At 42.7% G+C, this 57671-nt stretch carries 44 protein-coding genes, 2 pseudogenes and 1 other annotated feature (2 of these 47 only partly in view); of the genes and pseudogenes, 14 read left to right on the plus strand and 32 right to left on the minus strand.

Going from position 1 to position 57671, the window contains the following annotated elements; genetic code table 11:
* The 10 genes and pseudogenes from VTAP4600_RS12085 to rppH form a co-directional block, all read right to left on the minus strand.
* Window positions 1-888 carry the 5' portion of a hypothetical protein gene (locus VTAP4600_RS12085; protein ID WP_231897799.1) on the minus strand. 528 nt of this gene lie to the left of the window's left edge, so 888 of the gene's 1416 nt are visible here — the first part of the coding sequence; its start codon is at window positions 886-888; its stop codon lies beyond the left edge, outside the window.
* The gene (locus VTAP4600_RS26265; protein ID WP_231897800.1) at window positions 876-1532 is read right to left on the minus strand and encodes a hypothetical protein; all 657 of its coding nucleotides are present in this window, start codon (window positions 1530-1532) and stop codon (window positions 876-878) included. The genes VTAP4600_RS12085 and VTAP4600_RS26265 overlap by 13 nt, the downstream gene beginning before the upstream one ends.
* Before the next feature lie 2 nt (window positions 1533-1534).
* Window positions 1535-3868, minus strand: a complete 2334-nt coding sequence (locus VTAP4600_RS12090; RefSeq protein WP_231897801.1) for a site-specific integrase — start codon at window positions 3866-3868, stop codon at window positions 1535-1537.
* A 49-nt stretch (window positions 3869-3917) separates the two neighbouring features.
* Window positions 3918-4319: a hypothetical protein gene (locus tag VTAP4600_RS26270; RefSeq protein WP_231897802.1), complete on the minus strand. Its 402-nt coding sequence runs from the start codon at window positions 4317-4319 to the stop codon at window positions 3918-3920.
* A complete protein-coding gene (locus tag VTAP4600_RS12095; RefSeq protein ID WP_102523022.1) occupies window positions 4316-5569 on the minus strand; it encodes a tyrosine-type recombinase/integrase in 1254 nt (417 codons plus the stop codon). The genes VTAP4600_RS26270 and VTAP4600_RS12095 overlap by 4 nt, the downstream gene beginning before the upstream one ends.
* Window positions 5570-5716: 147 nt before the next feature.
* Window positions 5717-6274 (minus strand): annotated as a pseudogene (locus VTAP4600_RS12100) (thymidylate synthase); the annotation flags it as partial.
* 3 nt (window positions 6275-6277) lie between these two features.
* Window positions 6278-7090, minus strand: a complete 813-nt coding sequence (lgt, locus tag VTAP4600_RS12105; RefSeq protein ID WP_102523023.1) for a prolipoprotein diacylglyceryl transferase — start codon at window positions 7088-7090, stop codon at window positions 6278-6280.
* Between the two features lie 18 nt (window positions 7091-7108).
* Window positions 7109-7909, minus strand: coding sequence for a sulfite exporter TauE/SafE family protein (locus VTAP4600_RS12110; protein ID WP_102523024.1), 801 nt, complete (start codon window positions 7907-7909; stop codon window positions 7109-7111).
* Between the two features lie 8 nt (window positions 7910-7917).
* Window positions 7918-10167 (minus strand): phosphoenolpyruvate--protein phosphotransferase, encoded by a 2250-nt coding sequence (gene ptsP / locus VTAP4600_RS12115; protein ID WP_102523025.1) that lies wholly within the window; start codon window positions 10165-10167, stop codon window positions 7918-7920.
* A gap of 4 nt (window positions 10168-10171) precedes the next feature.
* On the minus strand, window positions 10172-10690 hold the full coding sequence (gene rppH, locus VTAP4600_RS12120; protein WP_102523026.1) for an RNA pyrophosphohydrolase: 519 nt from the start codon (window positions 10688-10690) through the stop codon (window positions 10172-10174).
* Between the two features lie 623 nt (window positions 10691-11313).
* Between rppH and mutH the strand changes: the two genes are divergently transcribed.
* Window positions 11314-11985 (plus strand): DNA mismatch repair endonuclease MutH, encoded by a 672-nt coding sequence (gene mutH / locus VTAP4600_RS12125; RefSeq protein WP_102523027.1) that lies wholly within the window; start codon window positions 11314-11316, stop codon window positions 11983-11985.
* Between the two features lie 31 nt (window positions 11986-12016).
* On the opposite strand, the gene VTAP4600_RS12130 is transcribed toward mutH, so the two are convergent.
* Entirely contained in the window at window positions 12017-12322 is a 306-nt protein-coding gene (locus VTAP4600_RS12130) for a DUF6482 family protein (protein ID WP_102523028.1), read from the minus strand.
* Window positions 12323-12513: 191 nt separating this feature from the next.
* Between VTAP4600_RS12130 and VTAP4600_RS12135 the strand changes: the two genes are divergently transcribed.
* Window positions 12514-13548 carry an NADP(H)-dependent aldo-keto reductase gene (locus VTAP4600_RS12135; protein WP_172443120.1) on the plus strand — a complete coding sequence of 345 codons (1035 nt, stop codon included), beginning with the start codon at window positions 12514-12516 and terminating at the stop codon, window positions 13546-13548.
* A gap of 39 nt (window positions 13549-13587) precedes the next feature.
* On the opposite strand, the gene VTAP4600_RS12140 is transcribed toward VTAP4600_RS12135, so the two are convergent.
* The 7 genes from VTAP4600_RS12140 to xerD all read right to left on the minus strand — a co-directional run bounded on the left by VTAP4600_RS12140 (window position 13588) and on the right by xerD (window position 22302).
* Window positions 13588-13842 (minus strand): DUF1127 domain-containing protein, encoded by a 255-nt coding sequence (locus tag VTAP4600_RS12140; protein WP_102523029.1) that lies wholly within the window; start codon window positions 13840-13842, stop codon window positions 13588-13590.
* Between the two features lie 494 nt (window positions 13843-14336).
* Complete coding sequence (locus VTAP4600_RS12145) at window positions 14337-15674, minus strand: sigma-54-dependent transcriptional regulator (protein ID WP_102523030.1); 1338 nt, start codon at window positions 15672-15674, stop codon at window positions 14337-14339.
* 308 nt (window positions 15675-15982) lie between these two features.
* Window positions 15983-17515, minus strand: coding sequence for a lysine--tRNA ligase (gene lysS / locus VTAP4600_RS12150; RefSeq protein ID WP_102523031.1), 1533 nt, complete (start codon window positions 17513-17515; stop codon window positions 15983-15985).
* Window positions 17516-17545: 30 nt separating this feature from the next.
* Window positions 17546-18644, minus strand: a protein-coding gene (prfB, locus tag VTAP4600_RS12155; RefSeq protein ID WP_102523032.1) for a peptide chain release factor 2 whose coding sequence is annotated in 2 segments (ribosomal slippage) — window positions 17546-18568 and window positions 18570-18644 — 1098 coding nt in all. Because the reading frame shifts where the segments join, the coding sequence is not laid out codon by codon here.
* Between the two features lie 230 nt (window positions 18645-18874).
* Window positions 18875-20614, minus strand: coding sequence for a single-stranded-DNA-specific exonuclease RecJ (recJ, locus tag VTAP4600_RS12160; RefSeq protein WP_102523033.1), 1740 nt, complete (start codon window positions 20612-20614; stop codon window positions 18875-18877).
* 45 nt (window positions 20615-20659) lie between these two features.
* Window positions 20660-21385, minus strand: a complete 726-nt coding sequence (locus tag VTAP4600_RS12165) for a thioredoxin fold domain-containing protein (protein ID WP_102523034.1) — start codon at window positions 21383-21385, stop codon at window positions 20660-20662.
* Window positions 21386-21447: 62 nt separating this feature from the next.
* Window positions 21448-22302 carry a site-specific tyrosine recombinase XerD gene (gene xerD / locus VTAP4600_RS12170; protein WP_102523977.1) on the minus strand — a complete coding sequence of 285 codons (855 nt, stop codon included), beginning with the start codon at window positions 22300-22302 and terminating at the stop codon, window positions 21448-21450.
* 205 nt (window positions 22303-22507) lie between these two features.
* On the opposite strand from xerD, the gene fldB reads away from it, so the two are divergent.
* Complete coding sequence (gene fldB / locus VTAP4600_RS12175) at window positions 22508-23026, plus strand: flavodoxin FldB (protein WP_102523035.1); 519 nt, start codon at window positions 22508-22510, stop codon at window positions 23024-23026.
* Window positions 23027-23105: 79 nt separating this feature from the next.
* Here fldB and brnQ read toward each other — a convergent pair whose 3' ends face one another.
* Window positions 23106-24419 carry a branched-chain amino acid transport system II carrier protein gene (brnQ, locus tag VTAP4600_RS12180; protein ID WP_102523036.1) on the minus strand — a complete coding sequence of 438 codons (1314 nt, stop codon included), beginning with the start codon at window positions 24417-24419 and terminating at the stop codon, window positions 23106-23108.
* A gap of 289 nt (window positions 24420-24708) precedes the next feature.
* On the opposite strand from brnQ, the gene VTAP4600_RS12185 reads away from it, so the two are divergent.
* From VTAP4600_RS12185 to VTAP4600_RS12200, 4 genes are all read left to right on the plus strand, one after another.
* On the plus strand, window positions 24709-25443 hold the full coding sequence (locus VTAP4600_RS12185; protein ID WP_231897915.1) for a tRNA1(Val) (adenine(37)-N6)-methyltransferase: 735 nt from the start codon (window positions 24709-24711) through the stop codon (window positions 25441-25443).
* Window positions 25444-25515: 72 nt separating this feature from the next.
* The gene (gene srmB, locus VTAP4600_RS12190) at window positions 25516-26754 is read left to right on the plus strand and encodes an ATP-dependent RNA helicase SrmB (RefSeq protein ID WP_102523037.1); all 1239 of its coding nucleotides are present in this window, start codon (window positions 25516-25518) and stop codon (window positions 26752-26754) included.
* A 313-nt stretch (window positions 26755-27067) separates the two neighbouring features.
* Window positions 27068-27538: a DUF6795 domain-containing protein gene (locus VTAP4600_RS12195; protein WP_102523038.1), complete on the plus strand. Its 471-nt coding sequence runs from the start codon at window positions 27068-27070 to the stop codon at window positions 27536-27538.
* Window positions 27538-28698, plus strand: coding sequence for a lipase family protein (locus VTAP4600_RS12200; RefSeq protein ID WP_102523039.1), 1161 nt, complete (start codon window positions 27538-27540; stop codon window positions 28696-28698). The genes VTAP4600_RS12195 and VTAP4600_RS12200 overlap by 1 nt, the downstream gene beginning before the upstream one ends.
* A 158-nt stretch (window positions 28699-28856) precedes the next feature.
* Here the strand turns inward: VTAP4600_RS12200 and yaaA are convergent, their stop codons facing one another.
* Both yaaA and VTAP4600_RS12210 read right to left on the minus strand, forming a co-directional pair.
* Window positions 28857-29633 carry a peroxide stress protein YaaA gene (gene yaaA / locus VTAP4600_RS12205; protein ID WP_102523040.1) on the minus strand — a complete coding sequence of 259 codons (777 nt, stop codon included), beginning with the start codon at window positions 29631-29633 and terminating at the stop codon, window positions 28857-28859.
* Between the two features lie 103 nt (window positions 29634-29736).
* Window positions 29737-31170 (minus strand): alanine/glycine:cation symporter family protein, encoded by a 1434-nt coding sequence (locus VTAP4600_RS12210; protein ID WP_102523041.1) that lies wholly within the window; start codon window positions 31168-31170, stop codon window positions 29737-29739.
* 718 nt (window positions 31171-31888) lie between these two features.
* On the opposite strand from VTAP4600_RS12210, the gene VTAP4600_RS12215 reads away from it, so the two are divergent.
* Window positions 31889-32074, plus strand: a complete 186-nt coding sequence (locus tag VTAP4600_RS12215) for a DUF3545 family protein (RefSeq protein WP_102523042.1) — start codon at window positions 31889-31891, stop codon at window positions 32072-32074.
* A gap of 104 nt (window positions 32075-32178) precedes the next feature.
* On the opposite strand, the gene VTAP4600_RS12220 is transcribed toward VTAP4600_RS12215, so the two are convergent.
* The 3 genes from VTAP4600_RS12220 to nfo all read right to left on the minus strand — a co-directional run bounded on the left by VTAP4600_RS12220 (window position 32179) and on the right by nfo (window position 34714).
* The gene (locus VTAP4600_RS12220; protein WP_102523979.1) at window positions 32179-32730 is read right to left on the minus strand and encodes a hemerythrin domain-containing protein; all 552 of its coding nucleotides are present in this window, start codon (window positions 32728-32730) and stop codon (window positions 32179-32181) included.
* Window positions 32731-32837: 107 nt separating this feature from the next.
* Window positions 32838-33512, minus strand: a complete 675-nt coding sequence (gene ung, locus VTAP4600_RS12225) for a uracil-DNA glycosylase (RefSeq protein ID WP_102523043.1) — start codon at window positions 33510-33512, stop codon at window positions 32838-32840.
* A gap of 356 nt (window positions 33513-33868) precedes the next feature.
* Complete coding sequence (gene nfo / locus VTAP4600_RS12230; RefSeq protein WP_102523044.1) at window positions 33869-34714, minus strand: deoxyribonuclease IV; 846 nt, start codon at window positions 34712-34714, stop codon at window positions 33869-33871.
* 345 nt (window positions 34715-35059) lie between these two features.
* Between nfo and grcA the strand changes: the two genes are divergently transcribed.
* Window positions 35060-35437: an autonomous glycyl radical cofactor GrcA gene (grcA, locus tag VTAP4600_RS12235; protein WP_102523045.1), complete on the plus strand. Its 378-nt coding sequence runs from the start codon at window positions 35060-35062 to the stop codon at window positions 35435-35437.
* A 106-nt stretch (window positions 35438-35543) separates the two neighbouring features.
* Here the strand turns inward: grcA and thrC are convergent, their stop codons facing one another.
* Genes thrC through thrA form a run of 3 tightly spaced genes read right to left on the minus strand, consistent with a single transcriptional unit; the run spans window position 35544 to window position 40242 of the window.
* Window positions 35544-36827, minus strand: a complete 1284-nt coding sequence (gene thrC, locus VTAP4600_RS12240) for a threonine synthase (RefSeq protein ID WP_102523046.1) — start codon at window positions 36825-36827, stop codon at window positions 35544-35546.
* Window positions 36824-37780, minus strand: a complete 957-nt coding sequence (thrB, locus tag VTAP4600_RS12245; RefSeq protein ID WP_102523047.1) for a homoserine kinase — start codon at window positions 37778-37780, stop codon at window positions 36824-36826. The genes thrC and thrB overlap by 4 nt, the downstream gene beginning before the upstream one ends.
* A gap of 2 nt (window positions 37781-37782) precedes the next feature.
* A complete protein-coding gene (gene thrA, locus VTAP4600_RS12250) occupies window positions 37783-40242 on the minus strand; it encodes a bifunctional aspartate kinase/homoserine dehydrogenase I (RefSeq protein WP_102523048.1) in 2460 nt (819 codons plus the stop codon).
* Window positions 40243-40273: 31 nt separating this feature from the next.
* Window positions 40274-40389 (minus strand) — a sequence feature (Thr leader region).
* 404 nt (window positions 40390-40793) lie between these two features.
* On the opposite strand from thrA, the gene VTAP4600_RS12255 reads away from it, so the two are divergent.
* Window positions 40794-41252 carry a ribonuclease regulator gene (locus VTAP4600_RS12255; RefSeq protein ID WP_102523049.1) on the plus strand — a complete coding sequence of 153 codons (459 nt, stop codon included), beginning with the start codon at window positions 40794-40796 and terminating at the stop codon, window positions 41250-41252.
* Here the strand turns inward: VTAP4600_RS12255 and VTAP4600_RS12260 are convergent.
* A pseudogene (locus VTAP4600_RS12260) lies at window positions 41249-41720 on the minus strand (putative 4-hydroxy-4-methyl-2-oxoglutarate aldolase). The gene VTAP4600_RS12255 and the pseudogene VTAP4600_RS12260 overlap by 4 nt on opposite strands.
* Before the next feature lie 782 nt (window positions 41721-42502).
* Here VTAP4600_RS12260 and arcA point away from each other — a divergent pair.
* Window positions 42503-43219 carry a two-component system response regulator ArcA gene (gene arcA, locus VTAP4600_RS12265; protein WP_102523050.1) on the plus strand — a complete coding sequence of 239 codons (717 nt, stop codon included), beginning with the start codon at window positions 42503-42505 and terminating at the stop codon, window positions 43217-43219.
* A 78-nt stretch (window positions 43220-43297) separates the two neighbouring features.
* On the opposite strand, the gene VTAP4600_RS12270 is transcribed toward arcA, so the two are convergent.
* The 4 genes from VTAP4600_RS12270 to mnmL all read right to left on the minus strand — a co-directional run bounded on the left by VTAP4600_RS12270 (window position 43298) and on the right by mnmL (window position 49046).
* Window positions 43298-43765 (minus strand): hypothetical protein, encoded by a 468-nt coding sequence (locus VTAP4600_RS12270; RefSeq protein ID WP_102523051.1) that lies wholly within the window; start codon window positions 43763-43765, stop codon window positions 43298-43300.
* Between the two features lies 1 nt (window position 43766).
* Entirely contained in the window at window positions 43767-46124 is a 2358-nt protein-coding gene (gene arcB / locus VTAP4600_RS12275) for an aerobic respiration two-component sensor histidine kinase ArcB (protein ID WP_102523052.1), read from the minus strand.
* A gap of 137 nt (window positions 46125-46261) precedes the next feature.
* Window positions 46262-47992: a diguanylate cyclase domain-containing protein gene (locus tag VTAP4600_RS12280; RefSeq protein ID WP_102523053.1), complete on the minus strand. Its 1731-nt coding sequence runs from the start codon at window positions 47990-47992 to the stop codon at window positions 46262-46264.
* A 109-nt stretch (window positions 47993-48101) separates the two neighbouring features.
* On the minus strand, window positions 48102-49046 hold the full coding sequence (gene mnmL, locus VTAP4600_RS12285) for a tRNA modification radical SAM protein MnmL/YtqA (protein ID WP_102523054.1): 945 nt from the start codon (window positions 49044-49046) through the stop codon (window positions 48102-48104).
* A 522-nt stretch (window positions 49047-49568) separates the two neighbouring features.
* Between mnmL and gltB (VTAP4600_RS12290) the strand changes: the two genes are divergently transcribed.
* The 3 genes from gltB (VTAP4600_RS12290) to gltB (VTAP4600_RS12300) all read left to right on the plus strand — a co-directional run.
* Complete coding sequence (gltB, locus tag VTAP4600_RS12290; protein WP_102523055.1) at window positions 49569-54113, plus strand: glutamate synthase large subunit; 4545 nt, start codon at window positions 49569-49571, stop codon at window positions 54111-54113.
* A complete protein-coding gene (locus VTAP4600_RS12295; RefSeq protein ID WP_102523056.1) occupies window positions 54113-55582 on the plus strand; it encodes a glutamate synthase subunit beta in 1470 nt (489 codons plus the stop codon). Before gltB (VTAP4600_RS12290) ends, VTAP4600_RS12295 begins: the two co-directional genes overlap by 1 nt.
* 371 nt (window positions 55583-55953) lie before the next feature.
* Window positions 55954-57671 carry the 5' end (the start) of a glutamate synthase large subunit gene (gene gltB / locus VTAP4600_RS12300; protein WP_102523057.1) on the plus strand. Its footprint extends 2746 nt past the window's final position, so 1718 of the gene's 4464 nt are visible here — the first part of the coding sequence; its start codon is at window positions 55954-55956; its stop codon lies off the right edge, out of view.

The following is a 57671-nucleotide window of genomic DNA, read 5'->3' on the forward strand; positions in this document are numbered from 1 at the left end:
TACAAGTTCATCTGTTGCCGAAACGATATGTTTAAGCTGATAAGAAATGACAGGTAATCCAACATCGGATCTATACATTTGGTGCGCTAAACTGTGTCGAAATAGATACCCACATAAATTACTATTGCTGTCCTTTGATGATATGCTTGTTAATACCTCAAATGCCATTCTAATTGTATGACTAAGACATGACATAGGTGTATTTATCTCATCTGGAAATGATGTATTTACACTACCAAAAACATACGAATTCTGAAAAACCTTTCCTCCTATCAACCTAATGACTTTGATGGCGTCGACCATAATTGGTATCGCTACCCAACGATCATTAAACAAGTTCCATCGATTGTCTCTCCCCTTATGCTCCTCAGCGGAAATAGTTTTGTTATTTAGATTCAGACAACCATCAACCTTTAAATCTGAATACACATTGGGTCTTGCACCCATCAGAGAAGCGATCACCCATAATGCTGAATAATACACCTCATTAATTGCAACTCGGAGAGATTCCAAAGAGCTAATATCTTGCCGTAAGCGAGCCCCCACTTTCCACTCCGTCGGCTCATAACCTGCCAAATCAAGGCTTGTTACTTTATTATCAGGGAAAAGTACGTTGATCTTAGCAAGGGAGTAACCATTCTTATACAAACGATAAGCACCATAGTCATCAAAGTTTTGCTTTGAATAAGGAAACTCTTTATATGTTTTTGCAAGCACCTCATAGTATTTCACCATTATAGGGTCATTCACCTTTTCGCCAACAGTATATAAAAATCTCACTACATTAAATGAAGCTTTCTTAAGCGCTAAATCAAAGGTTTTTGTTTCAAGGTAAGAGAGTTTTTCTTTATTCTTACGACCGTTTTTTTTACGTCCTAGTTCATACATTTTTTTAAAGTGTGGTAGTCTGCCTGGCACTCAATGCCGATTAACTCTTTAGCTTTATGATTTCTTAAATAGCCAAAAAAATACTTATAACTATTGTATAATTTTTTATCAGACGATATTTTTAGTTTAGTCTTTTTTACCGCATCCTCAAAATCTAGCAACGAGATATCAGAAATATTACTATAATGCTCCTTCACATACTCTTTACCTAGTCGCCCCTCTACTTCATTAAGTACAAAATCTAAAAACGCAAGCCCATCTTTAATTACACCAATGAATGTATTCGGCTTTATCTCGTTTTTTTGATGACCAAAATCCTTTGGTGTGGTATAAATATTCAATAGTAGGCACTTTATCTCAGTAATGATTCCAAGTGGGATATGTGTATAAGAACCAAAGTTGATCTGAACATGTGACATCCTAACAGAAGCTGAACGATTGGCTGACTCCGCATCGAAGTCCCACAACATATCACGAAAGACACTCTTCGCTGATACTGGCAGTAGTGCGAGCTTAACAATATAAGGCGCAATACCTTTATTTTCTTCATGAAAACCAACTTTGTTTAAGAACGACAAATTAGAAAGAACATCTGTAAAATGTTTATTTATTTCCTGTAAATGTTCGAATTCTTTACGTTCCATTTTTAACCACTCCAAACATCTAATATCGTAGTTTCTATGAATAATGAGTCTTCTTTTGCTTGCACCAAAATATCCTCTTCAAACTCTGAAGTTTCTGGATTCAATATACTCTCAAGCAGCGAGATATTTTCTAGTACCACTACGTGGTAGGGTGTATTGATAACTTCGCTGCTTTCCAATGATGATAAATAATCCCTTTGCATAGCAAACAATTCAGGGAGATGTTTTTCTGTCAGCATTAATGACTCACAAGATATGCATTTGTTATACTGCGAGCAGGGCTTGCCTTTTATATATAATGATGATTCCTTAATAAAATCAGGCGGGTCAAATATGTTTTTACAACCACCTAGTGGGGTTTTCATGATAATCTGACTAGCATCATATCTACGTTGATTTTTATTAATAGAAGAAGACTTACCTTTGTAAACGGCCGTACTATATATACCCTCTATCGTTTTTCTAGCTTTTTCTTTTATTGATCTATCAAAATCTAATTGTTCTAGATATCTCATCGTCGTGTAAATTGAAGAGTGACCTAACAGATATTGGATTTCTCGAATTCCTATACCCGCCTCGATTAACTCGCTCACAAGAGTAGGTCTGAATCTAGTAGTCGTGAGCAACAGTGCCTTACCATCATCATTTTTTAGCTGGTATTTCTCAACGAGTTCCGAGTACAACTTGCTCATATCATATTCAGCCAACGTTTTTGGTATATACTGTAGAGTTATAAACAGTCTATTTGATATTTCATCTGACGCTATTTTTCTTGCTTCCGACGTCAACTGAGTTACTTCATCAAATACTGTTTCAACAAATTTCTTCTGGCTGACTGTAAGCCATTGTATATCTGCATGAAACAAGTCTAGGTGTATCATCTTCTCCCCTGTAGAGCGCTCCTTCCAGTATGTCAAACAAGGCTTATTTGTTAATGAATGGTGCTCTTGATAATCATCTAGCTCAAGATCCAATATAGGAGTTAAATTCATACCCAGAACTTGCGCTATTTTTAGTACATATACACCAACTTCACGAACCGTCACATTTCTAGTTAAGCACCCCCATTCTTTAAGCAACTGAGGAAGAGATAATCTTCTAGATGCAACAAAAGAGCAAAGCTTTCGCTGCCCTTTAGTATTTCCTCTAATCCGCTTTTCCCTGTCCCAATAAGGGGGTAAACAATGGCAATAATCTTCAAAGATAACCCTAGCTTGATTCTTAGGGTCATCTAAATTCGAATTATTCCTATCTAGTTTTTTGTATGGCCGTAACCTGCCTTTAACCAGAGCTATTTCCAGCTCTAGCATTTCATGGATCTGCTGCCTTTCGCTCAATGAGTAAGGCTTATAAGCTAACGACCTCCTGACTATCTCAAACCCATCAGCAGGTAAGTAATTGAAGTCAAAATCTCGAATTGTTTTCAGCCTGTCGAGCGTCACTCTCACTGTTGATAGTATTGTTGTAGCAGATGATGTCGACAATCCCGACTTTGCAATTTTTTCGCCTAAGTACCCTTTAAAATCTCTCAGCGACCATGGCTCAAAACAGTCTTTATAACTGCTATCAGGGGAGATATTCTTTAGCTCTAAGAAATCACAATAATACGTATATCCAATGTAATAATTAGCACAACCTGATTCTGAAGTCGCTTTTAAGGAAGCAACTGCAAAAGCATGTCGTGCATCTTCATAACGACCTTTTTGAGAACTAAAATCTTTAGTCGATACAAGTCTATGATGGCGTAACTTACGAAATGCTGAACGCCGGCTCTCTTCTTTGCCGACTGCCTTTTGTTTACGTATTTCTTTTAGCTCTTTCTGTGTTTTGTAATCGATACCTTTAAGCTCTATTATTTCATTAGAAAAGCGTCTAAATTCAGCAGCTAGGAGTGGCCCTCCCCCTTGTAGCCGCCGCTCTATAGGAATTAAGTGACTAAATGCAGTTTTATCAATTACTTTTCCAAACATTGGGAGCTCTAGCTTTTCTTCATTTGTTAAGCTATTTTTCCACTTGATAAACATCCTACGGTGATTCATATCGCTGCCGACTGTTTGACTGCTGCCTTTAATAGAGCCATAAGGGAGAGAGACTTTATGCTTCAATAAAAGCTGATTTAGATGTTTTCTGAGGTCTAGCATTCTTGGCGTCTTGCAATAATGATATTTACAATTAAATTTGTTTGCTAGATATCCTACTGAAATCAACCCGAACTGCTCAAAATGCTGTTCAATATCTAAACCTGAGTTCTTTGATTGTCTACCTATTTTATTTGTTAGCTCGATGTCCCAAAGCATGTCTAGGTTGGATTCGCAGTCAGAAATGAAGTTACGCATCAATGTTTCGACTACTTCCTTATCATCATTTAGTAAAACGCCTAACTCTTTAAGTTCTGCTTCTATATCGGTGATTTCTTTTCTTAAGTAATTTTTTCCGAAGGTCTTTATAGCTAATTTTTATTTCTTTAAACAAATCTCGTAAATCTATCGTATTGCGGCTGATTGGAACTGACTTCTTTTGATAATCAGTTAAGCTATTCCACCAATTATGAAGACGGGCTCTGTATTCTTCAATATTAGGTATAACTCCTAATTCTTTAAGTTCTGCATCGATATTTTTAATGTCTTCTTTTAAGTGCCGCCGTATTACATGATAACTTATCGCCGTTTTACTAAATAGATCACGAAAGTCAATTGATTGATTTGAGATTGGGAGAGACTTCTTTTGTTCTTTAGTTAGCCCGAGCCACCAGTTTAATAAGCATTCCCTGCATTCCTCATATTTCATCTATAGCTTCCTTTCTTCGATCTAGTTCTATCTTTTAGTTTTTTCATCAACTGATATCTTTTAAGTGCCGTTCCATTGCGATCTGAAAATTTCCCCCAGACTCCAATCGGTATTTTTGTATAGCCTTCAGTTGTAGTTAATGAAGTGTGACCTAGGCATTGCTGTAACAATAGAAGTCTGTCCAGTTGTGACTTACCTAAATCTTCTGAATTTAGAAGCATAGCGCCAAACCCATGTCGAATTTTGTGTGGAGAGAGTGGTCGATGTATCAATCCAAGTTTCAATGCTCGATTAGATAATTTAGTGACTAACTTACTAATAGCACTTGGTGTGTATGGATTACCATTTTTATTCAAGAAGGCAGGATTACAGTTTTTACCCCACTTTCTTTTATGTTTTTTATATTCTAGGCTTGAGTGATACCTTTGAACTCTATTAATAGTTTCTTTTGAAACCACTGTTTTTCTATATTTAATCTCTCTCCCTCGACCTTTATTACCTTTTATTTCCATCGCTACATAGTCAGAAGGTATCTGAATTGTATTGTAATCCACTATTATGCTTTTACGAGATTCTCTGGATAACAATAGGATATTTTCTTGAAGTATACTTTCCACCTCACCTCGACGTACACCAGAATCATACATAAATTGAATGAGACACTTTTCTCTTTCATGATTGGCAACAAGAATCAAAGCTTCAATATCTGAAAAAAGAGCAGGCCGAATTAACGATTCCTTAGCCGCAACAACTAAGCTGCCATTCTCATAAGGGTTTTCTTCCCTTAAGAACTTGTAACCAGCGGGAGGGTTACATAGGAATTCAGAGAAAAATCGACCGTAGGTCGCATCTCTATTAGATACGGTTTTTCCACCTATAGATCGTTTCTCTAAACCAGTCTCATCTTTATCATTTCTGCAATATTGAAAATACTTTTGAATTTCTGTTGCATGTACTGTCAATAAACAACCATCTCTCTTAGAACCGATGTGATTTTCATCATACGTAGTAAGATATTTAACTAAATAGAGTAGGTTGTTTGCGTAGGTTTTTACGGAGTGATCACTATGATTAATTCTATAATGAGTCAGAAAATCAGAGATTAGTGGCAACAATTCCATTTGTTCATTGAAAACGGCCACACCTTCTGCACATAAAAGTACATTTGGATACGCATCATAATCTTCATGAGCTACAGAGTTTGATACATCAAACTTCTTACCATCAGAGATGACAACAGAGTTATCCATACAACCTCGATGTGTGCACCAAACCTATCTTAACTATAGTTGGGGTTACAAACTATGCAAATTAATTACAGCACAATAAAGTTTAGTACAAACATTAACGAGGATATATCTGATTACTAAGTGTTCATTTTATGGGAGGGGTTATAAAAGCGGCACGTCACAAGAACGTTGAGTACTGTTGAGGTACAAAGTATCCCCTAATAGAGAAAAGTGATGGCTGTACATACAAGGGCGTAAGCAGCCCATGTGAAACTCGCCCGGATTATAGAAATTTAAAATCTCACCACGATCATCCACACCACGAGACAGTTCATCGACTATTTTACGTAGCTGATCGACAGATCCACCATCAGGCTTAGCCCAAGCTCGGCCTTGAACGCCATAAACGCGCCCCATGTCGTCTTCACCCTTACGATGAACATTATTAAGCCACGCTTCATTTAGGTTCGAGTTGGCATCCCATGTTTTGGTGCCCAATTTACGGAAATCTTCTGCGTTATCGTAGCCACGAATATAGCCAAGCAATTCAGCCACCGCTGACTTCCAGAAACTTTTGCGTGTTGTCACTAAAGGAAAGGCTTGATTGCCAACATCATAGCTCAAGTCGGCATTAATCACGGTCAGGCAACGTTTACCTGTACGTTCATTTTCAATCCACGTTCCTTGATCAACGATACGTTGGCATAAATCTAAATATTGTTCCACAGCTTAACCTTTTGAATGACTAGTTTGATGATTGAATTTGTACGCCCATAAAACAAGGAGGCCACCAGCAATCACCATTGGTAAAGAGAGTATTTGTCCCATAGAAATAAAGTTACCAAATAAACCTAAATGAGCATCGGGCTCTCTAAAGTATTCTACGATAAAGCGGAATGCTCCGTAACCAGCTAGGAATAACCCCGACACCGCACCTGCTGGACGTGGCTTTCTAATAAACCAATTAAGAATGAAGAACAACACCACACCTTCTAGTGCAAATTCATACAATTGAGACGGGTGGCGTGGTAAGAAGCCACCACTTGGGAACAATACCGCCCAAGGAACATCGGTTACTCGTCCCCAAAGTTCATCATTCATAAAGTTACCAATGCGGCCCATCCCTAAACCAAATGGTACTAATGGCGCAACAAAGTCAGCAACAGCAAAAAATGTACGGCCGTTTTTACGGGCATACCAAATCATTGCCGTGATTACACCTAATAATCCACCATGGAATGACATGCCGCCCGTCCAAACTTTGAATAGATATAATGGATCATCTAGGAACATATCAAACTGATAAAAGAACACGTAGCCTAGGCGGCCACCTAGCACCACGCCGAGGAAGCCGGCAAAAAGTAGATCGGAAACTTGCTCACGAGTCCAGCCGCTGCCTTGTTTGTCTGCGCGCTGATTAGCTAGCCACATCGCAAACATGAAACCAACTAAGTACATGAAACCGTACCAGCGAAGCGCCACAGGGCCAATCTCAAACATGATAGGATCAATTTGAGGAAAGGCGATAAAACCTTGATTCATATTATTTTCTCTTATTAGTTACAGTGGCAATAGCATGCGACACGCAATAAACAGCAGGAAAAGAGCAAAAATCTTTTTAAGCACTGCGGTAGGCAAACGTGATGCAAGCTTGGCACCTAAACGTGTGGTGAGCATTGATGTGGCTACGATACCAAATAAAGCGGGCAAGTACACATACCCTAAGCTATATTCAGGTAATCCCTCTGCCTGTGCGCCGTTAAGAATAAAGCCGCCCATACCGGCAATGGCTATTACACAACCACAAACCGACGAGCTACCAATAGCCTTACGCATTTCAACGCCATGACGACTTAAAAATGGAACAGTTAACGACCCCCCACCGATACCCGCTAGACTGGATAGAACACCAATCGTACTTCCTGAGAGCAAAGTTACTGGTTGGCTAGGCATCGGATAGACTTTTGTCGCTTTGATAGAAATGAGCATTTGTAGTGCAAGTAAGAGCACAATAACGCCAAATACTTTTATAAGGTACTGAGACGGTATCGCCTCTGCAATGAATGACCCTGCCGCACCACCAATGACCACTCCGGGCAATAGCCATTTCACAACGAACAAGTCCACGTTGCCCAGTTTAAGGTGATTAAAGGCAGAAGATCCTGAGGTAAGAATAATTGTTGCTAATGATGTGCCAAGTGCGACATGCATGACAATGTTGTCATCAACGCCCGCTTGCGGCAATAACCAAGAAACTAAAGCAGGTACAACAATAAGCCCCCCACCAATACCGAGTAAACCCGCCATAACGCCAACAAAGGAGCCCAGCGCCAAAAACTGTAACAGTAATTCTATGTTCAATGGAGCCTCTACTTCTTGCCCGCTCGAACAAAACCAGCGAGTTCTTTACTTTCTAGATAAGCCAACATTTGGCTATAAATAGTATGACCGTACGCCTGTTTTAATGCTGAATCGGCTAAGGCTTCCAACTCAGATAGATTAACCTGTCTCAGTATGTACTTCACTCGAGCCACATTGGACGTATTCATGCTTAACGAACGATAGCCTAAACCAACGGCCAATAACGCCCCCACAGGGTCACCCGCTAATTCACCACAAATAGAAACAGGCAATCCATATTGCTTGCAGGTTGAATCAATCATTGCCAATGCCTGCACGACAGCTGGATGCATCGATTCATAGACATCAGATACCCGGGCATTGTTCCTGTCGACCGCTAATAAATATTGAGTTAAGTCATTCGTCCCAACTGAAACAAAGTCAATGCGACTTGCTATCAGTGGCAATAGAAACAACATGGATGGTACTTCAAGCATCACACCAACCTTTGGTTTCACCAACGTTGGCTGACTCAATTTGATTTCATCATAAGCGTGTTGAATCAGTTCCAATGCCTCATCGAGTTCTTGGCTACCTGATACCATAGGCAGCAGTATACTCAGATTTTCCAGCCCAGCACTGGCTTTCATCATTGCTCGTAGTTGCATTAAAAATATATCAGGGTGATCCAGCGTAAAACGGATGCCTCGCCAACCCAAAAACGGGTTGTCTTCTTCAATTGGCAAGTACGGCAACGGTTTGTCTCCACCAACATCAAGCGTACGCATCACTACTGATTTTTCAGGGTAGCTCTGAAGTACACTTCGATATTGAGTCACTTGCTCTTCTTCTGAAGGAAAACGTTGTTTGAGCAGAAAAGAAATTTCCGTTCGATATAACCCAACCCCATTCACCCCCTGGTTGATCGCAATTTGACTATCTGCGCTCAAACCAGCGTTCAATAATACGTCAATATCACAACCATCGAGCGTCCGTGCTGGTTGAGCTAACTCACTTTCGACTAAATCTGATAGCTCATGCTCTTCGTTTTGCAGTTCTTCGTATTCATTGAGCACCTGTTCTGAAGGATCAACAAAAATATCACCGCTGTAGCCATCTACGATGCCCATTTTTCCCGAAAGCATCTTAGGGTTAAGATTCGCTCCCATGACTGCCGGGATCCCTAGCGCTCTTGATAAAATAGCAGCATGAGAATTAGCGGCTCCTTCCATAGAAACCACAGCGAGCAATTTGTCTCTCGGCATACTGGCCAATATAGAAGCGGTGAGCTCCGTTACAACTAAAATGACACTACGATCGACAGTTTGCTCGCCAAATTCATTGCAATGCAAAAAGTACAACAAACGCTGACCAAGCTCTCGCACATCTTGTGCTCGTTCTCTTAAATAGACGTCTGACATCTGTGCAAAACGATTGGAATAACGTTCCACCACTTGTCGTAACGCCCAATCTGCACGGTCACCTTTTTGGATCTGAAGCTTCAGATCTTTGCGAAGCATAGGATCATTTAACAGGTGTGTGAATAGGTCAAAGATAGCCAAAGCGTCTTTGTTGATGTCGTTATCGAATTTTTTCCTTAAACGACGAAACTCCCCTACTGCGCTTTCTACCGCCAAAGACAACCATTCTTGCTCTAACTCGATATTCAGCGTGCTCGCAGGGTAGACATCCGACAATTTTGGCTGTGTATCATCCCACCAGAACTCTCCTATTGCGACTCCTGGTGAGGCAGCAATACCGGATAATACTTGGCTGCTCGCATCATTAATTAACCAATGACCCTGAGCTTGTGCATGAGCAATAATTACAGCTAGCTGTGCCGATAAAGTAACAAGAAAGGACTCTTCTATTTCACTAAACAAACGCGGGGTTTTCTGTTGAATGACCAACACACCCAACACTTGTTTGCGATAAATGATGGGGGCGCCGAGAAACGAGCTATATATCCCCTCACCAAGCTCGGGGACATATTTAAAATTTGGATGAGAGGTAACTTCAGCTAAATTGAGAGGTTCAGCAGAGCGCCGAACCAAGCCCACAAGCCCTTCGTGATAACCAAGGGAGACTTGGTCACCTTCGAAATGCAAACCTTTGGTGGCCATAAGCTCCAAACGTTGCAATTCATCATTGGCAAAATAAACCGTGCAACACTCAGTTTGCATAGCCAAACAGGTTTCTTGTACTAAAACATCCAACGCTTGATGAATGTTTTCAACGCGAGAAACTTGTTCAACTATTTCCCTTAGCTGAGTGAGCATTGATTTATCCTCTACGGTTTTTACGCTTACCTTTTACCTTTCGTTCTCTAAAAGGCATAGCAAAAGTCGCGAACTCTTTCATTGCGCGACGATAAACATCTCGTTTAAAAGAGACGACCTGACGAACAGGGTACCAATAACTTACCCAGCGCCAACCATCAAATTCAGGGGTACTACCACGCTGCATGTTAATTTGAGACTCGTCACAATCCATCCGCAGTAGAAACCATTTCTGTTTTTGTCCGATACAAACTGGCTTTGAATCCCATCGAACTAACCTTTTAGGGAGTTTATAGCGCAACCAATGACGGCTTGTTGCCACTACTTTAACATCCTGCTTGGTTAAACCGACTTCTTCGTATAATTCACGAAACATCGCTTCTTCAGGTGTTTCACCTTCATCAATTCCCCCTTGAGGAAATTGCCACGAATGTTGCCCGTATCGCTTCGCCCAGAATACCTGACCATGGTTGTTACAAATTACAATTCCCACATTTAAGCGGTAACCATCGCCATCGATCACTGGCTAACCTCTAATATAAATCTCTGTTACCTACGATTTTTCCACATATCCCCAACTGGGGCAAACTTCCATGTCGCAGAAAGCATTTTTTTCTAGACCAGAATCACTGTATTGGATAAGTTTTAAGCAACCGAATAGTTATCAACAAAGAAGTGAGACATGAGCCACATTTATTCACCTTTTCTGTGCGTAACTGTGTGAAGAAAAGGAGAAAAACTCAAAAGCTAAGTATATCGCAACTATATTCAGTAAGAAAAAAAAGGTGAGTGATTTTTACATAACACCTAATTATCAGTAAGTTGACCGATTAAAATCAAAGAAACAACACAAGATTAGATCTAATCAAAAAAACGAAAAAACAGATCGAACAAAGATCCACCAATAATAGGATTATCCACACTCACTGTCTAATTGTTACGCTAAACTTACGATATCAATGAGTTGAACGCCCGAAAACCCCTGATTATCGATCCAGTAATGTCTTTTTTTTAATTTACTGACGCTCTCCTGTGGATAACATGGTAAAAGATCGTTTTCTGTACATGCTGATCAGTTTAGCTTCACTATCACCGAACTCCTCACCCTGTGATAACATCATCACTGAGATCGAGATAGAGACGCTTATGAAGACCACTCCAACCACTGAATCTGAACTATTTGAACGAGCATTATCAATATCAGGTTATAGCTTTTATGAATTAGCTAAGGAAGCAAATATTGACGTTCCTGAAAACCTTAAAAAAGACAAAGGCTGGGTTGGGCAGTTACTCGAGTGGCACCTGGGAGCCAGCGCAGGCAGCAAGCCACAACCTGATTTCGTTGAACTCGGTATTGAACTAAAAAGCATCCCAATAAGCCACGAAGGTAAGCCACTTGAAACCACTTTTGTTTCTGTTGCGCCACTTATTGGTGTTCATGGCTTAAACTGGCAGGAAAGCCATGTTCGTCATAAATTAGCCAAAGTGCTGTGGATCCCTGTCGAAGGGGAACGAGAGATCCCACTAAAAGATCGTCGCGTTGGCACCCCTATCATGTGGAGCCCAACCGAAGCAGAAGAAAATCAATTACGCCAAGACTGGGAAGAGTTGATGGAAATGATCGTACTCGGGCAAGTCGAACAAATTACCGCCAAACACGGTGAGGTGATGCAACTCAGGCCAAAAGCCGCTAACAGTCAAGCATTGACGGAAGCCTATGGAAGTAATGGCAAGCCGATAATGACTCTGCCGCGTGGCTTTTATCTACGGACACAGTTCACTCATCAAATTCTACAAAATCACTTTTTTTCGGAATAAACAGAACCTAATGCTCGCAAGATCAACCAACTTAATGAATCGCTAGCTTAATATCATGATAAGGCGCCATTTCAGGACTACCACATTCGTCATAGACGTTGTGTAACCTCAAATACGCATTATGAACACCTAAACGATGCAACTCTTCTTTTACTTGATCTAGCGATTTGTAGTGTACTGGCTCATCTTTCAATCGAATGGGCTCTAAGTGATGCTTGTATTCCACTGCTAATAAATAACTCGTTAAATTAGCACAACTGATCACATATATTTTCGGCTCTGCAGTATGGTCGATATGCTTAGCATGCAGCCAATGGTCTAGTTGCTCCCGGTTCATAATCGTCCCCTCTCCTTAGTACCGCTATATAACAAAAACGCGACACCAACAGCCTACACTGAATGGCGCGCCTAAATTGATAGTGTTGTAAATAAGCATAGACGGAGATCCTTAATTAGGGAGATCGACAAAACAAATATTGACCAATAATGAAAAAAGGAGGATATATTAAAAGAAAACAAGGAAATGTTATGCAACTAAGGAAGCTCCCTCATTCAACGTTAGAAATCAGCCCCCTCTGTTTAGGCACCATGACTTTTGGTGCGCAAAACAGCCAAAAAGACGCATTTTCCCAGCTAGATTATGCAGTAGAGCGAGGGATTAATTTTATTGATACCGCAGAAATGTACCCTGTACCACCAACAGAACAAACCCAAGGTCTGACAGAGAGTTACATTGGAAAATGGCTAGAAAAATCGGGGAAACGGGATAAGGTTGTCCTTTCAACCAAGGTCGCCGGCCCCAGAACCCTTCCCTATATTCGTAAAAATATGGCGCATGACTGGCGTAATATCCATCAAGCCGTTGATGACAGCCTAAATAGGCTGAATACCGACTACATCGATCTTTATCAATTACATTGGCCTCAAAGACAAACCAACTGTTTTGGTCAACTCAATTATCCTTACCCTGACGAACAACAAGAAGTAACGCTAATAGAAACCTTAGAGGCACTGGCTGATATCATCAAGCAAGGAAAGGTGCGTTACATAGGTGTTTCCAATGAAACACCATGGGGGGTTATGAGCCTGCTTCGATTAGCAGAAAAACACGAGCTTCCTCGCATCGTCAGTATCCAAAACCCTTACAATTTACTGAATCGTAGTTTTGAGGTAGGTCTATCGGAAATCGCCCACTTTGAAGGGACTCAGTTGCTCGCCTACTCTCCACTGGCGTTTGGTTGTTTATCTGGTAAGTATTTGAATAATGCCAAACCCAAAAATGCTCGATGTACGTTATTTGAACGCTTTTCTCGATACTTTACACCACAAGGTATCGCCGCAACTCAAGCCTATGTCGACGTGGCAAATAAACATGGAGTAGACCCGTCGAAAATGGCATTAGCCTTTGTGAATCAACAACCCTTTGTGGCCTCTAATATCATTGGAGCGACCAATCTTGAACAACTAAAAGCCAATATTGATAGCCTGGATGTCCGTTTGTCAGACGAGCTAATGTCTGACTTGCAAAAGGTTGGAACCACTTACTCCAACCCTTGCCCTTAATTAAGTCTGTGGGGCAGTATATTGTGGCTGCCCCTTCGATTACGTTGTAATTCGAGTCCGAACAAGTCGACGTAAGTGACGAACACGGCGCTCTGCAGTAACGGCTGGCGGCTCAGATAATGTGCCGACAGGGCGACCTTCACCATCTAGGCCAATATCACGTAGTAAGTGTGCGTTTTCCCACGGAATATGGCTACGAACCCGGCGAACTCGGCTTTTCCATTCACGCTCTTCACGTTTAAGATCAGCAGTTAAAAGTAGTGTAGCTAAACGAATATAAATTGAATGACGCATAATATTTCTCCAGAGAGGGCGACTGGAAAAAGCATCTGACTATAGGAAGGATCTGCAATGAGATTTACCCTGTTAGGCTGCTTCTTCCGCAGCCCAAGGGTTACGGATTAACTAGTATTTCAATTCCATGGCGCAATGCGCACTGCAGGTCATACCTGCGGTTTTAATGAAATTAAAATCGGCACAATCATGTTGTATAGAAATGAAATTAAACATGTGTACCTCCTAACAATTAATCCAAAAATTTGAGTAGAGTCGTAACTTGAAGTTACGGTTAAATCTTAACCTATTGAGTTATTTATTCAACAACTCATTCACCACTTGAATGAATTTATTTTATTATTCTGACTCTCCGTAATCTTCTGAAGTGAATGCAGAATATTTCATTGCAAAGTAGTTATATCATAGACGATAACGTTACAAGGCACTGGAGGTCACCAGTGCTTTGTAACTGTATTACATGTTATATGACAATCACTTATCTAACATTTAGACTAATTTAATTGTTCAGATATCAAACTATGTTTATTCAGTAGTCGATACATTGTTGCGCGGGAGACCCCAAGCTCTTTTGCCGCTGGAGTCACATGCCCTTGATGAGATTCAAGCACAGTGATTAACGCATCTCGTTCTGAACGCTCTCTAATGGCTTTCAAGCTTCGGCGGTTATCAGTGCGCTTTGGTAGATCAAGTTGGGACTCCTCAATGATGACGCTATCCGACATCAAGACAACCCGTTTAATTTGATTACTTAGTTCACGTAAGTTTCCTGGCCAGTAATGTTGAGTCAGTGCTTTGAGCGCCGACTCTGAAAAACTGCGCGCTTGTGCGTTATATTCTTGCGAATAAATCATCAAATAATAGTTAGATAAATAAGCAATATCACCTGAACGATCTTTTAAGCTCGGAACATTGATCCGCAACACATTCAATCTATGGTAAAGCTCTTCATTAAAACTGCTTTCAAGCAGCGCTTTCTCCATATCAGAATGGTTCGCGACGAGAATTCGTACGTCAACAGACTTAATGCCAGACTTCGTTTCTACTTTTCCTTCTTGTAGATAAAACAGCAAATGCTGTTGCTGGGAATTAGGCATGTTAAGAATATCACTAAACAGCAATGTTCCACCGTCAGCTTGCTCCAGTATTGACGTATCTTTACCGTCCACAAAGCCACCGATGCCGAATACTTCTTGCTCCATTCGAAGTTCAGAAGTGGCGCCGCAATTTACGTTTACAAATGGCTTTTTCGCACGTGATGACGTGGAGTGGATCGCCCTCGCAACACTTTCTTTTCCTGAGCCCGATTCTCCAAAAATAAGAATGCTGACATCGGTAGGGCCAATTCTCTTAACTTGATCTCTCAAGCGCTTGATTGCCATTGACTCACCAAGTAACCCCATATCGTCATTCTGCCCATAATAAGGCCACACTTTTCTTTCAAGCTTTAACATACCAAGCTGATGCCCTATCGCACTGTGCAATTGCGCATCTGGAATAGGAGCGGTAAAAAAGTCGATACAGAAATTAACGATAAATTGGCAAATCGTATCAGAGCTGAGCTGAGACTCTCGAATAAAGGCAATCCAACGAACTTGCTTATGACTACTGACTAGGTTTGCTAACCCGTTTAAACTGAATTCATCTTGGCTTAAATCAACAATTCCGATACACGGACCAATATCGTTAAACAGTGTGTGAGCTTCTCTTAAATCATCGCACCGTTGGCAACGCCAACCTACCTGCTCTAATACTGCAAGCCAAGGTTCGTATGTGCCGCCGACAACAACAAGTGAACCTGGTACAGAATCCATTCGGAACTGAGTACCCATTAATACATCCTTAACTTAATATGCTCTGCTGTACATCAACGCTATCGTAGCGATATCTTGAGCTCAATTTAAAAAACTAATCAACAAAATGGTTAATTTCTCAATATTAAGACTAATTATAGACTCTCAGCCAACAATACGCCGCATGTGCCTATACAATAATTATACTCACAAAGGTTCTCATAACTAAACGTGATTCATAAGCCTCGTTTTCTAGAGATCACTCACAGTCCTAGATAAATAAACTAAAGTTTGAGATAAAAAAAAGCCACCTTTAAAGGTGGCTTCTTATCTATAATTTTAAGTCATTATTGCTGAGGACGCATCGCCGGGAACAAAATTACGTCACGAATCGTGTGCGTATTAGTGAACAGCATTGCCAATCTATCAATACCGATACCTTGCCCCGCTGTTGGCGGTAAACCGTGCTCTAGTGCAGTAATGTAATCAGCATCGTAATACATTGCTTCGTCATCACCTGCATCTTTCGCATTCACTTGCGCTTTAAAACGCTCGTCTTGATCTTGTGCATCATTTAGCTCAGAGAAGCCATTTGCCACTTCACGACCACCGATGAAGAATTCAAAACGGTCGGTGAAGAATGGATTGTTATCGCTACGACGAGCCAATGGCGAAATGTCTGCTGGGTAACCTGTGATGAACGTTGGTTGAATTAACTGAGGTTCAGCCGTTTCACCAAAGATTTCTTCAAGAAGCTGACCACATGTCCAGAACGTTTCTACATCAACGTGTACTGATTTAGCAATAGACACCATCAGTTCACGATCTTGCAGATCGGCTTCTGTTAGCGCTTGAATCTGTGCGTGCTCAGGGTTGTACTGCTTGATCGCTTCAAACATGCTCATTCGAGCGTACGTACCACCAAATTCTACTGTTTCGTCACCGTAAGGCATCGACGTTGCACCAAGAACGTCCATTGCGGCCGTACTTAGCATTTCTTCTGTTAGATCCATTAGATCTTTGTAATCTGCGTACGCTTGGTAGAATTCCATCATAGTGAATTCTGGGTTGTGACGAGGAGACAAGCCTTCGTTACGGAAATTACGGTTGATTTCAAATACACGATCAAAACCACCCACAACCAAACGCTTCAAGTAAAGCTCCGGTGCTACACGTAGGTACATATCGATATCTAACGCGTTGTGGTGAGTAATGAAAGGACGCGCTGTTGCGCCACCAGGGATAACGTGCATCATTGGTGTTTCAACTTCTAGGTAGCCTTTCGCACTCATGAAGTTACGGATAGAAGAAACCAGTTTAGAACGAACGATGAATGCATTACGTGAATCTTCGTTCACAATAAGGTCAACGTAACGCTGACGGTAACGCATTTCTTGGTCAGTTAGGCCGTGGAACTTCTCTGGAAGTGGACGAAGTGCTTTAGTTAGCAATTCAAACTCTTCCATGTTCACGTAAAGATCGCCTTTACCTGATTTGTGCAGAGCGCCTTTAACACCGATGATGTCACCGATATCAAGACCTTGGTATTTCTCTTTCAATACTTTTTGAACATCTTTCGCAGCGTATGCTTGAATACGACCAGACGTTTCTTGAATCGCAAGGAAAGGACCACGCTTTGCCATGATACGACCGGCGATCGCAACAATGTGGTTCAATTCTTCTAATTCTTCTTTGCTCTTTTCACCGAATTGCGCTTGTAGATCACCCGCTAGGTTTTCACGACGGAAGTCGTTAGGGTGACCGTTTGATTTACAGTTCTGGCGAATGTGATCTAGCTTGCTACGACGCTCAGCGATCAGTTTGTTCTCTTCAGGTGAAGAAGCTTCTTGTTGATTTTCGTTTTGAACAGCATCAGTCATTTTAGATGTACCCGTTAAGTCGCTAAAAGCTTACAAACCTGATTTCAGGCTAGCTTCGATAAATTTGTCTAAATCACCGTCAAGAACCGCTTGAGTATTGCGGTTTTCAACGCCAGTGCGTAAATCTTTGATACGGGAGTCATCCAATACGTATGAACGGATTTGACTGCCCCAGCCAATGTCAGACTTAGCGTCTTCATTCGCTTGCTTCTCAGCATTTTGCTTATGCAGCTCTAGCTCAAACAGCTTAGCTCGTAACTGCTTCATCGCTTGATCTTTGTTCTTGTGTTGAGAACGATCATTTTGGCACTGCACTACCGTATTCGTGGGTACGTGTGTAATACGTACCGCAGATTCGGTGGTGTTTACGTGCTGACCACCCGCACCTGACGCACGGTACACGTCGATACGTAAGTCGGATGGATTTACTTCAATATCGATATTGTCATCAATCTCTGGATAGATAAATGCAGAGGCAAATGAAGTATGGCGACGGCCACTTGAATCAAATGGAGACTTACGAACCAAACGGTGAACACCGGTTTCGGTACGTAGCCAACCGTATGCGTATTCACCAGAGATACGCACTGTTGCGCCTTTAAGGCCAGCAACTTCGCCACCCGATACTTCGATTACTTCCGTTTTGAAACCTTTGGCTTCAGCCCAACGCAAAAACATGCGCAGTAACATTGAAGTCCAATCTTGTGCTTCAGTACCACCAGAACCTGATTGAAGATCGATGTAGCAATCTGATGCATCATGATCACCAGAAAACATACGACGAAACTCAAGCTTTTCTAGCTTGCCTTCTAACTCAGCAAGTTCCGGCTCAACTTCATCAAATGTTTCTTGATCTTGTTCTTCAACAGCAAGCTCAAGCAGACCTTCGACATCTTCTACGCCTAGGTCTAGTTGATCGATGGTTTCAACAATCGCTTCAAGTGACGAACGCTCTTTACCAAGCGCTTGTGCGCGCGCAGGTTCGTTCCACACATCGGATTGCTCTAGCTCTGCATTGACTTCTTCTAGACGCTCTTTTTTAGCGTCATAGTCAAAGGTACCCCCTCAGGATATTTGTGCGTTCAGACACATCCTGCAGGCGGTTTTTAATAGGATTGATTTCGAACATGTAGTCTCATCATTTATGAGTAGAAAATAACCGAATAATTCTACTCAAAAATGTGATGAAGATACAGGAAAAATTCATTTGAACGGCAATAGAAAAGACCCCGTTTGCCTTTAAGATTAAGGCTCACGGGAAGCTACAACACGATATTACGAGTAAGACCAACAAAAACCAAACCATAACATGTACTTATGATTCTCACTTTCACTTTTGTTGGTCTATTGAGTGATGGGCTATTTAGCTTCAATATGATCGATCATCAACTGCAAGGTTTGGTTGCCCCGAAACTCGTTGATGTCCAATTTGTAGGCCAAACGCACCGTTTTTACCGAAGTATCAGGCCAACGACGTAGATCAACATTAAATGCAATACCATCGATCATCGCTTGGCTGCTCATGCCTTTATGTAAAGGTTCTAACATCAATTTAAGGTGCTTCTCACCCACTAGTTTTTGATGCAGAACTTTAAATTCCCCATCAAACAACGGCTCAGGAAAACCTTGCCCCCATGGGCCGCCGGCTCTGAGTTCTTCCGCCGTCGACATATTAAAGCTTTCTGGTAGTAGCTCACCATCAGAAAGTAATATGCCCTGTAATGAACTATCAGCTAACTCTTTGCGAACCACCTCATCAAACAACGCGCTGAATCGGTCAAAGTCTACCTCTTTGATGGTCAGCCCCGCCGCCATTGCGTGACCACCAAATTTAGCGATCAAACCTGGGTTCTGTGTATCAATGCTGTCTAGGGCATCTCGCATGTGCAATCCCGGAATTGAACGGCAAGATCCTTTTATTAATCCTTCACCACCATCGGCAAAAGCCACTACAGGACGGTGAAACTTCTCTTTGATTCTCGATGCTAGAATACCAATGACACCTTGATGCCAATCGCTTTGAAACAGGGCCAAACCATAGGGCAGTTCATTTCCTTCGCCAAACTGTAAGCGCTCACAAAATGCCATTGCTTCTTGCTTCATGCCTTCTTCAATTTCTTTACGAGTTTGATTAAGGGAGTCCAATTCACTTGCCATACGACGAGCAGCGTGGATGTTGTTACTCATCAAGAGCTCAACCCCAAAAGACATATCGTCAAGACGACCAGCAGCATTTATTCGTGGGCCTAAAGCAAAACCAAAGTCAGAGGCAATTAGGCGGTGAGCATCTCGTTTCGCGACTTCAATTAAGGCCTGAATTCCAGGGCGCGCTTTGCCAGCCCGAATACGCTGTAAACCTTGGTGCACTAAAATTCGATTATTCTCATCCAATGGCACCACATCGGCCACGGTTCCTAATGCAACCAAGTCGATAAGCTCCATGAGCTTAGGTTCTGCCATATTCTTATCAACAAACCAATTAACGCGGCGCATCTCAACACACAGAGCCATCATCAAATAGAAAGCAACACCGACACCGGCCAACGCCTTAGAAGGAAAATTACAGCTTGCTAAGTTTGGGTTAACCATGGCGTCAGCAATGGGCAGAGACTGCCCCGGAAGATGGTGGTCAGTGACGACGACTGTCAGCCCTTTCTCTTTGGCATAGCGCACACCATCAATGGATGAGACGCCGTTATCAACCGTCATAATTAACTGAGCACCAAGTGCGATGGCTTGATCCACAACTTCAGGGCTTAACCCATAACCATCTTCAAAGCGGTTTGGCACCAGATAATCCACATTTTGGCTACCTAACATTCGCAATGCCATCACAGACAACGCAGAGCTGGTCGCACCGTCGGCATCAAAATCACCCACGATGATGATCCGTTGTTGCTGCTTTATTGCTTCAAACAAGTAATTAACAGCAATAGAAATACCATCCAGCTGGCGGTAAGAATGTAAGCCTTTCGAGCCTCGTTCTAATTGCTTTTCAGAGGTGACCCCTCTAGCAATGTAGATTTGGCGCAATAACTTAGGAATAGTGTCAGGAAGAAGAGATAGATCGGGTTCGGGGCGGCGTTCAATTTTCATTATATTTAACCAAGGGCTTAGCGATCGACCAAACCCTGTATTCCAAAATTAATTAAGCATTTCTAGGCGTTCAAGCAGATCTTGTGGCGATAAATAACCACCGACAATATTGCCACCATCAACCACAATCGCAGGTGTTCCGCGTACACCTAACTTAGCACCAAGATCGTGCTGCTGTGCAATGGTTTCAATGCACGTTTGAGCATTTTCAGGTTTGTTGCTCAATGTACGCTTGAGTTTCACTTCGTCCATTGCCGCTTTTGGATCCGCTGAACACCAAATATTTGCCATTTGCAGACCAACATCGCTAGCAACACCCGCACGAGGATAGGCCATATAGCGAACGGTAATGCCCGCTTCATTATACTGCGCCATTTGACGGTGTAGTTTTAAGCAGTAACCGCAATCAATGTCGGTAAATACCGTGACCACGTGTTTTTCATTTTCAGCTTTGTACTCAATCCAACTGTCTGCGTAATCTTTGATTTTTTCAGCATAACGCTTGGCGACAACATCACTAAATTGACCTTTTTCGTCTAAAGAATACAGTTTCCCTTGGAGAAAATAATCGCCTTTAGCGGTCGCAAAGAACAGACCTTGATTGGTGTTCACTTCAAACAAACTATCCACTTCACTTGGCGCTACGTCTTCGACAACGATGCCGAGTTTGGCGAAACGATCCGTAATTGAACTTACATCGGCGCCATCAGCTAAAGCAGAAAAAGAAAGTAAAAATGTAGAGCCGATTAATCCGAGTTGGCGTAAAAAACGCATGATAGGTTCACCTTTTAACAATTAATAACGAGTAACTAAATAACAAACAATAGTAGCGAATACTAAGCACGCGGGTGGTGCTGTTGATGGATCTGTTTCAGTCTTTCTGTTGCTACATGAGTATAAATTTGCGTGGTCGATAAGTCACTATGCCCAAGCAGCATTTGTACGACTCTAAGATCTGCCCCGTAATTAAGCAAGTGTGTTGCAAAAGCGTGACGTAACACATGCGGTGAAAGTGTGTCTGTGTCTATCTGAGCAATGACCGCATAATGCTTGATCCGATGCCAAAATGTTTGACGAGTCATTTGCCTAGCTCTTCGACTTGGAAAAACAACATCAGAAGAGTTTTCTCCTAATAATGTTGGACGACCCTGCTGTAAAAAAGTTTCAATCCAATCAACAGCATTTTCTCCCATTGGCACCAAGCGCTCTTTGCCCCCTTTACCCATGACTCTCACTACGCCTTGACGCAGGCTGACATTTTCCATGGTCAAGCTCACCAACTCTGTCACACGCAGCCCGGTTGCGTAGAGCAATTCAAGCATTGCTTTGTCTCGTAATTCCAGAGGATTGTTGGTATCTGGCGCATCAAGCAAAGCGCCAACCTGATCTTCTGATAAGTCTTTTGGTAATCGTTGTGGCAGCTTAGGGCTAACCAGTAATGCGCTGGGGTCATCAGCACGCGCTTTTTCTCTATGCAGATACTGAAACAACCGACGAATCGCAGATAACATTCGAGCACGAGAGGTTTGCTTATAATCCTGATCAGTTAACCACATTTGATAGTCTTGAAGCCCAGAAGTACTGATAAAACTCAATCGGTAGTTACGCTCTTCCATCCATTGGTGCAATTTTGAGAGATCATTTCGGTAGGAAGCCAACGTATTATCTGACAAACCACGTTCCATCCACATTGCATCTAGGAATTGTTCAATCCAAGCTTGATCGGCTTGATTAGAGTTCGACACGCTATGCCCTTCACTAATAGTAAATACTCGCTACAGAGTATGTGAGGGGTAGTGATAATGCTATAAAAATCATTATTGCCGCTATAAACCATGCAATTTTGTCTAAAAGTTGGGTAGAATTTGTCATCTTCTCTATAAACCTGACGCGAACATGAAAATTGGACTTTTTTACGGCTCAACGACTTGCTACACCGAAATGGCAGCAGAAAAAATTCGTGCTTTCATTGGTGAGGACTTAGTCGATATCTTCAATGTCAAAGAAACGCCCCTTAGCAAAATGAATGAATACGATCTTCTGATACTGGGTATTTCAACTTGGGACTTCGGAGAAATTCAAGAAGACTGGAGTGCAGCTTGGCAGCAAATCGACGGAATTGCGATTGAGAATAAGCACGTTGCTCTATTTGGCTTAGGTGATCAAGAAGGCTATGGAGAATGGTTCCTCGACGCGATGGGACTTTTACACAAAGAACTTGAAAACACTGGGGTGAAATTCATTGGCTATTGGCCAACGACAGGCTATGAATTTGATGCATCGAAAGCGCTAACACAAGATGAAAATCACTTTGTCGGATTGGCGATTGATGAAGATTCACAGTATGAACTTAGTGATGAACGCATCGAACTGTGGTGTGAACAAATCCTAACGGAATATCACGACAGTTTGTAATACTGGATACAAAAAAAAGGTTGGTGCTTTCACACCAACCTTTTTTATTACTATCATTTTTCGAACTCAATGAATCGTATTATTGAGCTGTGTCGCTTGCTAACTCTTTAACTGGAGCCCCAATAAAGAACATCGAAACGGTCGCAGCCAGTGTTGGGAGTAACCACCCCATACCGATCTCAAATAACGGTAACATATTAAATGCACTGACATTAACACCTGAAACTTTAGCCGCATCAAGTAGCGAAAATAGGAACGACACTAAAACAACCACTCGGTAAGCAACAGCAGGGTTTGGCAAATAATTCCGTAGGAAAGCCAGCATCACCAACGCAATTGCAATCGGATAAAGTGCAAACAATACCGGAACAGACAAAGAAATAAGCTGCGACAAACCAACGTTCGCCACAACAGCGCATGCCACACCAATGATCACAACCCAAGCTTTGTAACCAATTTTAGTTAGGCTACTAAAGTAGTCTGAACACGCAGAAATAAGACCAATCGCGGTAGTTAAGCAAGCCAGTAATACGATCAACGACAAAACGATTTGCCCAGAACCACCAAACAAGGATTGCACGTATAAACTCAGTACAACACCACCATTATCTGATCCTGCAGCAACGGCAGTGCTCGTCGCGCCCAAATAAAACAGAGACACATAAACAAATGCCAGTCCCGCCGCCGCAATGACGGCCGCAGCCACTAAGTATTTCGTTGTAGATGCTTGATCTGTGATCCCTTTATTTCGTATAGCATCAACAATCAACATGCCGAACATCAATGCACCAAAGGTATCCATCGTGTTGTAGCCTTCAAGGAAACCCGTCGTTAGCGGCTGAGTGATATAATCACCTTGAGCCACCATGATGTCACCTTGTGGGAACAAGAACACGGAAACAGCTAACACAATAAGAGCAACAAATAGTGCCGGAGTTAACAGTTTTCCGATCGTGTCGATAAGCTTTCCTTGAGACCAAGCAAAGAACATGGCAACCGCAAAGAATAGGATGGAAAAGAGGGTTAAATGAAGTTGACTCGCATCCAGAATAAACGGTTTTATTGCCATTTCGTACGCAACCAAACCGGTACGAGGAGCGGCAAATGCAGGGCCAATGATGATAAAAATCAGTACAGCTATTAACATAGCGGCTTTTTTTGGCAAATGCTGAGTAAGGTGCTCCCACGTGCCACCAGAGATTGCAATGGCAATAATGGTGAGCAAAGGCAACCCAACCGCAGTAATAAGAAACCCGATCATCGCTGGCAATACATGATCACCGGCTAACTGGCCTGCAAGTGGGGGAAATATGATGTTTCCTGCCCCCAAAAAGAAAGCAAAGAGCATAAAGCCCAATGCGATAACATCAGTTGTTTTTAATTTCTGATTCACTGATAACCCTTATAATAATCTTGTGTTTGTAATTATTCTGAAACTATCGTCTAGAATAAAGGCGGAAGATAATGACGAATTAGAGCAAAACAAACAAGCAAATGACAAAAAACACAATAATAATTCACAAGATCAATACTAAGGCAGATACATTCACTAGTTATAGAGAAAAAAGCAGTGTTATTTGCCATGAAAATGATTTACACGATCAATCATTTTCAGACAAATAATCCAACAGAAAGAGTCACAACAGTAACATTCACCAATAAATGAGTAACATTTGAAACTTATGGATAAACGAAATAGCGATAAAAAAACTGCAATCACAAAAGATTTCAATTTTAAGCAGTTTTCCATTTATGGTGGTATGAGCGGCATGCCAGTCAGTACCGACGGCATTTTACTTGGCGCATGGAGCACGATTGAAAAGTCGGAAAATATCTTAGATATAGGAACAGGAACGGGGCTACTCTCGCTCATGTGCGCTCAACGAAATCAACAAGCTAAAATCACCGCAATCGAGCTAGATGACCATGCCTATGAAGCAGCGACGCATAATTTTTCCCATAGCCCGTGGCAGGAGCGCTTGTGCCTAAAGCATCAGAACATTTTAACTTGGCAGCCCGAGGTAACGTTCGATCATATTATCTGTAACCCTCCTTATTTTAATCATGGTGAACAGGCTCGCCTACAACAACGAGCCGCCGCTAGGCACACTGATACCCTGCCCCATGACAAATTATTACTTAAAGCTTGGGGCTTGCTTAGCGTTGAAGGCCGTGCCAGTTTCATTTTACCCAAAATGGAAGGCGACCAATTCATTCAGTTAGCCACTTCTCAAGGTTGGAGCTTAACTCGATACTGTGAAGTCAAAACAAGCACACGAAAACCTGTATCTCGACTTTTATTTGAATTGAGCAAAAAACCATCAGAAACACTTATAAATGAATTAGTTATCCATACTAAAGAGCAATACAGTGATGACTTTATTTCCTTAACTCATGACTTTTACTTAAAGATGTAGTGATCCAAACCATTATTACCTCTATAATTCGCGCCCAAATAATTTTTTACTTCTCGCTTGTGGAGAACAACTGTGATCAGAACCTTTGCTGAACTCGACCTCGATTCAAACATCCTTGCCGCTATCGACGAGATGGGCTACGAGCGCCCTACCGATATTCAAGCGCAAGCGATCCCGCAAGCTCTAGAAGGTAAAGACATCCTTGCTTCTGCGCCAACGGGAACGGGTAAAACCGCTGCATTCATCATCCCTGCGCTGCAATACTTACTTGATTTCCCACGCAAGAAAGCTGGTCCTGCACGTATGCTGATCCTTACGCCTACTCGTGAACTAGCGATGCAAGTAGCGGATCATGCTCGATTAATGGCAAAACACACTAACTTAAATGTTATTACCATCACCGGTGGTGTGATGTACCAAGATCACGCTGACATTCTTTCTAAGACTCAAGATATCGTAGTGGCAACACCTGGTCGCTTGATGGAGTACATTGAATCTGAGCGCTTTGATTGCAGAGCCATTGAATGGTTAATCCTAGACGAAGCTGACCGTATGCTAGATATGGGCTTTGGTCCTGTCGTTGATCGCTTGTCTGCAGAATGTCGCTGGCGTAAACAATCAATGTTGTTCTCAGCAACATTGGAAGGCCGCGGTGTCGCCGGTTTTACGGCAGATCTGCTTAACAACCCAGCAGAAGTCGCTGCAGAGCCACCACGCCGCGAGCGTAAGCCCATTACACAGTGGTACCATCGCTGTGATACGGCTGAGCATAAATTGGCACTGCTTAAAGAAATTCTGTCAAATCAAGCTGATCGCAGTATCGTGTTTGTTAAAACACGCGACCGTCTGGCTGAGCTTCGTGCACAACTTGAAAGTGCACAGATCCCGTGTGCTTGGATTCAAGGCGAAATGCCTCAAGAGCGTCGTAACAATGCAATTCGTCGTTTCCGTGACGGTGAAATCAACATATTACTCGCAACAGACGTAGCCGCGCGTGGTATCGATTTACCTGACGTAAGCCATGTAATTAACTACGACATGCCTCGCAGTGCCGACGTGTACGTTCACCGTATTGGCCGTACTGCGCGTGCTGGTAAAAAAGGTAACGCACTTTCTCTAGTAGAAATGCACGATCACCCAATGCTGTCTCGCGTCGAGCGTTACATCAAAGAAGAGATCAAAGAGCGTTTCGTAGAAGGCATGCGCCCAACTCACAAGAAGCCTGTGTTTAAGAATAAGACGAAGAAAAACGCTAAGAAGAAAGCGAAAGAAAATTCAAAGAAAAAGACCGTTAAAAAGAAGAAGAAATAAGTGCTTTAAGTGCTAAAAGCTAAGTACTAAAAGCTAGGTACTAAGAGCTAAGTTCATTAAAAAGCGCCCTGACATCGTCAGGGCGCTTTTTTTTTCTTTAACTTAGGTCTTCAGTCGCTACAAATGTATATCTATAAATAACTCAGTTTCATTACTCTCTGATATGACGCGAAATTCATCGGTATCGCTCTTGTTTGAAACTGTCTCAAAAGTAGAATCCTGCTAGTCAAAGCAAGAGTCTAAAAGCATGAGACGTCTCATATACTGTTTTTGTATATTAATACTATTTTTGTCATTTGGTAGCCATAGTAAAATGTTGAATTTCCTAAAACCTTATTCCTATAAAATATGCCCAAAAATAAATGGAGTGATTAACAAGGCAGGAGAGCCTTTCCCCGGCCTAGAGTTGAATTTACATGTCGAATATGGAGATAGTTATTTTTTACATAAAGCGACAACCGACAAAAAAGGGCGATTTCACTTTGATGAGATTATAATACATCGCTGGCTTAAACCATCAGAACTTAATAATAACGTCATTGGTATAGAACTCTTTGTGACTTCCGACGGCAGAGAAAAATATATGTGGGCATCTTATGTCGATGCACTTGTGCTAGACCAGTTTATTATCGAAAATCTGGCAAGCCTAGAATGTGACTTAGATTCCGCAAGGTACCAATACGACTTTCCCAATGAAAAAGAAAATAGTGTTCCATATAATGTATATGGAATATGTAGTTTAAAAGGGTATGTAGGAAAGGTAATTAATGAGGATGAGGATTAATGGCAGTATTATCACCAAAAGTAGCTTCCAAAATAGCAAATATGCCGTATCAGCTAATAGTGAATGATAAGCCATTGATTGTACATTCATCTGTTAAACACCATTTTGCTTTTAACAGAGAAAAAAGAGGCTTTGAGGGAAAAACCGGGGGAATACTGGGTTTTTTAGGCTTTGGTGCCCGTGCCGAGGGATTTGCCATTATAGGGCTTGGGAAAGGTAAATATAAAGATGAATTGGTTATATCGGTAAGAGGTACTAAGCGGGTTAATGATTGGGTAACTAACTTAAATATTGGCCTAAAAGGTACTCCTAATGGCGCCTTGGGCCACGCTGGTTTTATTAATACTTTTCATACCTTAAGGCCCAAGATCAAACAGTTTCTGTTGTCTCAATCAAGAATACCTAAGCGAATTCACTGCGTCGGTCATAGTCTTGGTGGAGCGCTAGCGTCGCTTTTTGCCGATTGGTTGAAAGATGAGTTTTCAATACGAGTCAATCTATATACATTTGGTGCGCCTCGTATAGGACATGAAAGCTATACACGTAAGTCAGATCAGGCAAATGACAAAATATACAGATGCACCCATGGTGCCGACCCTGTACCAATGATCCCATTGTGGCCATTTCAGCACGCCCCATACTGTGGTCATGAATACCGTTTGGATAATAGTTCAGGGATTAATAAGAACACCCACGGAATGGGGCCAAGGGCTAGTCCTGGATATGTAAATACAGCAAACGCAGAAGATTGGGGCACACTGAATATTCGCTCAAATCACTTTCTGAACACCCCAGTTCGGTTGAAATTTGAGCATCGCAATCAAGCGACCTTTACTGGATATTGGTCCGATAAGTTGAGCGCAGCATTAACAACTTTGCTCAAGGATGCGGGCTATTTCAATGCAATGACCGTACAGGCTGCCCTATCAAGTGGGTTAACGTTCTATGACAAGCTCGCGCAATGTGTTGAAAAGATGGCGGCTGCGTCGACAAAACTAGCCGAGCAAACAATGGGGTTGTTAGGTCATATGCTCGCCTTTGCGGGTAGAACAGTGACAAAAATTACAAAATTGACGGCCAAATATATTAAGTGGGTATTTGATGTCACGCTGAAAAAGCTCTATTTAGCTGCGCATAGTGCGATTTCGTCATTGGATTAAGCCGCTTCTTTTGGTCAGTTCACCGTAAAGCAAGTCGAATTTGACCTAAGAAAAAGTACTAAAAGCTAGGTACTAAAAAGCGCTCTGACGAAGTCAGGGCGCTTTTTTTATATTTTCTTAAACTTCGTACTTAGAACTTAGCTTTTAGTACTTCGCTTTTAGCTCTGCTCTTCGCGCTTAAAGACCAAGTTGGTCGCTGTCGATTCCGCTTCGACAAAGTAGTAACCGGCCACATCAAATTGTTTTAGTTTCTCTACCGAATCAATTTGATTTTGAATAATGTATCTCGCCATCATGCCACGCGCTTTTTTAGCAAAAAAGCTGATCACTTTATATTGACCGTTTTTGCAATCTTTAAACACTGGAGTAATCACCGTAGCATCGAGTAATTTGGGTTTCACCGCTTTGAAGTATTCATTTGATGCCAAGTTCACCAATGTTTGGTCCCCTTGAGCACTCACAGCGTCGTTAAGCTTATTGGTAATAATCGAGCCCCAGAACTGATAAAGGTTACTTCCTCGTTCATTTGAGAGCTTTGTTCCCATCTCCAAGCGGTATGGCTGCATAAGATCCAAAGGTTTTAGTAATCCATACAAGCCCGAAAGCATTCTTAAGTGCTGCTGGGCGTATTTAAAATCTTGTTCTGAGAAACTTTGCGCATCAAGGCCAGTGTATACGTCGCCTTTAAAGGCTAACACTGCCTGACGAGCATTATCAAAAGTAAAGTCTGGGCTCCATTGTTCAAAACGCGCAACATTTAAGCCTGCAATTTTGTCACTCACCTTCATCAGGCCTGCAATATCTGAAGGAGAAAGCTTGCGGCACTCTTTCATTAACTCTGCGCTGTGATCAACCAATTCAGGGAGTGTGAATTGCTCTGTCGCTAATGGCGACTCGTAGTCTAGGGTTTTTGCCGGTGATACAACAATTAGCATGACTTTACTCTTTTATTGATTATTTTCTCTAGGGTATAAAAAAAGCCATGTGCAGTCATCATAAACTGCACATGGCCTTATCTATCATTTCAATTGACGTCGACTATTGATCTTTTTTGGTGTTATCCCAAATGCCATCTTCAAGCTGAGATTTAAGCTCTGGGAAATCATTCGAATCAAAAGTAGGGACTTTGCCCTCTTTCAATTGCTGATTGTAATCTTTTGCCAACTTCACCACGATGCCAGACAACAACAAAATCGCCACCAGGTTAACAATCGCCATTAAGCCCATCGACACGTCAGCCAAGCCCCATACGGTAGGTAAAGAAGCCATTGAACCAAACATCACCATGCCCATAACAACAACGCGGAAGATATTCAGACCCGCTTTTTTATTGTGTTCTAGGAAAATAATATTGGTTTCTGCGTACGAGTAGTTGGCAATAATGGATGTAAATGCAAAGAAGAAAATCGCTACAGCAACGAAAATCCCGCCCCAGTCGCCCACTTGGCTCGTCATCGCACGTTGTGTTAGCTCAATACCTGTGATTTCACCGTGAGGTACATATTCCCCAGACATCAAAATAATAGCAACGGTCGCAGAACAGATAACCACAGTATCAACAAACACACCTAGCATCTGCACATAACCTTGAGATGCTGGATGCGGAGGATAGGGTGTCGCTGAAGCCGCTGCGTTTGGCGCAGAACCCATACCCGCTTCATTCGAGAACAGACCACGTTTAATGCCGTTAATCATTGCTTGTGCAATTGCGTAACCAAGGCCACCTGCAGCTGCTTCTTGCATACCAAACGCACTCTTGAAGATAAGGCTCAAGACGTCAGGTAATTTATCTAAGTTAGTCAGCATGATGTACACGGCAATAGCCAAGTACGCCAACGCCATAACAGGAACGATCAGTTCAGCTGTACGAGCAATCTTACGTATACCACCAAAAATGATGAACGAAGACAACGCGACTAAACCTAAGCCCACATATAGAGGTTCAAAACCAAATGCGGTGTGCATTGCACCTACAATTGAGTTTGCTTGAACTGCATTGAACACTAAACCAAAAGCGATGATAAGGAAGATCGAGAACAAAACGCCCATCCAGCGCATCCCTAAGCCTTTTTCCATGTAATAAGCTGGGCCACCACGGTAGTTGCCATCGTTATCACGAGTCTTGTATAGCTGAGCAAGGGTACTTTCGGCAAACGAGGTCGCCATACCAAGCATGGCAATCAGCCACATCCAGAAAATCGCCCCTGGGCCACCCGCTGTCAGTGCAACGGCAACACCAGCCATATTACCAGTACCAACACGAGCAGCTAAAGAAGTACATAATGCTTGAAAAGAGGAAATGCCTGCTTTGTCGGATTTTCTGCTGTTTTTCAGAACAGAGAACATGTGCCCAAAGTGTCTGAATTGGATGAAGCCGAGTCGTACCGTAAAGTAGATACCAACACCGACCAAAAGATAAACTAAAATCGATCCCCAAAGAAGATCGTTCATTAAATTGATTAAATCTGTCACGCTAACCTCGAATTGAGTTTATGACACCAGCACACTAACAAGTGTACTCCCTGTAGTTTGCATGTCGACAAGGTGGATAAATAACAATTAAAGAGGTGTATTACTTCTTTATTGTAAACACCAAAGTTGTCTCCATTAATTCTGACGTAGATGAAAATCGCCAGTTATGATTATGTTAACCGCGAGGATAATGCGGATAACTGTTGAAAAAATCAATATGCAAACGATAAAATATCAATGCGATATTTCACTGCAAACGGTTACTTTGTTAACAGATATAACACGCTCAAATGAAAAACGGAGGAACAAAAAGCCAAGATTTATTGATAGAGTTCATATAACCACTGTCGAGATAAATTCGTAACGACAAATCCCCTCAAACCCTTTGTGTGCCAATGGAAAATCAATTTCCCCCTTACAGCAGTAAGGATTCATTCCGTTCCCGTAAATTACTATGCAGCGTTTTTCAGTTCGAATAGCAATCCTTAAATTGCGCTTCTGCCTGATTTAACAATTATCAGCTCGACAAAATAATTGAAAAAAAACTCAACCGCTCATTATTTAGTCGATTTTTCTTTAAAAATTTGTGAGTGCTGCAGTAGTTCTCATAAAAGCTTCATAAAAGAGAAGCAAATGAGAAACACGTCAAGGATATGCTTAAGCCAATTGTGATACTTAAAAGGCTCACGTGGAGTTTCAATAACTAGAGAGGTTGCATATGGATGGCTTTCAACTCGAAGATATTATGACAATGGACAACCACAGCTCTCGTTCAACGAGAAGCAAACCCGTTAAACGTAAGTGGCGAGAAATAGAAGCAATAAAAGATAGACAACGTTTACAACGTGAATTGATGGACTTGGATGCTTGTCAAAGTTACGACCTTGACGACATAGACTTATAAACTCAGACTTTTAATACAGATTGCTCAATTTTCAATGAGAAATAGGCATTATTCTAAGAATAGTGCCTATTTTTATGCCTATATGAGACTGACTAACACTATGGTTAGTTCTCCATAAGATCAGAAGCTTTGATTCGCTCAGCCAATTGCTTGTAGCGCTCTGCGATCGTTTCACCAAACACAGGGTCTTCATCTTCAGCTTTCCATTTCAGCTCGACGGCTCTCCAATCATCAGGAGTAAAGTGCTTATCAATAAGAGGTAATATTTCTTTTTCCTCAATTTCTAAATGCTGTTTCTGCCGAATGATGAAGTCCTCTAAGCGATCAGCAAACATATCAAGTGGCACAACCGCATCTTGTAAAATCATCTCGATAGTATTAAGAAAATCGTCCGTCAATTCTGACAGGTCTTTGTGCTCTTGCTCCAAATCTTTAATCGTACCAGCGTCTTTATAGTGAGCTTGATAATAAAGATATAGAATATCTTCTTTAGGGTGATGAACCTTTTCCGAGTGATTACTTAGATAATCCACCACTTCTTTAAGTAGCGAATAATTTACTGACTGCTCATTGCGAAGAGCGACTAGCTTTTTATTTAAAATAGCCAGTAACCGCATCATATAGCCGTGTTCTCGACGTATCCGTTCTAACATCATAGCGTCCATTCCTCATTATTCTTATGTTTATCAAAAGAAATCCCTTTAGAGTACAGACTAGCTAACAATTGCAAACGATACCTTGATTTTGGTTAAATAAACAACAGTTACAGAATGGGCTGCCAATTAATTTTAGCGTGCCCCATACCATCAAGGTATTGATTAACTTTAGAAAAATGGCCACACCCCAAAAAGCCTCGATGTGCCGATAAAGGAGAAGGATGTGGCGCCTCCAACACTAGGTGCTTATCACGACAGATCATTTTTCCTTTCTTTTGAGCATGAGCTCCCCAAAGTAGAAAGATAATCTTATTTTCCCTCTCATTTAACTCAGCAATAACTTTATCTGTGAACGTTTCCCAGCCACATTTTGCATGAGAGTGCGCATGACCTTGCTCGACGGTTAGTACTGTATTTAGCAAAAGTACACCTTGCTTGGCCCAACTTTGTAAATAGCCATGAGAAGGGGTACAAAACCCATCTATATCCTGCACCAACTCTTTGTATATATTAACGAGTGACGGCGGCGTCTTAATATCGGGACGAACGGAAAAGCACAACCCATGAGCTTGCCCTACACCGTGGTAAGGATCTTGGCCTAAGATCACGACTTTAACTTGGTTAAGTGGCGTCGCGTCAAAAGCACTAAACACCTCATCTTCTGGAGGGAAGACCGCTTTACCAGAGCTTCGCTCTTGCTTAACAAACGCTAGGGTTTGTTGAAAATATTCCTGTTGTTGCTGTTCAGAAATCACATCTTGCCAAGTTTTAGCGGCTAACATAAAAACACCTCACGATTAATTCTGATGCATTGTAACCAGATTTAATTGTAAGGTGCTACAGGCTTGTGACCTAACAAGGGTCACGCCAACTAAAACCTAGACTAATAGGTTTTTTGAGGAGTTCTCCAATGGCCTCGACCTTGAATAGGACGATTGGGTACTGGAATATTTCGAGGCTGAATTACCGTATTAAAATTGAAATATGACATCATCATAACGTTCTCCTACAGACCGAAAACTAAACGCTTGCTGGCTTTGCTAACAAGTAATTTCGTCATAACAAGCTAGCGGTAATAGGATCTATGAAAGAATGATGCCAGTTTTTCAATGTGGTTTGCTAAACGTATATAATTGCTCTACTTTTTTTCAAACATACGTAATTGTTGGATTTCGTCAGGCCAAATTGATGGTTCAATTGTTTCTAAAATCAATGGGATACCGTTAAATCTGTCGTCTTTCATGATGTATTCGAAACACGGCCAACCAATTTCGCCCTTGCCTAAGGAATGGTGACGATCCACTCTGCTCGCAAATTCTACTTTAGAATCATTAATGTGCATTGCCTTCAAGTAGTGCATTCCCACCACTTGATCAAATTCTGTAAACGTCGCTTCACAAGATTCTTTACTACGAAGATCGTAACCTGCAGTGAAAGTGTGGCAAGTATCGAGGCAAACTCCGACCCTTTGTTTGTCTTCCACCTGTTCAATGATTTCCGCTAGGTGCTCAAATCGCCAGCCTAAGTTAGTTCCCTGCCCGGCTGTATTCTCAATCACTGCAACCACATCTGGAACCGCTTGGTGAGCCAAGTTGATCGACTCAGCAATACGAGCCAAGCAATCAGACTCAGAGATCTTCTTTAAATGACTACCTGGATGAAAATTCAGTAAATGCAAACCAAGCTGATGACAACGTTCCATCTCATCAACAAAAGCATCGCGAGACTTTTGCAGCTTTTCTTCTTCAGGAGCCCCCAAATTAATCAAGTAGGAGTCATGTGGCAAAATACTCTCAGGGCCAAAGCCCAGCATCTTGCAGTTAGCTTTAAAGGCAGAAATGGTTTTTGCATCGAGTGGCTTTGCCACCCACTGACGCTGATTTTTAGTAAATAGCGCAAATGCGTTCGCACCAATCTCTCTTGCACGCATCGGTGCATTATCCACGCCACCAGCAGCAGATACATGTGCCCCAATTAACTTCATAGAACCCTCTGTAATTTGTTGTTGTAATCACTTTCATCTTCACAGTAAGAAGCAATGACTTACCTGCAATATGACTTAGATTGTGTATATTTTGTAGTAAATTTACTACAAAATTAGTATTAAACTATTTTTTATAGTATCAAATATTTTGTAAATACGTTGTTTTTTAAGAATTTATTGATTTACCTCAATCTTTTCACCGTAAAATAATTAAGGTTTTTAGTTGTCTTTTGATCTAAATCAATATTATTATAGTGGACATTAGCTATATAATAACCGTAGCTCAACAATAATTCGAAAATTAACACCAATATAACAGCCACGAAAGTGGACTAGGAGAAAGTTATGATTCAAGGTATTCAAATCACTAAAGCGGCAAATGATAATCTTCTTAACTCTATCTGGTTACTGGATAGCGAAAAGAACGAAGCACGTTGTGTTGCAGCAACATCAGGCTACGAAGCTGATCAAGTTGTTTCAGCTGCTGACCTAGGTGAGTACGAAAGCCGTGAAGTGGCTATTGAAACCGCTCCTCGCATTGAAGGTGGCCAACACCTAAACGTTAACGTTCTTAAGCGTGAAACTCTTGAAGATGCTGTTGCACACCCAGAGAACTACCCACAGCTAACTATTCGTGTTTCAGGTTACGCTGTACGTTTCAACTCTCTAACCGTTGAACAGCAAAAAGACGTAATCGCACGTACTTTCACTGACTCTCTATAAGATCAGCAAGCACTAGACACAAGTCTAAGAATACAAAAACGGCGCTCAATGAGCGCCGTTTTTTTATGTGAGTAAACGGGCTTTCAATGAAGCCCGACATTACTGACTAAGGTTGTACTCGTCTTAGTACGACTTTCAATGCATCAAAGTCATTGGCAAGATCTTCAGACAATAGATCCATTGCCGCGTGCTTAGCCAAAGGCGCTGGCACGTCAATGTCTCCACCTAAGATGTCGTCAACCACTTCTTTAAACTTCGCAGGATGCGCAGTACACAAGAACAAGCCTGTTTCACCTTCCTGTAGCTGCTCTTGTAAAATACGGTAAGCAATCGCACCGTGTGGCTCACATAGGTAACCTTGCTCGTTAAGCTCAGCAACAGATTGAGCGCTTTGCTCGTCAGTAACAGCACCTTTACCTAGCGTATCTAGGCCCCAACCTTTCAATTGGCATAGCTCTTCAATACGAGGCCAGTTGTTTGGCTGACTCACGTCCATCGCATTGGATGTCGTTGCAATGGTCGCTTTCGGTTGCCACTCTCCGGTTTCTAGGTAGCGAGGTACCGTGTCATTCACGTTAGTTGCGGCGATAAAGCGTTTAACTGGAAGACCCAACGATTTAGCCAGCAAGCCAGCCGTTAAGTTGCCAAAGTTGCCACTTGGTACAGAAATAACCAGATTTTCACGCTCGTCTGCTGTCATTTGAGCTGCCGCTTCAAAGTAGTAGCAAATCTGCGCCATTAAACGGCTAATATTGATAGAGTTCGCTGAGTTCAAACCAATTTCTTTGCGCAATTCTGCATCATCAAATGATTGCTTAACCAGCGCCTGGCAGTCATCAAAGTCGCCGTCAATTTCAACGGTGTGGATATTCTTACCGAGTGTACAGAACAGCTTTTCTTGAAGCGGGCTGATCTTTCCTTTCGGGTATAGAATCACGACGTTGATGTTTTCCATGCCATAAAATGCATGAGCAACCGCCGCGCCAGTGTCACCCGATGTTGCTGTCAAAATGGTAATTTGACCACCATCAGATACCGCAGCCAAAGATTGCGCCATGAAACGGCCACCAAAATCTTTAAACGCAAGCGTCGGCCCATGGAAAAGCTCTAACGCGTAAACGCCATCTTTAATAGACTTGATTGGTGCTGGAAATTGGAATGCATTATCAACTAATTGATGAACTTGCTCTTTACTGAGCTCATCACCAATCAGTGCCGACAAAATCTTGCTGCTACGAGGAATAAAATCTTCGGCCAGTAGCGCATCAATATCGTCAAATTTTGGCAATTCTGCTGGAAAAAATAACCCTTGGTTACGACCTAACCCTTGGCGCACGGCTTGGCCAAAAGAGACTTGTTCTTCATTTTCTTTGATGTTGTAAAGCTTCATAGCTCACTTCCTGTTATTTTCGAACCTTGCTTATCTAGATGACAAACGTGAACGAATCCTTCTTCATTCTGTACGTAATTTTGTTCTAACCAGCGAGCAACTCGCTCGGCGACATCTTTATCTTTGCAAATGCTGAACAATGTTGGGCCGCTACCAGAAATCCCCGTAGCTAAAGCGCCAGCACTAAGTGCGTACTTACGCGCGTCAGCAAAACCAGGGAGAAGTTTCTCACGATATGGTTCAGCAATCACGTCTTTGATCATTTTTGCGGCTAACTCTGGCTGACCTGAATGGGAAGCATGAATAAAACCCGCCAGGTGACGGCCATGAGCAATGATATCTTGGCGGCGGTACTGAGACGGCAATATTTCTCGAGCTTCTGCGGTAGACACTTTAATACCAGGGTAAGCCATGACCCAATACCACTCATCAAAACTCGGCACTGGTTGGCTGATGTGTCCCATTTCCTCTAGCATTAACTGGACACCCCCCAGGTAACAAGGCGCCACGTTATCATAGTGGATACCACCTGATATCTGCCCCTCCATTTCGCCCATTAATGCCAATAACTCCATTTCTGACAACGGGTTGTCATGAAATTGATTTAAAGCATCTAACGCCGCTACAATGGAACAAGCACTCGACCCAAGCCCAGAGCCAATTGGCATGTTTTTCTCAAGCGTCATGTGCACATTTTTAAGTGCGACCTCTTTGCTCGCCAGTTCACGAGCAAACACACGCCAGCAATCGTATACAATATTTTCTTTTGGATCGGTTGGCAATTTAGCAACGAAGCTGCCTGCAGTGTCGAGTGAAAAGTCTTGCTCACCACTTTCCACTTTAACTCGATCACCCAATAATGAACCATCAATAGGTGAAACCGCCGCGCCCAATACGTCAAATCCGACGCTGACATTACCAATCGATGCCGGGGCATAAACTACAACGCTCATCGTTACACTCCTAATTTCCAACCAAGGGTACGCATCACATCAGCGAATACACCGGCCGCGGTTACTTCTGTACCCGCGCCATAACCACGTAGAACCAATGGGATCGGTTGGTAGTAACGGCTATAGAACGCAAGCGCATTCTCACCATCTTTAATTTTGTACATTGGATCGTTTTCATCAACAGCGGCAATGCGTACTTTACATTGGCCATCTAAGATTTCGCCAACGTAGCGCAATACTTTGCCTTCTTTCGCTGCTTTTGCTGACTCAGCTAAGAAGTAGGCATCTGCTTCTGGTAAGCGAGCCATAAACTCATCCACAGAACCACTGTCATCAAAGCCTGGTGGCAGAGCTTGCTCTACAACGACATCTTCAAGCTCTAACTCAAATCCAGCTTCACGCGCTAAAATAAGCAACTTACGAGCAACGTCCATTCCAGAAAGATCATCACGAGGATCTGGCTCAGTAAAACCGTTATCTTTCGCAATGTTGGTCGCTTGACTTAACGTCATTCCTTCATCCAACTTACCAAAGATGTAAGACAGTGAACCCGATAAAATACCGTTAAACTTGTCCAGTTCATCCCCTGCTGAAATTAGGTTCTGTAGGTTTTCAATAACGGGTAAGCCAGCACCTACCGTTGTTTCATACATCAACTTACGACGCGATGAACGAGCAACGTTACGCAACTGGTGGTAGTAAGCCATACTTGCTGTGTTGGCTTTCTTGTTTGGAGTCACTACGTGGAAACCCGCCGCTAGGAAATCGGCATATTGATTAGCGATGGTTTCACTTGAAGTACAATCAACCAATACAGGGTTAATAATGTGGTTACGTTGAACCAGTGCGATCAGTTGTGCCAAGTTGAACTCTTGGCTTGCGTTCTTCATGCGATCGCGCCAATGATCCAATGGTAAGCCTTCACTATCAAGTAATAAGCCTTTGCTATTTGCTAGGCCACATACTCGCAGCACAATGCCTTTTTCGGCTAACGTGGCTTGTTGCCTTTCAATTTGATCAACCAGCTCGCCACCAACGCCACCAACACCAACGACAAATACGTCTAGGAAGTGCTTAGAGTTAAATAAATTTTCATGACAAGCTTTTACCGCTTCTGCGATTTTATCTTCAGGAATTACCGCAGAGATTGCACGTTCAGATGAACCTTGCGCTATTGCTACGATGTTAACGTTCACTTCAGCTAATGACGCAAAGAACTGCGACGCAACACCACGAGAAGTACGCATACCATCGCCAACCAAGGTCACGATGGCAACATCATCAATAAAATCAACAGGCTCTAATAGGCCATCTTTCAGTTCTAATTCAAACGCGTCACCTAAGGCTTTCTTCGCTTTGGCTTTATCCGCTTGTTCGATACAGAAGCTGATGCTGTATTCAGAAGATGATTGCGTGATAAGCACGATTGATACGCCAGATGCAGACATAGAACCAAACACGCGGCTCGCCATGCCAACCATGCCTTTCATACCCGGGCCTGAAACGTTCACCATCGTTAGCTTATTAAGGGTTGTAATACCTTTAATCGCCAGATTATCTTCACCGGTATCTTGACCGATTAGCGTGCCTTCGCCTTGTGGATTAAAGCTATTTTTAATCAAGCAAGGAATGTGGAACTGAGCGATAGGTGCAATGGTTTTTGGATGCAAAACAGATGCACCAAAGTAGGAAAGCTCCATTGCTTCTTGATAGCTGAGTGACTTCAGTAAGCGAGCATCATCGACTAAGCGTGGGTCACAGTTATATACGCCATCAACGTCAGTCCAAATTTCACAACACTCTGCACGTAAACACGCCGCAAGCACTGCCGCTGAGTAATCGGAACCATTGCGACCCAACGTAACTAATTCACCTTGTGCATTACCTGCAGTAAAACCAGGCATGATATGAACATGATTAGCGGCAAGCGGTTGTTGTCTGAAGTTTTGAGTTGATACATCAACATCAACCATGGCTTCTAAGTAATCGCCTTGTGCATAAAGGTACTGCACAGGGTCAATCAATGCAGCCGCTTGGCCTTTTGCTTCCAATACTGCTTTCATCAGTTGAATCGAGATTCGCTCGCCCTTGCTGATGATTCGTGCATTAACATTGTTTGGGCACATGCCTAACAGGTTAATGCCATGAACAAATTGGCGCAGTTGCGATAACGAGGTCTTTAGTTGATTAGAGAAACCCGTTCCATCAACATTCGGTACGTGGGTTAAAATCTCTTCATACAATCCTTGCAACGACGATTCCAACTCGGCAATCTGAAGCTCTGCCTCTCCGTTTCGTAGCGCCCCTTCAATCACTGAAACCAGCTTATTGGTGGTTTTTCCCGGCGCTGATAGCACCACGGCTATGTCATCTTGTTGCGCATTATTCGCAATAATATCTGCAGCTCTTAAAAATCGATCAGCATCCGCTAATGATGAACCGCCAAACTTCAATACTCGCATCCCTTCCTCCGGTATTAATTTTAAATCTGCATAAAAAAAGGCCTGCATCTCTGGGGATACAGGCCTTTTTTTGAAAAACTTTCGCTTACAAGGCCGCCCCAACAATGGTTATGTTGGTAATAATAATGGTGGTCATGGTAGAGCGGGTAAGTAACATAATTATTTTATTCTATTATCAATATTCTCTGTTTGCTTAACTTTACGTTTACCGATTTTGTGCTATCAAGTCAACATAAAACTTGTTTTTATTACAGTAGCCTCAAAGGATTTTGGTTATTAAATTAGACCTAAATATTTGATTTTAAATAAATTAAATCAAAAATAATCACTGTAAAAATAAAAATGAGGTTATCCAGCAATTTATCCCTTATTTCTTTAGCTCACGGTATTATGCACTTAGTTGAAAGGTACTAATTGAGAAAGGTAAAACACCGCAAAGATCACAAATAGGTGAGAAGGATCTCAATTAAATGTGAGGAAACAAAAAAAGATCGTTCAGTTAGGGAACTTACGCTATATTCACTAAGTGGATAAATTAGCAAGGAGGCAATATGAAACGAGTTCTGTTATCAGGCCTTCTTCTGCTGCCTAGCATTTGCCTAAGCAGCCCATTTCCACTTGCCCCTGAGAAAGCCTCTTCTCATAAGCTTTTTATTTCAAGTAACTCAAACACCAACACTGAACAGTTTGATATTTGGCAAATTGACAGTGGCTACTCTTACAATGTTTTTGAATCACTCGATCTCTATGTGGGCGCCAGTATCACAAGTGATAGCTCAGAAAAACAAAATGGTTTTTTGAGTGGGATGAGTTATCAATTCAACGAAAACATTACCTTTAAAAGTAGTCTGAGAGCTCAAGTAAATAAAAACGACCCTACGGAAGAAAAACAATTGTCGGCAGAAGTGACCAGCCGGCTAAAAATTTCTGATCACGTAGATTTGCATGCCACTTTCGATTACGAAGAGTGGCAGCAAGGTCTTGAAGTCGGGTTAGGGTTCAGCTTTTAAACCTCTAATTCATCCTTTGATAACAAGGTTCCGTTCCAATCAGCGTAAATATAATCGCCAGGTTGAATCATCTGCCTCTGTATTGTTAAGCCCACATCAATCTCACCAATACCGCGCTTATCGGTCTTAAATGGACACGCTGCAATAGCCTTGACACCAAGATCGATCTGAGACATAGCGGCATGCCCCCCAAACAATAACCCCTTCCCAATGATTCTCAATGGCTAATATGGCTAACTGATCGCCTAATAAGGCTTTTTGACAAGACCCATTGCCATCCACAAACAATACTTTGCCTTTGCCATTCTGGCTCAGTACTTCTCGAACTTTGGAGTTATCGTGAAAACAGCGAACTGTTACCACCTTTCCCCAAAACGCCGACCGCATACCAAAATTTTGCAGCGGCAGATCAAGCAATTTAACTTGCTCCTCATACTGATCACACAGATCGGGTAGTAAGTCTTTCATTGTTCCTCCTTGGAAGTCTTCCTCTAATGCTGAACATCTTTATTCAGCGTCAATATGGTTAATTTTGTCCTTGTATCTGTAAGTGGTTCAATTTTTCGTAAAATTGTAGGGTCACGCACACTTTCTAGGCTGCGTTGACAATCAAAATCTCATTAATTTTGCGTATAGAATGATGTTTTCAACTCGACTCAGGGCATATTTGAATCAATTTTGTGGTGATTTTCCTACAAAAAAATCAGCTCTCATCAGCGTTTTCTTGCGAGCTCATTCAGGATTTTAAACATTTTTTTCACTACAAAAACATTGAGTAATCATTATAACTCTAGGATGTGAAATCATTCAAAGCTATTGATAATAAAGGATAGAATCAAAATAAAATCACAACGATAACCGTATTTTTCACCACATTTAAATGGTCAATCGTCTCATTTAAAGCCCAGCTAACAGAAGTTCTCGTTGTTAAATACTGCCTTCCATAATCGCTAATCTACTATCTATTCTAGTTTAATTTCATCTATTGATATAAATCAACAAACTGAATGGAAATAACAATCAGCCATTGTTAGCAAGCTGTTAACAATATAGAATCAGTAACAATTGACGGCAAAAATCAATATGCAAACGTATTAGGACTGAGCCTTGATATCAAAAGGCTCCCACGGACGGCGTACCATTTAGGAAGGATGATTGAAGATTTTTAGCATTAACATCTTTCCAAACGTTATTTTTTTTGCCTAGAATCTATTTATTTAAACAATTTAGTTACAATTTAGGTACCGCCAATGCAAACCCCACAAATTCTCATCGTTGAAGATGAGCAAGTGACCCGTAATACGCTAAAGAGCATTTTCGAAGCAGAGGGATACACTGTATTTGAAGCGAGTGACGGTGAAGAAATGCACCAGTTACTCTCTGAAAACCAAGTTAATCTGGTTATCATGGACATTAACTTGCCCGGTAAAAACGGATTACTCCTTGCTCGTGAATTGCGTGAACAAGCAAATGTTGCCCTCATGTTCTTAACCGGTCGTGATAACGAAGTTGATAAGATCTTAGGTCTTGAGATTGGTGCTGATGATTACATCACCAAGCCATTCAACCCACGTGAACTGACTATCCGTGCCCGTAACCTTCTAGGCCGCTCAATGAGCATTGGTGCAACACCTGAAGAAAAGCGCACAGTTGAAAGCTATACGTTTAATGGCTGGGAGCTTGATATCAACAGCCGTTCATTAGTTAGTCCTGGTGGCGAAGGTTATAAACTGCCTCGCTCTGAATTCCGTGCCCTGCTTCACTTCTGTGAAAACCCAGGCAAAATTCAAACACGCGCCGACTTACTGAAAAAAATGACAGGCCGCGAGCTTAAGCCACATGATCGTACTGTAGATGTGACTATCCGTCGCATTCGTAAGCATTTCGAATCCATTGCTGATACTCCGGAAATCATCGCGACAATTCACGGTGAAGGTTATCGCTTCTGTGGTGATTTAGACGAATAAGTCTAAAATCTCCTGCGTTACATACTAAAAAGCCCTGAACGTTAGCGTTCAGGGCTTTTTACTGTCTTTCAGCTCGGTTTAGTAAACCGTATCAACCTTGATATTACGGTCTATTAGCCAAAACGCTTTGTTATCACTGCCAAAACTCACTGCCACATCGACTGGCAGGCTGTCATCAATGTTTGCTTCAACCAGTAAGGCGATCTCCCATTGCGTGTCTAAGTGGGTTCGCAATTCAAAATCGTCTTCTGATATCACCCATACTTGTTCACCCTGACGTAGCGTCACGCTTGTCACGGCTAGGTTAGCCGGCAAGCCCTGCTTAGATTCGATATATAAGGCCGCATTCACCATTTGGCCACTTTGTTCCGTTGCAGACGGCATGGCATTGATCCAAAGGTTGCTCGATAATGCGACCTTTGTTTCTGAAATCATAATGGTGTTATTTTCTCCCCAAGGAGCTTGTTCGGCAGAAGGTGCTGTTGCTGCACACCCAGTCAGTAACGTAAAGCCCAGTATTGCTGCTGTTGCGATCTTTGTATTCATTCTATTTACCTTCGCTGCTTAGAAGCCAATCTTTAAGAATTTCAATATCGTGCTGGTAACCGTTTCTGATTTCATCCACCCAATCTTGAATATTCTCCCACCACGCGGCATGCTCAGGAGATTGAGCTTTTTGCGCTACTTTTTGTATATGTTTAAGACCAATAGAGCCCGCAGCCCCTTTAATCTTATGTGCCTCTGACACAATACCATCTTGATCTTTCGCGATCATATTTGAATCAAGAATTTCGATATAACTTGGCATCATATCTTCAAACATTTTTATGCTTTGCAATACAGGGCCCGAGCCAACAATTTCAACGTACGATTCTAACATTGGTAGGTCGAGAACTTTATTGAATGCTTTCGATGGTTCTGCTGACTGTTTCTCTTCAATCGGCTGCGAGGGCGATTCAATGCTCTTATCCTGATCGACACAGTGCGCTAATGCCCTTTTCACACCCTTAACAGATAATGGCTTGCTAATGACATCATCCATCCCTTTACGCAAATATTCATCTTTATCTTTCAGCGTATTGGCAGTCAGGGCAACCAGTGGTGGTAATTCACTATGTGTCTTTCTAAAGTACTCTGCAACGTCAAAACCTGTCATATCTGGCAGTTGAATATCAAGTAGGGCCAAATCATATAAGTGAGGTTCAAAATTATCTATCGCTTCTTGCCCGGTCATCGCTACATCAACGGTATGACCCAGGCTTTCAAGCAAAGAACGTGCAACGGTGACATTTAGCTCGATGTCTTCCAACATGAAGATACGTAACGAACCCTGCACTTCCAGATACTTACTTGTTTTATCCACTTCGCCCTGAACCACGGGCACGCTGATCGTCACAGTAAAGGTACTACCAAACCCTTCTTCACTAGAAACAACGATATCGCCATTCATCATATTAATGAGCTGACGAGATACAGCCAAGCCAATACCGGTACCAACTGCATGCAAGTTATCTTTGCCCGATTTCACTTGGTAATACATCGCGAAGATTTTATCTAATTCACTATCGGGAATGCCTACACCGGTATCTTCGATCTCTAGAGTCACTTCAACCATATCATCTTGAGTTTCAGTACTGACACTCATGACAACGCCGCCCTCTTTAGTGAACTTCATTGCATTGCTAATTAAGTTCCAAAGTACCTGTCTCAAACGCGTCGCATCAACCACAATGCCACTCGGCAACGGCGTTAATCTTTCTAAATCAAAGCGTAACCCTTTCTGTTCAGCCATCAAGCTGGATAAACTTTCTATTTCGGCTATGAAATCATTAAAGTCTAACGCTTTAGGGAACAGCTCCAATTTACGGCGATCAAACTTATCCATATCAATAATATCGTTAAAGATATTACCTAAACTCACCGCACTCACATTAATGGTTTGCAGATACTGACGCTGCTCTTCCGTTAATTTGGTATCCAACAGCATACGACTCAAGCCGACAATGCCATTAAGAGGCGTGCGTAATTCATGACTGATGGTAGAAATAAAGGTGGTTTTATCTTGGCTGGCTTTTTCCAGCGCATCTTGATATTTCTTACGTTCAGTAATATCTCGGCCGAATCCAACTAAGCCAAGGTGTTTCCCTTCTTTGCTATAAAACGGCACTTTTCTCAGCTCAAAATACGCTTTTTTACCATCAGGATACTCAAGCCATTGCTCGTACGTTAGTGAGTGGTTACCATCAAATACTTGCTTATCGGTTTCAACGATTTGCCTTGCCACCTCTTTGCTGTACACATCCCAAGGTGTAAGGCCTACCAGCTCATGTTCACCTTTACCTGTCAGGTTTTCCATTGCACGGTTACAGCCTGAAAATTCACCCTGCTCATTGCGGTAATAAATTAGGTCCGGAGAAGCATCGATAAATGAGCGCAACAACGCAGTGCGTTCAGCAAGCTCCACTTGTGCTCTTTCTCTCTGATACACTTCATTTTCGAGATCAGCCAACACTTCACCACGCGCCTCTTCTGCTCGTTGCCTTTCTTCAATTTCTGAATTCAAGCGAGCGATATTCTGCTGTAGCTGATAATTAAGCTCTTGATCGCGAGAGCGCATGTCTTTGAGCTTGGACACCAATTTAGACAGTCGTTGGCGGGACTCTTCTAGCTGATCAACCACAACCGAAAGAAAATACACAGCCCAAGGTGTAATGATCAAACCAAAAAATACAGAACGGACAATATCAATGTCATCAACACTGCCTTGCAGCGCAAGCGTAATGCCCACTTGAACAAAGACCGCTAATGCCACCAGAGCCAGCGCCAATAAAATAGAGAAGCGCACAATACCCAGCTTAACGAGCAAGTCGACATAGTACTGGGCTAGATTTTTTATTGGCTTCATTCAACGTTCCTGTTTCGATAATGAGGGTCAATTGTAACTAGGTTATGGCCTTTCGTCCCGTAAAAGGCTCACAACTAACCAAATGAAATTACGATGATTTTATTCTGACATGCTGGCTTGGTAGTTCATAACGATTGTTAGTAGAACTGAGATTGATTTCGACCTTTTTGTTTTGCTCGGTACAAGGCTTTATCGGCCATAGCAACCAAAGAACTTGCCGTTTGGTCATTATTAGGAATATAAGAGACGATTCCGATACTCAGAGTGACCCAATCGGATACCAGAGACTGTTCGTGATCAATTCTTAGTTCTTGGATCGCTTCATGAATGCGTACCGCCACATTACCTGCCCCTTCAGAATCTGTATCTGGTAGCAAAAATGCGAACTCCTCTCCACCATATCGAGCCACAAAATCAGATTGTCTCGATAAGACTTGAGCAAACACTTGAGCGACTTGGATGAGAGCATCATCCCCTTTTTGGTGTCCGTAGCTGTCATTGTAGTCTTTAAAATAATCAATATCACACAGCATGATGGTAAGCGGTTTTTGTTGCCTTACATGCAAACGCCACAATATGTCTAACTGCTCATCAAATCTACGGCGATTTGCTACTTTGGTTAAGCCATCGATAAAGCTCAGTTTTTCCAACTCTAGGTTTGCGCTCGCTAACTTTTGCTCGGCCAAATAGCGTTCACTGACATCACGTGTGATGACCAATACTCCGTTAGTTCCTGAGGCGGGATCTTGATATGGTGATTTCACTACGTCATACCAAGTAGCCACCCCACTGGTACGCTCAACTTTGCTAATGTACCTCAGCGTTTTTCCTTGCTTCATAACTTGTTGGTCACTGTTTTCATAATTGAGGTAATTATCTTGAGGGACCACCTGATCCAATTTTTTACCGAGCAATTCTGCAGGATCAGTAATACCAAGAGCCTCAACAAATGGCTGATTACACGCTTCGTAGATCATATTCTCATTGAACATTCCAATGGGATCCGGGCTAGCCGTTAAGATGGATTGTAAAATGGTATCCCTCTGGGCCAACGCGACTTCGGTATCTTTATGCCGCTCCATTTCATCTCTGAGTGCTTGCTGAGTTTTCTTCCAATCGGTTACATCATGACTAATGCCAAGCGTCCCCATTGGATTTCCTTTGTCATCCATTAACACACTAATGTGAGTTTCTAATAAGCAACTTTTCCCATCAGGTGTTGTTGTCCATTTTCGCTGGCTAAAGCGTCCATTTTTATGGTTCAGAGCAAGATGCTCTGCTTCCTCTAAACGCTCATGCCAAAAATGGTCATGCGCTTTATTCGTTCCGAGCAACTGATGATTCTTGTCTTTGAAAAACACCAATTCGGACATTGAATCCAATACCCGAGTTGTCACCTCTTGTTGGAGCATAGGTTCATCATCATGAGAGCTTTGTTCTAGCTCGGCATAGACATACCAAGCAGAATGGCCACGATATTTTTCTAACTGCCCAGACAGGCACAACTTACGAGAAAGGTGTTCAGAAACAGGAAAAGACTGCACATGATCACTAAACTGACCATTCGAGCAAAAAGGGCTAAATATCTTGAGTAAAAAGTCAGGGCTAATCATGCTCGGAAAAAGAAACTGCTCACCAACCTTTCGAATAGAAAACAACTGCTGCGCATGGCGATTTGCATTCAGCAATTGCCCACTTTTGGCATCAATAACAATGACAGCCATAGGCACATCAGACAAAAAACGCTCAGCTTGGCGTTGAGCGCGATGTCGATAATAGAACACCATTATTATGCTAAGTATAATTACCGCGCATTCGAAGCCAAATTCGCGCGTGGTTTGCCACAACCAGTGGTATATCGTTTCCATCCAAGATTCGCTTTTTAAACAGACTTTTACAGTGTACACAAAAGCGTGCTCTCTCGCCTCACTTCTAACCGCCTGTCGTTATGTTTCATCGATGATTCATTGACACTATTTACTTCAACTTTGGTAACGTATAAACGAAAGGCGCACCTAAAGCGCTACCCTGTGCGCCTTGCACATCCAGTCGGCTACCAATACTGGTCATTGCTAGCCAGCGTTGCTCTCCCCATAAAGGAGCAAGTAAGGTCGGTCGACGAGCGGTCGCCGTCACTCTATGAAACACGATGTCTCTTGGCGTATGACGAATTAAATCAGTGGCTATGTCGATGTAATGATCAAGGGCTAACTCTTCAATTTTTCCAGCCCGCCACGCTTTGGCCATGGTACTGCCTTCGACAATATGAAGCGGGTGCAATTTGATTCCGTCAGTGCCAACTTCGATGACTTTTTGTAGCGTCTCGCGGTAATCCTGTTCCGTTTCTTTCGGCAAACCAATAATCAGGTGAGTACAGACTTTAATACCAAGCTCTTGAGCTTTCTTTGTAATATCAGCATAGCATTCAAAGTCATGGCCACGATTAATTCGCTTTAATGTATCGGTATTGGCCGTTTGCAAACCCAGTTCTAACCATATTTCATAACCTTGTTCACGATATTGTGATAGCAAGTCCAATACTGCTTGCGGCACACAGTCTGGGCGAGTACCGACACAAAGCCCGACAATATCCGCTTGAGTCAGTGCTTCTTCATACATATTTTTTAGTACTTGAACTTCCGCATAGGTATTCGTGTAGGCTTGAAAATAGGCCAAGTACTTTTTAGCTCGCTTTACCTCACCAGCACGATCAGTCAATTGCTCACGAATACTTTTTATTTGCGTTTGTTCATCAGAAAAAGACGCCACATTACAAAAAGTACAGCCGCCTCTTCCTATCGTGCCATCGCGGTTTGGGCAACTAAAGCCACCGTGCAAAGTCAGTTTATGCACTTTTTCACCGTATCGACGCTGTAAATCCTGACCTATTGTATTAACCAATTCGTGTAACTGCTTTGCCATTAAAAAGTACTCTGGGCGCAAACACCCTCTTGTGAAACAAAATTACATATCTGCAAGAAATAGGGCCGAATTTTAGTAGCACGTCTTTTTTTATCCCCGACGGAAATCAATAAAGATGCATTAAATCCTATAAATAGTGACGATGTTATCGATTTGTTAAGCTACATATGCAAAAACTGGTCGAAAAAATGCGCAATTCAAGGTAAGTTTAAATGGAATTTAACTAGCCAAAATTGTAGGATAGTTACACGCGTCACCTTTTATCAGGCATTTTTGTGTTTGATGAAACAGAGTTAAATAGGTAGATATCACTCCCCACCAACATCAAAACCTATCATATTGGTTTATTTGAGTGTGTATCTCCAAGGAATAGTCTTCTTCGCTCATAATTTCCCGCGAAGGACAGAAAGGATTCTGACTGTTTTTAACAAAAAACGGTTTCGATTTCATAATTAAAAAAGGACAGGGTCGGCTGTTGCCTTTAGCAACCCGCGCCCGAAAATAACTGGAAGGATGTTATCTATGGTAGATAAGCAGAATTCACAAGGTCTATATACTCCTGAATTGGAGCATGACGCTTGTGGTATCGGTTTTGTTGCTCATCTTAAGAACCGCAAATCTCACGCTGTTGTCACTCAAGCACTCGACATGCTTGCTCGTATGGAACACCGTGGTGGTCAAGGCTGTGATCCATGCAGCGGCGATGGTGCTGGTATCTTATTGCAGAAACCTCATGAATTTCTTTTAGAAGAAACCGTCAAGCAAGGTCTTACTCTGCCTTCGTTTGAAAAGTATGGTGTGGGTGTGGTGTTGTTCCCGAAAGACGAACACAAACGCGCTCAATGTAGAGACATTCTAGAGCGTAATGCTAAACGCCTTGAGCTTGAAGTCATCGGCTACCGTGTACTGCCTGTCGATAATTCAATGATCGGCGCTGACCCACTAAGCACTGAACCACAATTCGAGCACGTATTTATCTCTGGCGGTCCTGGTATTAAGCCAGAAGAGCTTGAGCGTAAGCTGTATGTTCTACGTAACTACACAGTCCGTGTCTGCCTAGAAAGCATTTCAAACATTGGTGACGACTTCTACATTAACTCAATGTCATACAAGACGTTGGTTTATAAAGGTCAATTAACCACAGAGCAAGTGCCTCAGTATTTCCTAGATTTGCAGAACCCGACCATGGTTACTGCTTTAGCCTTAGTTCACTCTCGCTTCTCTACCAATACATTCCCACGCTGGCGTCTAGCCCAACCATTCCGTTACATCGCTCATAACGGCGAGATCAACACGGTTCGTGGTAACTTAAACTGGATGAAAGCGCGTGAAGCGATCATTGAATCCGATCTTTTCACTAAAGCAGAAATCGACATGCTGCTGCCTATCTGTCAAGAAGGTAGCTCAGATTCATCGAACTTTGACATGGCGCTTGAGCTATTAGTTCTTTCTGGCCGTAGCTTGCCTCATGCATTGATGATGATGATCCCTGAAGCATGGCAAGAAAACAAAAACATGGATCCAACACGTCGTGCGTTCTATCAATACCACGCTAACGTCATGGAACCATGGGATGGCCCTGCATCAGTTTGTTTCACCGATGGTGTTCAAGTAGGTGCAACGCTAGACCGTAACGGCCTGCGTCCATCTCGTTACACAGTGACTAAAGATGACTTCCTCGTTATGGCATCTGAATCTGGTGTTGTAGAAATTGAACCAGAAAACGTTGAGTTCCGTGGTCGTCTGCAACCGGGTCGTATTTTTGTTGCTGACCTTGAACAAGGCCGCATCATTTCAGATGAAGAAGTGAAAGACGACATCGCTAAAGCACAGCCTTATGAGCAATGGGTTAAAGACAACCTATTGAGCTTGAAAGAGCTGCCAGAAGCCGATAACTCTCACTCTCAGCCTTCACCTGAACGTCTACTGCATCATCAGCAAGCTTTTGGTGTGAGTTCTGAAGAAGTAAACGAGATCATTGTTCCTCTGGCAAAAACTGGCTACGAGCCACTTTCAGCCATGGGTGCCGATTGGCCGTTAGCGATTTTGTCACACCAATCGCAGCACCTTTCAAACTACTTTAAGCAGCTATTTGCTCAGGTAACCAACCCACCGATCGATCCGATCCGTGAGCGCATGGTTATGTCGTTAAATACGTACTTAGGTAAAGACCAAAACCTACTGGCAGAAACGCCTGAACACTGTCAAAAAGTTGAGCTTGAGTCGCCAGTATTATCAAACGCGGAACTAGAAAAACTGCGCGCGATTGATAACGAGCACTTACAAGCAAAAACGCTGGATATCGTATTCCGTGCAAGCGAAGAAAAAGGCAAGCTCGAGCGCGCGCTTAAACGTGTTTGTCAATACGCTGAAGATGCCGTAAATGACGGTTACTCTATCATCCTACTGACTGACCGTGCCGTTAACTCAAACCACGCAGCAATTCCAGCAATGCTGGCCGTTGGCGCAGTTCACCACCACCTAATTCGTAAAGGATTACGTGCTAAGTGTGACATCGTGATTGAGACTGGCGATGCTCGTGAGACGCACCATTTCGCCACATTAGTTGGTTACGGTGCTAACGCAGTTAACCCATACTTAGTGACTGAAACCATCATTGATCTTCAGCGCACTAAGAAGCTAGACCCATCACTATCAGCAGAAGCGCTTTTCGATAACTACCGTAAAGGTGTTAACGGCGGTCTACTGAAAATCTTCTCTAAGATGGGCATTTCTACGCTTCAGTCGTACCATGGAGCTCAAATTTTTGAAGCACTTGGTATCAGCAAATCAGTGGTTGATAAGTACTTCACCGGTACCGTTACTCGTATCGAAGGCTTAACCATTGATGACATTGCAAAAGAAGTATTAGTTCGTCACCGCCTTGGTTACCCAACACGTGAAATCCCAGTCCAAGTTTTGGATGTTGGCGGTGTTTACCAATGGAAACAACGTGGCGAAAAACACTTGTTTAACCCAGAGACCATTTCTTTATTGCAAGAGTCTACACGCAATAAAGATTACTCTCAGTTTAAACAATACGCACAAGCCGTCGATGCTCAAGGCGACAACGCAGCAACACTGCGTAGCCAGCTAGATTTCGTTAAAAATCCAGCAGGTTCTATTCCACTTGAAGAAGTAGAACCAATCGAAAGCATCTTGAAGCGCTTTGCTACCGGTGCCATGTCATTCGGTTCAATTTCTTATGAAGCGCACTCAACACTGGCTGTCGCGATGAACCGCATTGGCGCGAAATCGAACTCTGGTGAGGGTGGTGAAGATCCAGCGCGTTTTGAACCGAAAGAAAACGGCGATTGGGAACGCTCTGCTATCAAGCAGGTTGCTTCTGGTCGATTCGGCGTAACGTCTTACTACCTAACTAACTCTGATGAAATTCAGATTAAAATGGCTCAAGGCGCGAAACCAGGTGAAGGCGGACAACTTCCTGGCGATAAAGTAGATGACTGGATCGGCGCGACACGTCACTCGACTCCTGGCGTCGGCCTAATTTCACCACCGCCACACCATGATATTTACTCAATCGAAGATTTGGCTCAGCTGATCTACGATCTGAAAAATGCCAACCGTGATGGCCGTGTTAACGTTAAGCTCGTGTCTGAAGCCGGTGTTGGTACGATTGCCTCTGGTGTAGCAAAAGCTAAAGCCGATGTAGTACTGATTGCAGGTTTTGATGGCGGTACTGGTGCATCACCAATGTCATCGATTCGCCACACAGGTCTACCATGGGAGTTTGGGCTGGCGGAAACGCACCAAACTCTACTTAAAAACGGTTTGCGTAACCGTATCGTTGTTCAGTCTGATGGCCAAATGAAAACGCCACGCGATTTAATCGTAGCGACGTTGTTAGGTGCTGAAGAATGGGGCGTAGCAACGGCGGCATTGGTTGTTGAAGGCTGTATCATGATGCGTAAGTGTCATAAAAACACCTGCCCTGTTGGTATCGCAACACAAAATAAAACACTGCGTGAGCGCTTTGATGGCCGCGTAGATGATGTCGTGACTTTCTTCCAATACATGGCAGAAGGCATGCGTGAAGTAATGGCTGAACTTGGTTTCCGTACTATCGAAGAGATGGTTGGCCAATCTCACAAGCTGAAAGTACGTGAAGACATCAAACACTGGAAATACAAAAACCTAGATCTAACGCCTGTTCTGCATATTGAACAAGCGCGTGAAGGCGATGGCATTCATAACCAGACACAGCAAAACCATAATCTTGAAGACGTTCTGGATCGTAAGTTAATCCAAGCGGCGATTCCTGCTTTAGAAAAAGGCGAAGCCGTTACCGCTGAGTTCCCTATCATCAACACTGACCGCTCTGCGGGCACCATGCTGTCGAACGAGATTTCGAAAGTGTACAAAGATAAAGGTCTACCAAAGCCAATGAACGTTAAGTTCTACGGCAGTGCTGGCCAATCCTTTGGTGCATTCCTAGCGAAAGGCGTTAAGTTTGAAGTAGAAGGCGACGCGAATGACTATTGGGGTAAAGGGCTATCTGGCGGTACGCTAGTACTGTACCCAGACACCAAATCGACCATCGTTGCAGAAGACAACATCGTGGTTGGTAACGTATGTTTCTATGGAGCAACGTCAGGTGAATCTTTCATCCGTGGTATGGCGGGTGAGCGTTTCTGTGTTCGTAACTCAGGTGCGAAAGTCGTAGTTGAAGGTATTGGTGACCACGGTTGTGAATACATGACGGGTGGCGCAGCAGTTATCCTAGGCTCTACAGGTCGTAACTTTGCGGCAGGTATGAGTGGCGGTGTTGCGTATGTTTGGGATAAAGCAGGTGACTTTGAAACCAAGCTTAATGCTGAACTGGTCGACCTAGACCCAATCGAACAAGAAGATAAAGATCTTCTATTAGACATGCTAACGAAACATGTGAAATTCACAGGAAGTGAAGTTGCACAATCTTTCCTAGACAATTTTGAAGCTAGCCTAGCCTCTTTGGTTAAGGTAATGCCGCGTGATTACAAAGCGGTGCTGCAAAAACGTAAAGCGGAAGCTGTGCAAGCACAAACGGAACAAGTGGAGGCAGTATAATGGGTAAGCCTACTGGATTTTTAGAACATGGTCGTGAGCTTCCAAAAAAGCTCGACCCGTCGGTTCGAATTGAAGACAACAAAGAATTCGTACTAAACGACGAATTTGGCGAAAAAATCGGTACTCAAGCATCACGTTGTATGGACTGTGGCGTACCGTTTTGTCACAGCGGTTGTCCTATTGGTAACATCATTCCTGAATTTAACGATGCGGTTTATCGTGATAGCTGGGAAGAAGCTTGGAACATTCTAAGCTCGACCAATAACTTCCCTGAATTTACTGGTCGTGTATGCCCATCTCCGTGTGAGAGTGCCTGTGTTCTTGGTATCAACCAAGATCCAATCACGATTTGTAATATCGAGAAAACCATTGTAGAAACCGCCTATCGCGAAGGCTACGCTAAGCCAAAAACACCGCGTTCTCGCACCGGTAAAACCATTGCGATCATCGGTTCTGGCCCGGCAGGTCTTGCTGCGGCGGAACAGCTGAACAGCGCAGGTCATACTGTTACGGTTTTTGAGCGAGATGAAAAAGTAGGCGGATTACTGCGTTTTGGTATCCCCGACTTTAAGCTTGGTATGGACGTGATTGATCGTAAGATCAATATGATGGCTGACGCTGGTGTTGAGTTCAAAGTAAATCAGCACATTGGTGTCGACGTTAATGCTCAACAACTTCGTCAAGATTTCGATGTTGTATTGCTAACCGGTGGTTCTACTGTCCCTCGCGATCTGCCAATTCCTGGCCGAGAGCTAAAAGGCGTGCATTTTGCAATGGAATTTCTCGGCCAAAACAACCGTCGCGCTAACGGCTTAGATCTGAAAACTGAAGAGATCCACGCTAAAGACAAGCACATTGTTGTGATTGGTGGTGGTGATACTGGTTCTGACTGTGTCGGCACATCAAACCGTCATAAAGCGGCAAGCATCACTCAAGTGGAAATCATGCCGATCCCACCGGAGAAACGTCCGGTTAACATGCCTTGGCCTCAGTACCCAATGATCATGAAGACAACCACTTCTCATGAGGAGGGCTGTGAGCGTCATTGGAATATTCTGACTAAAGAATTCATCAGTAATGATGAAGGTGAAGTCACAGGTTTACGTATTGCCGATATCGTATGGCAAGACGCTAAACCAGGTGAACGCCCAGGGTTTGAAGAAGTTGCAGCGACTGAGCGTGTTATCCCTTGTGACATGGCATTCTTAGCGATGGGGTTCTTACACCCAGAGCCAACAGGTGTGCTAGCTCAACTGGATATTAAACTTGATGAGCGCGGTAACGTAGCGACTGAAGGTTATGCAACTAGCCAAAAAGGCGTGTTTGCTGCCGGAGATATGCGTACAGGCCAGTCTTTGGTTGTTCGTTGTATTAACGAAGGCCGTGAATGTGCTCGCGAAATCGATGCTTACCTTATGGGTGGTACAAATCTAGAAGCTAGAGCGAACTCGCTCATGCTTTCAGCATAAATAACTATAAATAGTTCCTTCCTATTGGCCGGCAGATTGTCCTCTGCTGGCCTTTTTTCGTTTTATATCTAGCCTATTGCTCGCTTTTTTAAGTGAAAGCCTTTCATCAACCAACGTAGAATGCATCCCCTCAATTATCTAGAACTAAAATAAGACCTCTTACCTAATTCCGAGTAATTCCCTAAAAAACTAAGATACACCAAACAAACCACTGAATACTTGACCTTCAAAGTGATTCCCTATACGTTGTAATGTCGAAAAAACAAAATAGCAACAAACCATTAAAATAAGAATAACGCGTTGTATTCGCGTAACTCCATAAGAATCAGTCATTTTCTGCTAGGAAGGCAGTAAGCAAAAGGAGAATTGCAATGACGCTTTACGATCCTTATCTTGAAAAAGATAACTGTGGTTTTGGGTTAATCGCCCACATGAAAGGCAAGCCAAGTCATAAACTTGTCCGTACGGCTATATCAGCACTCGATAGGATGACCCACCGTGGCGGGATCGCTGCGGACGGTAAAACCGGTGATGGCTGTGGTTTGTTGCTACAAAAACCTGACTCCTATTTACGGTTAGTGGCACAAGAACAAAACTGGAATCTGGGAAAGCAATACGCCATAGGCATGATCTTCTTCAATCAGGATCCCGTTAAAGCGGCCTCCACCAAAGCCGTCATCAATGAAGAGCTCGCTAAAGAAACCCTTACCATTGCAGGTTGGCGAATCGTTCCGACCAACTCCGACGTACTCGGGCCGATTGCAAAACAATCCGTCCCTAACATTGAACAAGTGTTCATTAATGCGCCTGCGGGTTGGCAAAATCGAGATATTGAACGGCGCCTTTATATCGCAAGGCGTCGAATAGAAAAACGAATTACTGACGATAATGAATTCTACATTTGCAGCCTTTCCACCCAGGTCATTGTTTTCAAAGGATTGTGCATGCCTGCTGATCTGCCAAGATTCTACTTAGATCTGGCAGACTTACGTATGGAATCGGCCATTTGCTTATTCCACCAGCGCTTCTCAACCAACACTCAGCCACGCTGGCCGTTGGCACAGCCCTTTAGATACCTCGCTCACAATGGCGAAATCAACACCATTGAAGGCAACCGTCAATGGGCTAGAGCGCGAGCGTATAAATTCAGCTCACCATTACTTCCTGACTTACACACTGCTGCACCTTTTGTTAATGAGGTAGGATCAGACTCGTCTAGCCTAGATAATATGTTAGATCTTTTCTTAGCTGGCGGCATGGATATCTTCCGAGCCATGAGAATGCTAGTGCCGCCTGCTTGGCAAAATCACCCTGATATGGATGAAGATCTACGCGCATTTTACGATTTCAATTCAAAGCACATGGAACCATGGGATGGCCCAGCAGGTATCGTATTATCTGACGGCCGTTACGCCGCCTGTAACCTGGATCGAAACGGCTTACGACCAGCACGTTATGTCATCACCAAAGATAACCTCATCACTTTGGCGTCTGAAGTCGGTATTTGGGATTACGCCCCAGATGAAGTGGCTGAAAAAGGACGAGTTGGCCCTGGTGAATTGCTTGTAGTTGATACCAAAGAAGGAAAACTCTGGTTATCAGATGAAATAGACAATGACCTTAAAAATAGGCATCCGTATAAGCAATGGATGCAGGAGAACGTACATCGTCTAACACCGTTTTCTGAATTGGCGGAAACCAACATTGGAAAACGCAGTTTTGAAGACAGCCAATTAAAAATCTATCAAAAACAATTTGCGATGAACCGTGAGGAAATTGATAGCGTCATTAGGGTGTTAGCAGACATGGGGCAAGAAGCCACCGGGTCTATGGGTGATGACGCACCTATGGCAGTCTTGTCTTCCAAAGAACGCCTCATAACCGACTATTTCAGGCAAAAATTTGCTCAGGTGACCAACCCACCCATCGATCCTTTGCGAGAAAAACACGTCATGTCTTTAGCCACCAGTATTGGTCAAGAGATGAACGTCTTTTGTGAAACCGACGGGCACGCGCATAGAGTAAGCTTTGACTCCCCTATTTTGCTCTATTCTGACATGCAGCAACTGCTTGAATTGAATAAAGAGTA

Source organism: Vibrio tapetis subsp. tapetis, assembly GCF_900233005.1.
GTDB lineage: Bacteria > Pseudomonadota > Gammaproteobacteria > Enterobacterales > Vibrionaceae > Vibrio > Vibrio tapetis.

Bases quoted from the DNA above. Each gene is read 5' to 3' on its own strand.
- VTAP4600_RS12220 (WP_102523979.1), bottom strand. From the start codon at position 32,730: ATGATGTTAGAACGGATACGTCGAGAACACGGCTATATGATGCGGTTA.
- VTAP4600_RS12130 (WP_102523028.1), bottom strand. From the start codon at position 12,322: ATGAACCGGGAGCAACTAGACCATTGGCTGCATGCTAAGCATATCGAC.
- VTAP4600_RS12200 (WP_102523039.1), top strand. From the start codon at position 27,538: ATGGCAGTATTATCACCAAAAGTAGCTTCCAAAATAGCAAATATGCCG.
- VTAP4600_RS12270 (WP_102523051.1), bottom strand. From the start codon at position 43,765: ATGAATACAAAGATCGCAACAGCAGCAATACTGGGCTTTACGTTACTG.
- arcB (WP_102523052.1), bottom strand. From the start codon at position 46,124: ATGAAGCCAATAAAAAATCTAGCCCAGTACTATGTCGACTTGCTCGTT.
- thrA (WP_102523048.1), bottom strand. From the start codon at position 40,242: ATGCGAGTATTGAAGTTTGGCGGTTCATCATTAGCGGATGCTGATCGA.
- VTAP4600_RS12140 (WP_102523029.1), bottom strand. From the start codon at position 13,842: ATGCGTCATTCAATTTATATTCGTTTAGCTACACTACTTTTAACTGCT.
- mnmL (WP_102523054.1), bottom strand. From the start codon at position 49,046: ATGGCAAAGCAGTTACACGAATTGGTTAATACAATAGGTCAGGATTTA.
- thrB (WP_102523047.1), bottom strand. From the start codon at position 37,780: ATGAGCGTTGTAGTTTATGCCCCGGCATCGATTGGTAATGTCAGCGTC.
- mutH (WP_102523027.1), top strand. From the start codon at position 11,314: ATGAAGACCACTCCAACCACTGAATCTGAACTATTTGAACGAGCATTA.
- VTAP4600_RS26270 (WP_231897802.1), bottom strand. From the start codon at position 4,319: ATGAAATATGAGGAATGCAGGGAATGCTTATTAAACTGGTGGCTCGGG.
- VTAP4600_RS12195 (WP_102523038.1), top strand. From the start codon at position 27,068: ATGTTGAATTTCCTAAAACCTTATTCCTATAAAATATGCCCAAAAATA.
- nfo (WP_102523044.1), bottom strand. From the start codon at position 34,714: ATGAAGTTAATTGGGGCACATGTATCTGCTGCTGGTGGCGTGGATAAT.
- xerD (WP_102523977.1), bottom strand. From the start codon at position 22,302: ATGTGGATGGAACGTGGTTTGTCAGATAATACGTTGGCTTCCTACCGA.
- VTAP4600_RS12090 (WP_231897801.1), bottom strand. From the start codon at position 3,868: ATGCGTAACTTCATTTCTGACTGCGAATCCAACCTAGACATGCTTTGG.
- gltB (WP_102523055.1), top strand. From the start codon at position 49,569: ATGGTAGATAAGCAGAATTCACAAGGTCTATATACTCCTGAATTGGAG.
- arcA (WP_102523050.1), top strand. From the start codon at position 42,503: ATGCAAACCCCACAAATTCTCATCGTTGAAGATGAGCAAGTGACCCGT.
- VTAP4600_RS12255 (WP_102523049.1), top strand. From the start codon at position 40,794: ATGAAACGAGTTCTGTTATCAGGCCTTCTTCTGCTGCCTAGCATTTGC.
- thrC (WP_102523046.1), bottom strand. From the start codon at position 36,827: ATGAAGCTTTACAACATCAAAGAAAATGAAGAACAAGTCTCTTTTGGC.
- VTAP4600_RS12215 (WP_102523042.1), top strand. From the start codon at position 31,889: ATGGATGGCTTTCAACTCGAAGATATTATGACAATGGACAACCACAGC.
- VTAP4600_RS12135 (WP_172443120.1), top strand. From the start codon at position 12,514: ATGCAACTAAGGAAGCTCCCTCATTCAACGTTAGAAATCAGCCCCCTC.
- lysS (WP_102523031.1), bottom strand. From the start codon at position 17,515: ATGACTGATGCTGTTCAAAACGAAAATCAACAAGAAGCTTCTTCACCT.
- VTAP4600_RS12185 (WP_231897915.1), top strand. From the start codon at position 24,709: ATGGATAAACGAAATAGCGATAAAAAAACTGCAATCACAAAAGATTTC.
- ptsP (WP_102523025.1), bottom strand. From the start codon at position 10,167: ATGCTCACTCAGCTAAGGGAAATAGTTGAACAAGTTTCTCGCGTTGAA.
- VTAP4600_RS12165 (WP_102523034.1), bottom strand. From the start codon at position 21,385: ATGCGTTTTTTACGCCAACTCGGATTAATCGGCTCTACATTTTTACTT.
- ung (WP_102523043.1), bottom strand. From the start codon at position 33,512: ATGTTAGCCGCTAAAACTTGGCAAGATGTGATTTCTGAACAGCAACAA.
- VTAP4600_RS12095 (WP_102523022.1), bottom strand. From the start codon at position 5,569: ATGGATAACTCTGTTGTCATCTCTGATGGTAAGAAGTTTGATGTATCA.
- lgt (WP_102523023.1), bottom strand. From the start codon at position 7,090: ATGAATCAAGGTTTTATCGCCTTTCCTCAAATTGATCCTATCATGTTT.
- yaaA (WP_102523040.1), bottom strand. From the start codon at position 29,633: ATGCTAATTGTTGTATCACCGGCAAAAACCCTAGACTACGAGTCGCCA.
- grcA (WP_102523045.1), top strand. From the start codon at position 35,060: ATGATTCAAGGTATTCAAATCACTAAAGCGGCAAATGATAATCTTCTT.
- fldB (WP_102523035.1), top strand. From the start codon at position 22,508: ATGAAAATTGGACTTTTTTACGGCTCAACGACTTGCTACACCGAAATG.
- VTAP4600_RS12145 (WP_102523030.1), bottom strand. From the start codon at position 15,674: ATGGGTACTCAGTTCCGAATGGATTCTGTACCAGGTTCACTTGTTGTT.
- VTAP4600_RS12280 (WP_102523053.1), bottom strand. From the start codon at position 47,992: ATGGAAACGATATACCACTGGTTGTGGCAAACCACGCGCGAATTTGGC.
- VTAP4600_RS26265 (WP_231897800.1), bottom strand. From the start codon at position 1,532: ATGGAACGTAAAGAATTCGAACATTTACAGGAAATAAATAAACATTTT.
- VTAP4600_RS12295 (WP_102523056.1), top strand. From the start codon at position 54,113: ATGGGTAAGCCTACTGGATTTTTAGAACATGGTCGTGAGCTTCCAAAA.